Annotated in this window: 50 protein-coding genes (1 of these 50 only partly in view); 21 read left to right on the top strand and 29 right to left on the bottom strand. The window is 43.0% G+C overall.

What is annotated here, in order from left to right:
• Positions 1 to 162 carry the 5' portion of a hypothetical protein gene (locus B4G81_RS02790; protein WP_294079819.1) on the bottom strand. The gene continues 657 nt to the left of window position 1, outside the view, so the window shows 162 of its 819 coding nt (coding positions 1–162); the start codon lies at positions 160 to 162; its stop codon lies beyond the left edge, outside the window.
• 193 nt (positions 163 to 355) lie between these two features.
• On the opposite strand from B4G81_RS02790, the gene B4G81_RS02785 reads away from it, so the two are divergent.
• The 12 genes from B4G81_RS02785 to B4G81_RS02730 all read left to right on the top strand — a co-directional run bounded on the left by B4G81_RS02785 (position 356) and on the right by B4G81_RS02730 (position 12,349).
• Complete coding sequence (locus B4G81_RS02785) at positions 356 to 1,789, top strand: CCA tRNA nucleotidyltransferase (RefSeq protein ID WP_414703151.1); 1,434 nt, start codon at positions 356 to 358, stop codon at positions 1,787 to 1,789.
• 150 nt (positions 1,790 to 1,939) lie between these two features.
• Positions 1,940 to 2,818, top strand: a complete 879-nt coding sequence (locus tag B4G81_RS02780) for a cell division protein FtsX (protein WP_294079817.1) — start codon at positions 1,940 to 1,942, stop codon at positions 2,816 to 2,818.
• Positions 2,819 to 2,834: 16 nt separating this feature from the next.
• Complete coding sequence (locus B4G81_RS02775) at positions 2,835 to 3,083, top strand: DUF3098 domain-containing protein (RefSeq protein WP_294079814.1); 249 nt, start codon at positions 2,835 to 2,837, stop codon at positions 3,081 to 3,083.
• A gap of 33 nt (positions 3,084 to 3,116) precedes the next feature.
• On the top strand, positions 3,117 to 3,911 hold the full coding sequence (locus B4G81_RS02770) for an undecaprenyl-diphosphate phosphatase (RefSeq protein ID WP_294079809.1): 795 nt from the start codon (positions 3,117 to 3,119) through the stop codon (positions 3,909 to 3,911).
• Between the two features lie 5 nt (positions 3,912 to 3,916).
• Positions 3,917 to 4,609, top strand: coding sequence for a tRNA pseudouridine(55) synthase TruB (gene truB, locus B4G81_RS02765; protein WP_294079807.1), 693 nt, complete (start codon positions 3,917 to 3,919; stop codon positions 4,607 to 4,609).
• Between the two features lie 22 nt (positions 4,610 to 4,631).
• A complete protein-coding gene (queA, locus tag B4G81_RS02760; RefSeq protein ID WP_294079805.1) occupies positions 4,632 to 5,684 on the top strand; it encodes a tRNA preQ1(34) S-adenosylmethionine ribosyltransferase-isomerase QueA in 1,053 nt (350 codons plus the stop codon).
• An 88-nt stretch (positions 5,685 to 5,772) separates the two neighbouring features.
• Positions 5,773 to 6,285 carry a 2-amino-4-hydroxy-6-hydroxymethyldihydropteridine diphosphokinase gene (folK, locus tag B4G81_RS02755; RefSeq protein ID WP_294079862.1) on the top strand — a complete coding sequence of 171 codons (513 nt, stop codon included), beginning with the start codon at positions 5,773 to 5,775 and terminating at the stop codon, positions 6,283 to 6,285.
• Between the two features lie 15 nt (positions 6,286 to 6,300).
• The gene (locus tag B4G81_RS02750) at positions 6,301 to 7,164 is read left to right on the top strand and encodes a patatin-like phospholipase family protein (protein ID WP_294079804.1); all 864 of its coding nucleotides are present in this window, start codon (positions 6,301 to 6,303) and stop codon (positions 7,162 to 7,164) included.
• Positions 7,165 to 7,193: 29 nt separating this feature from the next.
• Positions 7,194 to 8,888, top strand: coding sequence for an alpha-amylase family protein (locus B4G81_RS02745; protein WP_414703154.1), 1,695 nt, complete (start codon positions 7,194 to 7,196; stop codon positions 8,886 to 8,888).
• A 76-nt stretch (positions 8,889 to 8,964) separates the two neighbouring features.
• The gene (locus B4G81_RS02740; RefSeq protein WP_294079800.1) at positions 8,965 to 10,800 is read left to right on the top strand and encodes a TonB-dependent receptor plug domain-containing protein; all 1,836 of its coding nucleotides are present in this window, start codon (positions 8,965 to 8,967) and stop codon (positions 10,798 to 10,800) included.
• 99 nt (positions 10,801 to 10,899) lie between these two features.
• Positions 10,900 to 11,835 (top strand): ribose-phosphate pyrophosphokinase, encoded by a 936-nt coding sequence (locus tag B4G81_RS02735; RefSeq protein WP_294079799.1) that lies wholly within the window; start codon positions 10,900 to 10,902, stop codon positions 11,833 to 11,835.
• 106 nt (positions 11,836 to 11,941) lie between these two features.
• Positions 11,942 to 12,349 (top strand): DUF4332 domain-containing protein, encoded by a 408-nt coding sequence (locus B4G81_RS02730; protein WP_294079798.1) that lies wholly within the window; start codon positions 11,942 to 11,944, stop codon positions 12,347 to 12,349.
• Positions 12,350 to 12,423: 74 nt separating this feature from the next.
• Here B4G81_RS02730 and B4G81_RS02725 read toward each other — a convergent pair whose 3' ends face one another.
• Entirely contained in the window at positions 12,424 to 12,930 is a 507-nt protein-coding gene (locus B4G81_RS02725) for a low molecular weight protein-tyrosine-phosphatase (RefSeq protein WP_294079796.1), read from the bottom strand.
• 246 nt (positions 12,931 to 13,176) lie between these two features.
• Between B4G81_RS02725 and B4G81_RS02720 the strand changes: the two genes are divergently transcribed.
• Positions 13,177 to 13,548, top strand: coding sequence for a YbaN family protein (locus B4G81_RS02720; protein WP_414703153.1), 372 nt, complete (start codon positions 13,177 to 13,179; stop codon positions 13,546 to 13,548).
• A 34-nt stretch (positions 13,549 to 13,582) separates the two neighbouring features.
• On the opposite strand, the gene B4G81_RS02715 is transcribed toward B4G81_RS02720, so the two are convergent.
• From B4G81_RS02715 to tilS, 12 genes are all read right to left on the bottom strand, one after another.
• Positions 13,583 to 14,806 (bottom strand): HD domain-containing protein, encoded by a 1,224-nt coding sequence (locus tag B4G81_RS02715; protein ID WP_294079794.1) that lies wholly within the window; start codon positions 14,804 to 14,806, stop codon positions 13,583 to 13,585.
• 42 nt (positions 14,807 to 14,848) lie between these two features.
• Positions 14,849 to 15,673 (bottom strand): orotidine-5'-phosphate decarboxylase, encoded by an 825-nt coding sequence (gene pyrF / locus B4G81_RS02710; RefSeq protein WP_294079860.1) that lies wholly within the window; start codon positions 15,671 to 15,673, stop codon positions 14,849 to 14,851.
• Between the two features lie 18 nt (positions 15,674 to 15,691).
• Entirely contained in the window at positions 15,692 to 16,777 is a 1,086-nt protein-coding gene (gene prfA / locus B4G81_RS02705) for a peptide chain release factor 1 (protein ID WP_294079793.1), read from the bottom strand.
• 9 nt (positions 16,778 to 16,786) lie between these two features.
• Positions 16,787 to 17,962, bottom strand: coding sequence for an AIR synthase related protein (locus B4G81_RS02700; RefSeq protein ID WP_294079792.1), 1,176 nt, complete (start codon positions 17,960 to 17,962; stop codon positions 16,787 to 16,789).
• A gap of 241 nt (positions 17,963 to 18,203) precedes the next feature.
• A complete protein-coding gene (locus B4G81_RS02695) occupies positions 18,204 to 19,478 on the bottom strand; it encodes a tetratricopeptide repeat protein (protein WP_294079791.1) in 1,275 nt (424 codons plus the stop codon).
• Between the two features lie 135 nt (positions 19,479 to 19,613).
• Positions 19,614 to 22,130 (bottom strand): DNA gyrase subunit A, encoded by a 2,517-nt coding sequence (gene gyrA, locus B4G81_RS02690; RefSeq protein WP_294079789.1) that lies wholly within the window; start codon positions 22,128 to 22,130, stop codon positions 19,614 to 19,616.
• Positions 22,131 to 22,301: 171 nt separating this feature from the next.
• The gene (gene secA / locus B4G81_RS02685; protein WP_294079787.1) at positions 22,302 to 25,598 is read right to left on the bottom strand and encodes a preprotein translocase subunit SecA; all 3,297 of its coding nucleotides are present in this window, start codon (positions 25,596 to 25,598) and stop codon (positions 22,302 to 22,304) included.
• Between the two features lie 209 nt (positions 25,599 to 25,807).
• The gene (locus B4G81_RS02680; RefSeq protein ID WP_294079786.1) at positions 25,808 to 27,394 is read right to left on the bottom strand and encodes an alkaline phosphatase family protein; all 1,587 of its coding nucleotides are present in this window, start codon (positions 27,392 to 27,394) and stop codon (positions 25,808 to 25,810) included.
• Positions 27,395 to 27,419: 25 nt separating this feature from the next.
• Positions 27,420 to 28,727, bottom strand: a complete 1,308-nt coding sequence (locus B4G81_RS02675) for a DUF4105 domain-containing protein (protein WP_294079785.1) — start codon at positions 28,725 to 28,727, stop codon at positions 27,420 to 27,422.
• Positions 28,728 to 28,840: 113 nt separating this feature from the next.
• A complete protein-coding gene (locus tag B4G81_RS02670; protein ID WP_294079783.1) occupies positions 28,841 to 29,098 on the bottom strand; it encodes a type B 50S ribosomal protein L31 in 258 nt (85 codons plus the stop codon).
• Between the two features lie 188 nt (positions 29,099 to 29,286).
• Positions 29,287 to 30,558, bottom strand: coding sequence for a serine--tRNA ligase (serS, locus tag B4G81_RS02665; RefSeq protein WP_294079782.1), 1,272 nt, complete (start codon positions 30,556 to 30,558; stop codon positions 29,287 to 29,289).
• 380 nt (positions 30,559 to 30,938) lie between these two features.
• Positions 30,939 to 32,261 (bottom strand): tRNA lysidine(34) synthetase TilS, encoded by a 1,323-nt coding sequence (tilS, locus tag B4G81_RS02660; RefSeq protein WP_294079781.1) that lies wholly within the window; start codon positions 32,259 to 32,261, stop codon positions 30,939 to 30,941.
• A 145-nt stretch (positions 32,262 to 32,406) separates the two neighbouring features.
• Here tilS and pheS point away from each other — a divergent pair, with 145 nt between their 5' ends.
• The 3 genes from pheS (at position 32,407) to B4G81_RS02645 (ending at position 35,565) form a co-directional block, all read left to right on the top strand.
• A complete protein-coding gene (pheS, locus tag B4G81_RS02655) occupies positions 32,407 to 33,426 on the top strand; it encodes a phenylalanine--tRNA ligase subunit alpha (protein ID WP_294079780.1) in 1,020 nt (339 codons plus the stop codon).
• Between the two features lie 127 nt (positions 33,427 to 33,553).
• Positions 33,554 to 34,633: a DUF4831 family protein gene (locus tag B4G81_RS02650; protein ID WP_294079779.1), complete on the top strand. Its 1,080-nt coding sequence runs from the start codon at positions 33,554 to 33,556 to the stop codon at positions 34,631 to 34,633.
• 71 nt (positions 34,634 to 34,704) lie between these two features.
• Positions 34,705 to 35,565 (top strand): DUF3298 and DUF4163 domain-containing protein, encoded by an 861-nt coding sequence (locus tag B4G81_RS02645; RefSeq protein ID WP_294079778.1) that lies wholly within the window; start codon positions 34,705 to 34,707, stop codon positions 35,563 to 35,565.
• Positions 35,566 to 35,639: 74 nt separating this feature from the next.
• Here B4G81_RS02645 and B4G81_RS02640 read toward each other — a convergent pair whose 3' ends face one another.
• Complete coding sequence (locus B4G81_RS02640) at positions 35,640 to 36,209, bottom strand: YceI family protein (protein ID WP_294079777.1); 570 nt, start codon at positions 36,207 to 36,209, stop codon at positions 35,640 to 35,642.
• Positions 36,210 to 36,499: 290 nt separating this feature from the next.
• Here B4G81_RS02640 and sufB point away from each other — a divergent pair, with 290 nt between their 5' ends.
• Positions 36,500 to 37,951 carry a Fe-S cluster assembly protein SufB gene (gene sufB / locus B4G81_RS02635; RefSeq protein WP_294079776.1) on the top strand — a complete coding sequence of 484 codons (1,452 nt, stop codon included), beginning with the start codon at positions 36,500 to 36,502 and terminating at the stop codon, positions 37,949 to 37,951.
• Here sufB and ung read toward each other — a convergent pair whose 3' ends face one another.
• The 5 genes from ung to B4G81_RS02610 form a co-directional block, all read right to left on the bottom strand.
• A complete protein-coding gene (ung, locus tag B4G81_RS02630; RefSeq protein WP_294079774.1) occupies positions 37,952 to 38,614 on the bottom strand; it encodes a uracil-DNA glycosylase in 663 nt (220 codons plus the stop codon).
• A 36-nt stretch (positions 38,615 to 38,650) separates the two neighbouring features.
• Positions 38,651 to 39,688: an aspartate--ammonia ligase gene (asnA, locus tag B4G81_RS02625; RefSeq protein WP_294079773.1), complete on the bottom strand. Its 1,038-nt coding sequence runs from the start codon at positions 39,686 to 39,688 to the stop codon at positions 38,651 to 38,653.
• Between the two features lie 140 nt (positions 39,689 to 39,828).
• Entirely contained in the window at positions 39,829 to 40,740 is a 912-nt protein-coding gene (locus B4G81_RS02620) for a dihydroorotate dehydrogenase (protein WP_294079772.1), read from the bottom strand.
• Positions 40,741 to 40,755: 15 nt separating this feature from the next.
• Positions 40,756 to 41,529, bottom strand: a complete 774-nt coding sequence (locus B4G81_RS02615) for a dihydroorotate dehydrogenase electron transfer subunit (RefSeq protein WP_414703152.1) — start codon at positions 41,527 to 41,529, stop codon at positions 40,756 to 40,758.
• Positions 41,530 to 41,622: 93 nt separating this feature from the next.
• Positions 41,623 to 42,075: a helix-turn-helix domain-containing protein gene (locus B4G81_RS02610; RefSeq protein WP_294079769.1), complete on the bottom strand. Its 453-nt coding sequence runs from the start codon at positions 42,073 to 42,075 to the stop codon at positions 41,623 to 41,625.
• 891 nt (positions 42,076 to 42,966) lie between these two features.
• Here B4G81_RS02610 and B4G81_RS02605 point away from each other — a divergent pair.
• Positions 42,967 to 43,458: a glutathione peroxidase gene (locus tag B4G81_RS02605; protein ID WP_294079768.1), complete on the top strand. Its 492-nt coding sequence runs from the start codon at positions 42,967 to 42,969 to the stop codon at positions 43,456 to 43,458.
• Between the two features lie 65 nt (positions 43,459 to 43,523).
• On the opposite strand, the gene holA is transcribed toward B4G81_RS02605, so the two are convergent.
• A complete protein-coding gene (holA, locus tag B4G81_RS02600) occupies positions 43,524 to 44,546 on the bottom strand; it encodes a DNA polymerase III subunit delta (RefSeq protein ID WP_294079766.1) in 1,023 nt (340 codons plus the stop codon).
• A gap of 33 nt (positions 44,547 to 44,579) precedes the next feature.
• A complete protein-coding gene (locus B4G81_RS02595) occupies positions 44,580 to 45,356 on the bottom strand; it encodes an AMP nucleosidase (protein ID WP_294079765.1) in 777 nt (258 codons plus the stop codon).
• Between the two features lie 53 nt (positions 45,357 to 45,409).
• Here B4G81_RS02595 and B4G81_RS02590 point away from each other — a divergent pair, with 53 nt between their 5' ends.
• Positions 45,410 to 45,865: a type I restriction enzyme HsdR N-terminal domain-containing protein gene (locus B4G81_RS02590; protein WP_294079763.1), complete on the top strand. Its 456-nt coding sequence runs from the start codon at positions 45,410 to 45,412 to the stop codon at positions 45,863 to 45,865.
• Positions 45,866 to 45,878: 13 nt separating this feature from the next.
• Here B4G81_RS02590 and panB read toward each other — a convergent pair whose 3' ends face one another.
• The 6 genes from panB to B4G81_RS02560 form a co-directional block, all read right to left on the bottom strand.
• A complete protein-coding gene (gene panB, locus B4G81_RS02585; RefSeq protein ID WP_294079761.1) occupies positions 45,879 to 46,715 on the bottom strand; it encodes a 3-methyl-2-oxobutanoate hydroxymethyltransferase in 837 nt (278 codons plus the stop codon).
• Positions 46,716 to 47,090: 375 nt separating this feature from the next.
• Positions 47,091 to 48,668 carry an OmpP1/FadL family transporter gene (locus tag B4G81_RS02580; RefSeq protein WP_294079759.1) on the bottom strand — a complete coding sequence of 526 codons (1,578 nt, stop codon included), beginning with the start codon at positions 48,666 to 48,668 and terminating at the stop codon, positions 47,091 to 47,093.
• Positions 48,669 to 48,697: 29 nt separating this feature from the next.
• Positions 48,698 to 50,038, bottom strand: coding sequence for a hypothetical protein (locus B4G81_RS02575; protein WP_294079756.1), 1,341 nt, complete (start codon positions 50,036 to 50,038; stop codon positions 48,698 to 48,700).
• 196 nt (positions 50,039 to 50,234) lie between these two features.
• A complete protein-coding gene (locus B4G81_RS02570; RefSeq protein ID WP_294079754.1) occupies positions 50,235 to 50,993 on the bottom strand; it encodes an MBL fold metallo-hydrolase in 759 nt (252 codons plus the stop codon).
• A 112-nt stretch (positions 50,994 to 51,105) separates the two neighbouring features.
• On the bottom strand, positions 51,106 to 51,618 hold the full coding sequence (locus B4G81_RS02565; RefSeq protein WP_294079752.1) for an SPOR domain-containing protein: 513 nt from the start codon (positions 51,616 to 51,618) through the stop codon (positions 51,106 to 51,108).
• A 130-nt stretch (positions 51,619 to 51,748) separates the two neighbouring features.
• Positions 51,749 to 52,621 (bottom strand): DUF4382 domain-containing protein, encoded by an 873-nt coding sequence (locus tag B4G81_RS02560; RefSeq protein WP_294079750.1) that lies wholly within the window; start codon positions 52,619 to 52,621, stop codon positions 51,749 to 51,751.
• A gap of 290 nt (positions 52,622 to 52,911) precedes the next feature.
• Here B4G81_RS02560 and B4G81_RS02555 point away from each other — a divergent pair, with 290 nt between their 5' ends.
• A complete protein-coding gene (locus B4G81_RS02555) occupies positions 52,912 to 53,520 on the top strand; it encodes a hypothetical protein (RefSeq protein WP_294079748.1) in 609 nt (202 codons plus the stop codon).
• 76 nt (positions 53,521 to 53,596) lie between these two features.
• Positions 53,597 to 55,117: a BACON domain-containing protein gene (locus B4G81_RS02550; protein WP_294079746.1), complete on the top strand. Its 1,521-nt coding sequence runs from the start codon at positions 53,597 to 53,599 to the stop codon at positions 55,115 to 55,117.
• 18 nt (positions 55,118 to 55,135) lie between these two features.
• On the opposite strand, the gene gcvP is transcribed toward B4G81_RS02550, so the two are convergent.
• Positions 55,136 to 57,671: aminomethyl-transferring glycine dehydrogenase (gcvP, locus tag B4G81_RS02545; protein ID WP_294079742.1), on the bottom strand; the 2,536-nt coding region annotated here is incomplete at its 5' end.

Genomic DNA, 57,671 nt, shown 5'->3' with positions numbered 1-57,671 from the left:
TATTTTAATGCTGTCTATCTTTAATTTAGCCAATGAATAGTTCCCTTCCTGATATGCCTTCCCGGCATCGGAAAGATACTCTTTGGCTCCTTTATTTCCCGCGCAGGAAATCAGGAGCAATGAAGAGAAGAATAGCACTGTGGTTTTAGTAGAAAAACGCATTTCAATAATAGCATTTTATGTATGCGGGAGGTTATCCTCCCACCTGTTTACACTTTACAAAATTACGAATATATTCCTTTTAAAGGCGGTTTTAAAGCACAATTATTGTAATTTTGCAATTCGTAACAGATAAGACGCTGTGATGTAATAACTTTGGTTGAAAGAATATGTTGATATACAATTTGGAATATATATGATAGAAGTACCGCGGGAGGATATACTGACGCATTTAGACAGGAAAATATTCAAATTGATTTCGGAAATTGCCGATGAGATGGGACTTCGATGTTACCTCATCGGCGGTTATGTGCGTGATTTTTTTCTCTACCGCCCGTCGAAAGATATCGATGTGGTGGCGGTCGGACAGGGGATTGACCTGGCGAAGGCGGTGTCGGATAAATTGGGAAAAAAAAGCCGGATTTCTGTCTTTAAAAATTTTGGTACCGCTCAGATAAAATACAAGGAGTATGAAATTGAATTTGTAGGTGCCAGGAAAGAGTCTTACCGCCTGGATTCCCGAAAACCGATCGTAGAGGATGGTACGCTGGAGGACGACCAGAAACGGCGTGACTTTACCATCAACGCAATGGCTTTCTGCCTGAACAAAGACCGGTTCGGCGAGTTGTTGGATCCTTTTAACGGGATGCAGGACCTGGAAGACCTGATTATCCGCACGCCGCTCGACCCGGATATCACTTTCAGTGATGATCCCCTGCGGATGATGCGTGCCATACGGTTCGCTACCCAACTGGGCTTTGACATCTATCCCGATACTTTTGATGCGATCAAAAGAAATAACGAACGGATCGGCATTGTCTCGATGGAAAGGGTGGTGGATGAGCTTAACAAGATCATCTTGTCTCCCAAGCCATCCGTCGGTTTTATCCTATTGGAAAAAACTGGAATACTCGATGTCATCTTTCCCGAATTAACCGCACTGAAGGGTGCCGAAACTAAAGACGGGGTAGGGCATAAAGATAATTTTTACCATACACTCACCGTGCTGGACAATATCTCACGGCAGACGGATAACCTCTGGTTGCGCTGGGCGGCTATTCTCCACGATATTGCAAAACCCGCCACCAAAAGATGGGACCCGAAATTGGGATGGACTTTCCATAACCATAATTATATAGGTGAGAAGATGGTACCCAAAATATTCAGGCGATTGAAGCTGCCACAGAATGAAAAAATGAAATATGTCCAGAAAATGGTATCGCTCCACATGCGGCCCATGCAACTGGTGGAGGAAGAGGTGACCGACTCGGCGGTGCGCCGGCTGCTTTTTGATGCCGGAGACGGTATAGACGACCTGATGACACTCTGTGAGGCGGATATCACGTCAAAAAATCCTGAAAAGGTACGACGCTTTCTGAATAATTTCAAGATCGTGCGGAGAAAACTGCAAGAGATCGAGGAGAAAGACCGGGTACGTAACTTCCAGCCTCCGATAGACGGTAATGAAATCATGGAGATATTCGGACTTCCACAATGTAGGGAGATCGGTTTACTAAAATCGACCATTAAGGAGGCGATATTAGAAGGTGAAATTCCGAATGAACGCGAAGCAGCATTCCGGTTTATGTTGGAAAAAGCGGAAGAGTTGGGATTAAAAGTAAAAAATTAAAAATGAAAAGTGGATTATGAAATCCATGTTAGTGAAAAGAACTTAATGTTTTTACATTCACCTCTTATTCTCCGATAATTTTTATTACTTTGCAATTTATTTGGAAAATAGTATTTTGCACTGTTTATATACTCACTATCTGTAACTCATATGGCTGGCAAAAAAAAGGTCTCCACAGCACGGTTCTTGAACGCTAAGATCACGTCTACCATCAGCATTTCGCTGGTATTGGTGCTGTTGGGGATTACCATCCTGATCCTTTTTATGGGAAACGGCCTGTCGCGGTTTGTGAAAGAAAATATGAGTTTCAATGTGATGCTTTCCATGGATGTGACAGACGCCGCAGTCACAAAGATCAGGAAGAACCTGGACGCACAACCTTTTGTGAGATCATCGCGGTTTATCAGTAAGGAGGAAGCGAAAGAGCAATTGATCAGGGATTTGGGTGAAGACCCCGAAGAACTGTTGGGGTATAATCCGGCACAAGACTGTATTGAAATCTTTCTTCATTCGGAATATGCCAACAGCGACAGTATTGCAATGATCAATGCCATAATCAGGCAGGAGAGCAATGTGACGGACCTGTTATACCAACAGGAAGCCATCGATCTTATCAATAATAATCTCTCGAAAGTGACGACTATCCTGTTGATACTTGCCGCCATACTTCTGTTGATTTCATTTACGCTTATCCGTAATACGATCAGATTGAGCGTCTACTCGAAACGATTTCTCATCAATACGATGAAATTAGTGGGGGCAACTGATGGTTTTATCAGAAAACCGTTTGTGGTAAATAATATTTTTACAGGGATCATCGCGGGGATTTTGGCAGACCTGATCATCTTCGCGATCATTACGTATTTCAGTAAGGAGTATAGTGAAATAAAATCGATTATCGGCATGGCAGATATGATTATTATATTCTCTATCGTTGTTTTACTGGGTGTAATTATATCTACCATATCTACCGCTTTTGCAGTAAACCGGTATGTAAAGATGAGGTCTGAACAACTGTATTATGTATAAAAAATTATAACTTGATATGTCTCAAAAAAGTATTGCTTTAGGTAAAAGAAACCTGATTATCTGTGGTATTGCCATTCTTCTTATTATTGCCGGTTTTATCCTGATGACGGGGCCGGCCACCACTTTCGAGAACGGATTTGAACCCGATATTTTCAGCGCCAGGCGTATAAAAGTGGCACCCGTGGTTTGTCTTGCCGGATTTGTATTGATGGTGGTGGGTATATTATATCCTTCCAAAGAAAAAAAGAACAAGCCGGAAAAATAGTTTTATCAGCAAATACTGACAAATATATTATTTATGAGCATATTAGAGGCAATTATTATTGCAATTGTTGAGGGACTCACCGAGTTTCTGCCGGTATCGTCCACCGGACATATGATTATCACACAGGCTCTTCTGGGAATAGAGAGCACCAGTTTTGTGAGAGCATTTACGGTAATTATTCAGTTGGGTGCTATTTTATCGGTAGTGGTGCTTTACTGGGAACGGTTCTTTCATAATTTTGATTTTTACTGGAAATTATTCATTGCTGTCATTCCGGCCGGTGTGATAGGATTATTGTTTGGTGATCAAATCGATGCACTCCTTGAAAATGTGACAGTGGTAGCATCGATGTTGGTTGTGGGTGGTATTTTGATGCTCTTCGTCGACAAATGGTTCAACAAACCATCGCAAGATCAATCGATAGGATGGAGAAGAGCTGTTACTATTGGCTTTTTTCAGTGTATCGCCATGATTCCCGGTGTATCGCGTTCAATGGCCACCATAGTGGGAGGAATGAGTACCAAACTCACCCGCAAGAATGCCGCTGAATTCTCGTTTTTCCTGGCGGTGCCCACCATGGCAGCAGCAGCTGGTTATAAGTTGTATCAATTATTGAAAGATCCGATCAGCACCGAAATGTTGAAAGATAATATCGGGTTGCTTGTGATTGGTAACGTTGTGGCATTTGGTGTGGCAATCCTTGCCATCCGGTTTTTTATTGATTTTCTTACCCGCTATGGGTTCAAGGCGTTTGGTGTATACCGTATTATCGTAGGGACCATATTGCTAGTCCTGATCTTCTCAGGGGTGAGCCTTAGCATGGTATAAAAAGTATGGATTTTATTGAAGGTGAGATTATTTATATTGATAAACCGCTTCACTGGACTTCCTTCCGGGTGGTGAATGTTGTCCGTGCAAAGTTGTGCCGGCAGTTGGGAATAAAGAAATTGAAGGTGGGGCATGCGGGAACGCTCGATCCTTTGGCTACAGGGGTAATGATTCTTTGTACAGGGAGAAAGACAAAACTTATCGAATCCTTGCAGGCCGGAACAAAAGAATATATTGCGGAGATCCGGCTCGGAGCAACGACCCCATCATTTGACCTCGAAACAGAAATTGATGCAGAATATCCTATCGCACATATCCACAAGGCTGCGGTAGAAAAGGTATTGCAACGCTTTACGGGTACTATAGAGCAGGTGCCGCCAATTTTTTCAGCTGTCAAGGTCGATGGGAAAAGAGCGTATGAACTGGCCCGTAAAAATGAAGATATTGAACTAAAACCCAAAATATTGGTTATAGAGGATGTCGAATTAACTTCTTGTGATTTACCTGATATCACTATTCGTGTGGTATGCAGCAAAGGCACCTATATAAGGGCGCTGGCAAGGGATATTGGAGTTGCACTTGGTAGTGGGGCGCACCTTACCGGATTACGGCGTACGAGGGTGGGGGATATCACTGTGGCGGACTGCCTGCAAATGGAGGATATAGATTGGTTTTTGGAAAATAATATACAAATATAATTGATACAGGATTTTTTTATTTATGAAGCTTTCTCAATTTAAATTTAATTTACCGGATGAGTTTATTGCGAAATACCCTGCGGTGCATCGCGATGAGTCCCGGCTATTGGTAGTGCACAGAAAATCGGATGCACTGGAACATAAAACTTTTAAAGAGGTATTAGATTACTTCGATAAAGGAGATTTTTTTGTTTTTAACGATACAAAAGTATTTCCGGCAAGGTTATTCGGGAATAAAGAAAAGACGGGGGCGAAGATAGAGGTTTTTTTATTGAGGGAGTTAAATGCAGAACAGCATCTATGGGATGTGTTAGTCAATCCGGCACGTAAGATCCGTATCGGCAATAAACTCTATTTTGGAGAAAATGAAGAGTTGGTGGCCGAGGTGATCGATAATACCACTTCCCGTGGACGTACATTGCGGTTTCTCTATGACGGTCCCTATGATGAATTCAAGAGCCAGTTATTTTCTATTGGCGAAACACCCATCCCTGAATATCTGGAACGGGATGCCGAGCCTGAAGATGTGGAGAGATACCAGAATATATTCGCCCAGCATGAAGGAGCGGTAGTTGCCCCCGCTGCCGGTCTGCATTTCAGCCGTGAATTGATGAAGAGGATGGAAATCCGGGATATTGATTTCGGCTACCTTACCCTTCATAACGGTCTGGGAGCTTATAGGATGATTGATGTGGAAGACCTGACGAAACACAAGATGGAATCGGAACAGATGGTCATTACGGGGGAATTGTGCGAAAGGGTAAACAATGCCAAAGACGAAGGTAAAAATATCTGCGCAGTTGGTACATCCGTTCTTCGGGCAATAGAAACCACCGTAAGTACGGACGGGCACCTGAAACCGAAAGATGGCTGGACCAATAAGTTCATTTTTCCACCCTATGATTTCACGCTCAACAATAGCCTGATTACGAATTTCCACCTTCCTTATTCCACATTGCTGATGATGGCTTGTGCATTCGGTGGATATGAAAAGGTGATGAGTGCTTACGAAGAAGCTATTAAAGAGAAATATTCCTTTGGGGCATATGGTGACGCAATGCTCATTGTAGATTGATAATTCGATAGTTATCCGGTTCCGCATGTAATGCAACCGGATAACTATTAAATTGAATAACAGCGAAGCCGAACACGAAGTGAACAATATGAGCGAAGAGAATGAATATATTATTTATTTAGCATTAGGGTCTAATCTGGGAGATAAGCAGAAAAATATCGAAGAAGCATTGGACAGGATAGAGGAGCGGATTGGGAATATTACAGCCCTTTCCGCTTTTTACTTAACAGCCCCTATTGGCTTCCAATCGGACAATATTTTTGCCAACTGCGTATGCGAAGTACTTACTTCTGTGAATATTTACGATCTATTCGCTACTACGCAATTAATTGAAAAAGAGATTGGGAGACATGGGAAAACTAAAAATGGATATTATACGGACAGGCTTATCGATATTGATCTGATATTGGCCGGTGACCGGGTGATTGACACACCGGAACTGATTTTACCGCATCCGCGATTTCACAACCGTTCTTTTGTGCTGGATCCTCTGTGTGAAATTGCACCCGACCTTGTCCATCCGGTATTGGGCAAAACCATGCGGGAAATGAGAGATGAAATAGTCAAAAAAAAATATCATATTTGTAGTACAAAACGTTAGAAAGGAGACAAAAGTATGGCTGTTTTCAGTAAAAGTTACGATCATTTTTTAGGGTATGCTCTGAGTGGCGGCGGAGCCAAAGGTTTTGCCCATCTGGGTGCACTGAAGATATTGGAGAAATGCGGATTGAAACCGGATGTAATAGCCGGTACCAGTGCCGGGGCACTTGCCGGGGTTTTTTATGCTGATGGTTACCATCCTGATGAGATTGTAGAGTTGTTCCACAGGAAAGAGTTTCGTGAGTTTGTAGAATTCACGTTACCCACTTCCGGATTCTTTAAAAGTACGGGACTGCACAATTTCCTCAAGAGAAACCTGAGGGCTAAACGCTTTGAGGAGTTGCAGATACCTTTTTATGCAGTTACAACCGACTGGGACAGAGCAGCTACTGTTATATTCTCCAATGGCGATGACTTGGTGGATGCTGTCGTTGCCTCCTGTTCCGTTCCCATTGTATTCTATCCACAGATAATCCATGGCGTGCCTTATGTAGATGGAGGATTACTAAAGAATTTTCCTGTTTCGGTCATTCGAAAGAAATGCAAATATGTAATCGGCGTGAATGTCTCCCTGATCCTCCCGGCGCCGGAAAAAAATAATATCCGCAGGATGATGGAACGGACGTTCAACTTGATGTCCAATTCCAATACGTTGATTGATAAGGCATACTGCGACATACTTATCGAGACGGAAGGAATAGAAAAATTTTCCATGTTCGACCTGCAGAATCAGATAAAAATCATGGATGCTGGATATCATTGTGCCGCTTTAGCGATGAGCAAGAAGGAATCATGGGAAGTGGTAAGGAAATGCCACAGACATTATGAACTGACAAAACAGATACGTGGTCAGATCGATCGCGTCAAAGGATGGATGTAATTGTCAAATCCGGAAATTCCATAGATATAATGAACCAGAAACTGTTTATCTATCAGCTATTGCCCCGCTTATTCGGTAACAGGATTACTGCCAATAAAAAAAATGGAACCATTGAAGAAAATGGGAGTGGAAAATTCAATGACATCTCCGATAAGGTATTATATGCAATAAAAGCAAACGGTTATACACATATCTGGTATATTGGTATATTGGCTCATGCTTCCGTCACGAATTATACCGACTACGGATTGCCGGAAGAATATCCGGAAATTATCAAAGGCAAAGCAGGTTCACCTTATGCTGTGCGGGATTACTATGATGTGGATCCCGATCTGGCGGTGAATGTGCAGGAAAGGATGGCTGAGTTTGAAGCACTGATCCGACGAACACATGCTGCCGGCTTGAAAATGATTATCGATAATATACCCAATCATGTGGCCAGGAATTACCGTTCGCTCAATAAACCGCAGGAAACAAAGGATTTTGGGGAAGGAGACAACAATTCATTGGCTTTTTCCCAAAAAAACAATTACTATTATATTCCCGGACAGTCGCTGGAAATACAAACCTCTCATAAAAAAGAGACCCACTCCTCCTATAGAGAATTCCCGGCAAAAGCGACCGGCAACGACTGCTTTTCGCACAGGCCGACTCAATTTGACTGGTATGAAACAGTGAAACTCAATTACGGTGTGGACTACCTGAGGGGAAAACAGGAGCATTTCGATCCCATACCTGATACTTGGATAAAAATGAAGGATATTCTCCTTTACTGGGCTGAAAAGGGAATAGATGGCTTCCGCTGTGATATGGCAGAGATGGTGCCCTTGGCATTCTGGCGGTGGGCTATCCCGCAGGTAAAGCAAAAATTTACCGGTATCCTCTTCCTGGCAGAGATATATAATCCATCTGCCTACCGCAATTTTCTGGCTGATAATGTGTTCGATTATCTCTATGACAAGGTGGGATTGTATGATATACTACGTGATGTTTCCTGTGGTTACAAACCTTCTTCCGATATCACTTTCGTCCTGAATAGTGTGGGAGATATCCAACATAGGATGCTTAACTTCATGGAGAATCACGATGAACAACGACTGGCATCGGATTTCTTCCTGAAAACGGGAAGCAGGGGAATGGCTGCCATGATCGTTTCTTGCTGTGTGAATACCAATCCGGTAATGGTGTATGCAGGGCAAGAGTTTGGTGAAAAGGGAATGGATGAAGAGGGTTTCAGTGGACGGGATGGACGTACCACTATTTTCGACTATTGGTCGGTAGACACCCTGCGACGATGGAATAATGACGGCCGGTGGAATGATATCTTGCTTTCAGACCGGGAGAAAGAACTGGCCCAATTTTACAAATGGCTGATTACTCTCTGTAACAATGAACCGGCACTCGCTAAAGGACTTTTCTATGATTTGATGCCGGCCAATTACGGGAATCCGGAGTTCGATTCTACCCGTCTCTTTGCATTTTTACGCAGCGACAAAAGAGATTTGATCTTGATTGTAGCCAATTTCGATGATAAAGCACAGGATTGTACGGTGATTATTCCTCAGCATGCATTCGATTTTCTGGGAGCAGTACCAACCGCAAAAGGTATATTACAGCCCTTATTGCAAAGAGAAAGTGAATCATTGCCTTTCCATCATACTACACTTCCCATAATTTCAGTCAATTCCTGTTCGGGCGAAATTTATAAGATAACGTTTTTATAGTATATTCTTTTAATATTCCTATTTTTGCACCATGAAAAGATATTTTAGTTTGATTTTCAACATTTTTCTATTTATAATGGGGACTTACGCTCGACAGTATGTACCCGATACAATAGGGAATTCGACAAATTATAATCTTGACGAGGTGATCGTAACGGGAACCCGTGTACCTGTTTCACGTAATATTTTTCCGGTGCCGGTAAGTGTTGTGCAACGGGGAATGATTGAACAAAGTGAAGAAATCAACCTGATGCCGGTCCTTGCAAAACATGTTCCGGGCCTGTTCATAACGTCACGGGGCATCACAGGATATGGCGTATCCGGCGGTGCTGCCGGAGGAATTAACCTACGTGGTCTTTCGGGCGGTTCAGGGCGTGTGCTTATCCTTATCGACGGGCATCCCCAATACGCTACAATCTTCGGACATCCAGTGGCTGATGCCTACATAGCTTCAGACGCACAACGGGTAGAAGTGTCACATGGTGCCGCATCTATTTTATATGGCTCCAATGCAATGGGTGGAGCGATAAATATCATTACACGCGAAGCACAGGAAAAAGGCAATCATATGTCCGTACGGTTAATGGGCGGTTCGTACGGGACTCAACGTTATTCGTTAACAGATAGTTACCGGAAAGGAAAATTATCGGCTGTGCTAAGTGGTAATTATGATAAAACTGACGGTCATCGGAAAAATATAAGCTTCGACATGTGGGCGGGTTATGCCAAATTAGGTTATGAATTTTCAGACCAATGGAGAGTGACCGGAAATGTAAATATAGCCCACGCCAATTCGCAGAATCCCGGTACCATAAACAGTCCGCTGCTGGATGCCACGGCGGATGTGCTACGGGGAATGAGTGGTTTATCTTTCGAAAATAATTATGGAAGAACAAACGGGGCTATGAACTTCTATTACAATTGGGGTAATCACAAAATTAACGACGGCCACACTCCTGGTGCCAATCCGCAGGCATTTTTATTCCGTTCGACCGATTATATGGGTGGAGTAAATATATACCAGTCTGTTCATCCCTTCACAGGAAATACCGTTACGGGAGGATTTGACGTGAAACTGTATGGCGGGAATGCCTACCGTAATCCCGAAACAGAAAAATTTGTCGACCACATAAAATTGAATGAAGTGGCAGGTTACCTGTTTGTGCAACAGAAAATAGGACCATGCATGGCAAACGCCGGAATAAGGCTCGAAAACCATAAATTATATGGTAACGAATGGGTTCCACAGGTCGGTTTATCCTATAGGGCGGCCACACAAACACACCTGAAATTCTCCGTATCCAAGGGGTTTCGTGCGCCGAATATGCGTGAATTATATATGTATATGATTGCCAACGAAAATTTGTTACCGGAAAGAAGTATGAGTTATGATTTCACTGTTTCCCAGGGGCTACTGGAAAACCATATGACAACAGAATTAACCTTTTATTATATCACAGGCGATAATATCATTACTCCCATACAGGTGGATGGACACCAACAAAACATGAACGTCGGTGACTTTACCAATAAAGGTATAGAGTTTACATTGAAATATAATATAATCAATGATTTACAATTACATGGTAATTACAGTTACCTTCATATGGATAAGCCGATCGCGGGTGCTCCCCGCCATAAAGCATATGCGGGGCTGACATACAAGGCGGGCAGGTTTTCTTTGGACCTGGGCGCACAGGTGATAAATAAGTTGTATCTGATAGCGGAAAAAGAGGATGTGCAGACCGACAATTTTACGCTGGTGGATGCACGTGTTTCCTATAAAGTACGGGAATGGATTGATTTTTTTATGAAAGGTGACAACCTGCTGGCGCAAAAGTACCAGACAATGGCAGGCTATCCTATGCCCCGTACTACATTTATGGGAGGCGTAAGCATAAACCTTTATTAGAATCCGCAAAATTTTTATTACTTTTGTCCCGGCTTACTTAATGTTATGTAAGAATTATATCAAGATCCAAATAAATATTTTTTCAGAAAATTATACAGAATGCAGGAGAAACCATTTAAAATCTTTTCAGGTACGAAGTCGCGCTACTTCGCAGAAAAGGTATGTAACAGTCTGGGTTGCCCATTGGGTAATATGATTATTGAACATTTTGCCGACGGTGAATTCGCTGTTTCTTATGAAGAGTCGATTCGTGGTAAACAGGTATTTCTCATACAATCCACTTTTCCCAACTCTGACAACCTGATGGAGCTGTTATTGATGATTGATGCGGCAAAACGCGCGTCAGCCAAATCCATTGTGGCGGTAATCCCTTATTTCGGATGGGCCAGGCAGGATAGGAAAGATAAACCCCGTGTGAGCATAGGGGCAAAACTGATTGCTGATATGCTGGCTGCCGCCGGAATCAGCCGGCTGATTACCATGGATTTGCATGCCGACCAGATCCAGGGATTTTTTGATGTGCCGGTAGATCATCTTTATGCCTCCGGCGTTTTTATTGAGCATATTAAGCAACTCGACCTGAGCAATATGGTGATTGCCACTCCTGACGTGGGAGGGACTAAGCGCGCCAGTGCCTATTCCAAGTTCCTCGGTTGTCCGATGGTGATCTGTTATAAACTCAGGAAGAAAGCCAACGAGATCTCGGATATGCAAATCATCGGGGACGTGCAGGGGATGGATGTACTGCTGATTGATGATATTGTAGATACTGCCGGTACCATTACCAAGGCGGCTGATCTGATCATGGAAAACGGCGCGAATTCGGTGAGAGCCATTGCCAGTCATGCGGTGATGTCGGATCCTGCATCATTGAGAGTCGATCAATCGAAATTGACGGAGATCATTTTTACGGATAGTATTCCCTATTCTCAAAAGTCGGAGAAAGTCAAAATCCTTTCCGTAGCAGAAATGTTCGCCAATTCCATTATGCGGGTGTGTAACAATGAATCTATCAGTTCGTTGTATATAGTATAGAAAGTTAGGTATTTTTTCCACACATTGGGTAGGTTACTCTAAAGATATGCCTATATTTGGAGTAGAAAATTATTTATATTTTATAAACCTATAAAAAATTATTCGTATGTCTTACAAAATTGAAGAGATCGAAGGTATCGGTCCCGTTTATGGTGAGAAATTGAGAGCAGCTGGTGTGAATACTACCGAAGCTTTACTAGAAAAATGTGCCGCTAAATCCGGTCGTTCGGCGTTGGCGAAGGAAACCGACATTGAAGAAAAATTAATTTTGAGATGGACCAATCATGCAGACCTTTTCCGTGTTAACGGTGTTGGTTCGCAATTTTCGGAACTATTGGAAGCTGCCGGTGTAGACACCGTAAAAGAGTTCCGTAACCGGAATGCTGAAAACCTGTACGCTAAAATGCAGGAAGTAAACGAAGCCAAAAAATTGGTTCGTCGCCTTCCATCGTTGGAGCAACTCGCCGCGATGATTGAAGAGGCCGGAAAACTAGAACCTAAGATGACTTATTAATTTCCCAAAAGTAGGGAAAATAAAAACGGCCGAAGAAAAATCGGTCGTTTTTTATTTATCCGGAAGAAAGATTTTTAGCCCAAATTATATCTCTTCTTGATCGTTTGTAATAATCCCTCACAGGCATCTTCAAGCAGATCGAGTACCAGTTCGAATCCCGATGCACCGCCGTAATAAGGGTCTGGAACATGGTCATAGGCATACTGTCGGGAGAACTCGGTTATCATATGGATTTTCTCTTTTTGCTCCTGACCCGTAGCCATCGCTCTTACATTGGCGAAATTCTGCAGGTCCATTACCAGAATATAATCGAAATCATCGAAATCTGATTTTTTGAATTTCCGGGCACGACTATTAAAATTGTATCCTCTTCCTTCACCATGCGACCGCATACGCTCATCCGGAAGCTCTCCTTCATGCCATCCCGAAGTACCCGCAGAGTCCACATCTACTACATCCCGCAGGTCATTCTTCTCTACTATACCGGACATAATACCTTCGGCGGCCGGTGAACGGCAGATATTTCCAAGACAAACAAAAAGTAGGCGGATCTTTTTTCTTATTCCCTCTGTAGAAGCCATCACAAATTATTTAAATCAGATTTTTTATAACCTTAACAATAACTGCAAAGATAGTGGAAATTAAGAGAAGTACAAAAATAATATTTCTGATTATTTTGTTATCTTTGTGTTTTAGGTTAAATAAGACTTATAGGACTTTCTTATATGGATAAAAATATAAATCTGCATGATCGTCCCGTTGCACAGGATACGACTTTTACTCTTTCCGAAAAAGAGGTTCAGTTGGAGATCAAAAAAAATAGGATTATACGTGCTCTTTATATTATCGGGGGTACCATCTCGCTTGCTCTTGCTATCCTGGGAATTGCGGTACCGGGACTTCCGACAACGCCTTTGGCCCTCCTGTCGGCCTTTCTTTATGCCAAAAGCTCTCCGAAATTATATAACTGGTTGTTAAGCAATAAAGTGCTTGGCCCCCGTATCAGAAACTACCAGCGGAGGAAAGGAGTTACCCCCAAAGGCAAGGTAGGTATCATTACTTTCATGTCGATCATGGTATTATTCTCTTCATTTGTAGTAGTCGGCCCCGGTGCTGTGAGATGGGTAATCTTATCACTCGGCCTTATCGGCGGTGTCGTAGTAGCATTTTTTGTACCCAATGCCAAGGGAGAAGGGTGACCAAGAGTCTTGATGACGGAGAGATCATGGGGTATTAGTCTCTTAGATAGGCGAAATAATATTTTTGTATCTTTTTCGATAACAACTCTATATTGAGCATATCCGAAGCCTTGGAGATATCTTTCACTTCGCTGTTCTTGTAGATTATACCGATGCTATCGTCCTCTTCGCGATACATATCGGTAGTCATCATATCCGACGAAAAGAAATAGGATGCTTCATGGGCAGAAACACCAAATTTCGTCATATACAAATCGACAAGATGCGATACTCTTTCTTCATCGACATCATTTTCAGTAATTTCTATTTTGAATAGCTTTCGGTTAACCATTCCGTTGCTGAGCACTGATAGTACCGTATCAGGATGTGACGTCCATACTTTCAGGGCGGTCCAGATATCGTTATCGTCCAAATTGACGAAATGATGTAATGCTTCTCCATTATTTTCAAAATCGGACAACGTGCTTTCTTTGCACAGAAAATAGGAAAGGGCAGGAGAGGCAAACAATTGTTCACCCTTTAAGGATAGTTCTCTGGCACGGCGGAGTGTGTTGATCATCATCTTTTCTGCTGCCACCGCTGTTTTGTGCAAGTAGACCTGCCAATACATTAGTCGACGTGACATCAGGAAATTCTCTATGGAATAAATTCCTTTGGATTCAACGACCAACTTATCATTTTTCACATCCAACATTTTAATGATACGGGCAGAACTGGTATTACCTTCCACTACTCCGGTAAAAAAACTGTCGCGGCATAAGTAATCGAGGCGATCCACGTCCAGTTGCCCACTTACCAGTTGATGAAGAAAACTTTTGGAATAAGCATCAGTAAAGACATCAATCGCGGTTTGTAGTTTACCTTTCCATTCCACGTTCATCTGTTTCATCAGTAGTAACGAGATAGTCTCATGATGGATATTCGTGACCAACGTTCGTTCCAATACATGAGAGAAAGGCCCATGCCCGATATCGTGCAACAGGATGGCCACCAATGCTGCATCGCTTTCCTCTTTCGAGATAAGGTGTCCTTTTTCTTTCAATGTTTTGAGCGCTTCATCCATCAGATACATTGCCCCGATGGAATGGTGGAAACGGGTATGCTGTGCACCGGGATATACAAACGCAGCCAGACCCAGTTGCCGAATCCGGTTAAGGCGTTGCATAAAAGGATGCTGAATAATTTTGTATATAAAATCATTCGGTATATTAATAAATCCGAAGACCGGATCATTGATTATTTTCCGCTTCTTCTCCATAATCATCATTTCCTGTTCCGATTTATCGGGATCAGCACATCATTAAAGATACATTTCCAGCATCTCCCGCATCTCCTGCTGCAGCTTCCGGGCTTCCTGTTCCGCCGTATAGGCAAAATCCTCGCTGCTATCGGCGTAGATAATTCCCCGTGAGGAATTCACCAGCAGGCCACAACTTTTATTCATTCCGTAACGGCATACCTCTTCCAGTGAGCCTCCCTGTGCACCCACACCGGGAACCAGCAGAAAATGGTCGGGTACGATCTTCCGCACATCCTCAAACAGTTTACCCCGGGTAGCACCTACCACGTACATCATTTGTCCATCAGAGGCCCATTGCTGCGACACACGCAATACTTTCTCGAACAATCGCTCACCATTACGGTCTTCGGTCAACTGAAAATCGTGCGATCCCTTATTACTGGTGAGCGCAAGCAGTATCACCCACCGTTCGGGATAGACCAGGAAAGGCTTCACACTATCTTCACCCATATAGGGAGCAACGGTCACAGCATTGACTTTCATTTCATCAAAAAAGGTGCGTGCATACATCTCGCTGGTGTTGCCTATATCTCCCCGTTTGGCATCGGCTATGATAAATTGTTCAGGAAAGCGTTGTTGTATGTAGGCCACAGTTTTTTCGAAGGACATCCATCCTTTTACTCCTTCACTTTCATAAAAAGCGAGGTTAGGCTTATAGGCTACGCAGTAGGGTGCAGTAGCATTGATGATGGCTTTATTGAATTCATAAACCGGATCTTCCGTCTCCAGCAGATGTTCGGGGATTTTATTTATATCCGTATCCAGTCCCACGCAGAGGAAGGATTGCTTCTTTTTTATTTGTTCAAATAATTGCTGTTTAGTCATATATTTCTTCATTTCATTTCACATCTCAGCCTCTTTCATCCTTTCAGCATTTTCGCTCACCATCAACTGGTCGATTACTCCCTGTATATCGCCCTCCATAAATGCGGAGAGATTATAAATAGTATAATTGATACGATGATCGGTGATACGCCCCTGCGGATAGTTGTAAGTACGTATCTTGGCGGAGCGGTCACCCGTGGATACCATTGTCTTGCGCCGTGAGGCAATATCTCCCTGTCGCTTGGATAATTCGATATCGTAAAGTTTGGTACGTAACATTTGCATGGCGATCTCCCTATTTTTAAGTTGAGAACGCGCCTGCTGGCAGACAACCACGATACCCGACGGTCTGTGGGTAAGCTGCACCTTCGTTTCCACCTTATTCACATTCTGTCCGCCGGCACCGCTCGAACGGGCGGTATGAAAATCGATGTCAGCGGGATTCAGTTCCACATCAAACTCTTCTGCTTCCGGCAATACGGCTACTGTAGCAGCCGATGTATGTACGCGGCCCTGAGTCTCTGTTTGCGGTACCCGTTGTACGCGATGTACTCCCGATTCATACTTCAACGTGCCGTAGACATCGCTTCCGCTCACGGTAAAAATAATTTCTTTATAACCACCGGACGTTCCTTCGGTAAAGCTAACCAATTCAGTAGTCCAGCCTTTGCTCTCGCAATATTTGGCATACATCTTATAGAGGTCTCCCGCAAAAATAGCTGCTTCGTCACCACCGGTCCCCCCACGTATTTCCATCACCACGTTCTTGGCATCTTCAGGATCGGCGGGAATGAGCAACAGTTTGATTTTCTCTTCCAATTGGGGAAGTTTTTCAGAATTGATGGCCAGTTCTTCATTGGCAAGCTGTTTTAGATCAGTATCCGACTCATTGGCCAGGATATTTTTTGCTTCAGTTACGCTGTCCAGTGCAGTTTTATATTCATTGCGCACTTCCACAATCTTCTGGAGATCACTATATTCTTTATTCAGTTTTACATAACGATCCATATCCGAAATCACTTCCGGGGCAGTGATCAATATGGCCACTTCTTCGAAGCGGGTCACTAAATGTGATAATTTATCGAGTAATGAGTTTTCTGGCATACAAACTGTTTATATGTAACGGAATTGTCCGAATTCACTTTCGATCACTAACTCCCGGACATCCGATTTCTCAACATGCCCCACGATCCGGGCATCCACGTTGAATGAACGGGCTATATCGATTACTCGTTGCGCATATGCGGAAGGCAAGTAAATTTCCATGCGATGCCCCATATTGAATACTTTATACATCTCGTTCCATGTCGTGCCGGATTGTTTTTGTATCAGATTGAAGAGAGGTGGGATAGGGAATAGGTTATTTTTTACCACTTTAAGTTTATTGCCCAGAAAATGGAGTATCTTGGTCTGGGCACCGCCTGAGCAATGTACTATTCCATGAATTTCCCAATTCAATTCACTGATTATAAGCGATATAATCGGAGCATAAGTTCGGGTGGGGGAGAGTACCAGTTTTCCGGCATCAATACCCAAATTATCAATTTCATCGGTCAGTTTCATCCGGCCGGAATAAATCAGGTCGGAAGGGATAGCAGCATCATAGCTTTCGGGATACTTTTGTGCCAGATAATTGGCAAATACGTCGTGGCGTGCCGAAGTAAGACCGTTACTTCCCATACCACCATTGTATTCTTTCTCGTAGGTTGCCTGTCCTGTTGACGAAAGTCCCACGATTACATCTCCGGCCTGAATACAGGCATTATCGATAATATCAGCACGCTTCATGCGGCAGGTGACCGTACTATCTACAATAATTGTACGAACCAGATCGCCCACATCGGCTGTTTCGCCGCCCGTAGGATAAATATGCACGCCAAGCTCTGAAAGTTCTTCGCACAACTCATTGGTTCCACTGATGATAGCTGATATCACTTCTCCCGGGATCAGATTCTTGTTCCTGCCGATGGTGGAAGAAAGAAGAATATTATCAGTGGCACCCACGCAAAGGAGATCATCTATATTCATAATCAACGCGTCCTGTGCAATGCCTTTCCATACGGAAATATCTCCGGTTTCACGCCAATAAATATAGGCGAGGGATGACTTGGTGCCGGCTCCGTCGGCATGCATGATATTGCAGTATTCCGGATCGTTTCCTAAATAATCGGGGACAATCTTGCAAAAAGCCTTCGGAAATATACCTTTATCTACCGACTTGATGGCATTATGCACATCTTCTTTGGAGGCTGACACTCCACGCCGGATATATCGCTGATTATCAGTCATTAATTTAAATTTATCTGGATTATTGAGTACAAAAGTAATAAAAATATGCCAATAATATAATAGAATATGGAATATACCAATCTTGCTAACCTCTCTGAGATCGCAGATAGTTTTTCCTATAATTACTATTATGTTTAATTAAATTGTCTATTTTTTCTCGTCCTTTATTCTTTTACTGAAAAAAGGAAGGAAAACGCCAATGGATTTCCTTCCTTTCATCATTATCGATTGCTATCTGAATTTATTCAAGGTTCAGTTGACTTTCTATTACTTTCAATTCTTCTGATTTATCGACGCCCAATACACTCAAGTTATAGTATGCGTTCCTAAGCAGCAAAAGAACGCTATTGATTTCTTCCTGGGAAGCACTTCTGCTTTTCAGCGCCTGTTCCAGTTTTTCCAGATAAGGAAGTGATTGCTGATACAGTTCCACTGTTTTTTTGTCGTTCTCAACCTGTTGTTGCCTATTGGTCAAGGTGGCGGTTGTTTCTTTTATATTCTGAGCCTGGATGATGTAATTTCTTGCAAGGTTTTCCAATGCCCTTTCGCAATTGGGATCTTGAGCAAGAGCTTTCTTGTATTCCGCTTCAGCTCCGGTATAATCTTCTTTTTCTGCCAAGAGCGCTCCTTTCACACTATTCAGGTCGCAAGCATTGGAAGGGTCATTGGCAATCGCCTGGTCGAGATACTCCATTGCCTTGTCTGACTCTCCATTACGAATAAACACGTTAATCAGATTGGGAATAAAATACTTGCTGTTAGGAAATTTATCCGCACCGAGATTGAGAGCTTCTAAAAATTTGACAGAATCACCCAGATTGAGGTATTCGCTTGCCAATAATTCATAGATATCACTTTCCTTATAAGCGCTGTTGTCGATAAATGGTTCTTTAGCAGCACGGTTCAGCAATGCTACCGCCCTATCATGCTGTTCAGCCTGGATGGCAGTAATAATAGCATAATACTTGATAGTCTGAAAGGTACTGTCAATCACGAATGCATCTTTCTGACCTTCAAACATCGGTAGAGAGGGTATATTCCAGTAAGTTTCAAAGAAATCGGCAGCTTTCTTGTAATTGTTCTGTTCATTGTAAAAAACTCCACCATTGATATAGAACGGATGATTGGCCCGCAGGACACCGGCAATATCTTTGCGGAATTTGTTCTTTACTTTCCCTTTGTCATCCGGTAATTCTCCCAGTGAATCGGCTTTCAAATAAGGATTGTAAGACTCCAGCAATCCATCATACATCACTTTCTCATTGGCGTTCTGGTTCAGCATCGTTTTAGTTCTTTCATTATCGAAAGCTTTATTGCCAATATCCCCCATCACCTTCCAGGTTTCGGGATCGTTAGCAGTCTCCGCATTGGTGGATGCTTGTTTGATCAGAGTGCGCGCTTCATTCAAATCGTCACGTCCCAATGCCCTTTTAGCATCTCTAAGAGCCGATTTCTGTGCGAGGATGCTTCCCGTGGAGAAAATGGCAATCATAGTAAGGAATAGGATTCTTTTCATTTTGTCATATTTTTGTGATTAAACTAATTTGTATATTCTCTTCTAATTAGTGTCCTGCGTATTTATTGACTAAATCAATTCAAAAAGTTTAATTAAATAATAATTTTTATGGTGTATGATACCCATTACAACCAATTATTCCTCATCAGTTTCTTCTGCTTCATCAATATTTTCTATTTCGTCTTCCTGCGCATTTACTTTGCATACAGAGGCAATTTGATCATTCCTTTTTTCCAGATTGATCAGACGAACGCCTTGTGTAGCCCGTCCCATAATACGAAGGTCGGAAATTTTCACACGAATTGTAACGCCTGACTTGTTAATTATCATTAAATCATTGTCATCTGTTACACTTTTGATAGCGACGAGTTTACCGGTCTTTTCGGTTACGTTGAGCGTCTTTACTCCTTTACCGCCTCTACGGGTAATCCGGTATATCGGTTCACCGTCGTCATCGTTTAGTTTTGTCCTCTTTCCGAAGCCCTGTTCAGACACTACCAGGATGGTATCTTCCGAATCGGGTTTCATGCATATCATGCCTATTACACAATCCTGTCCATCTTCATCGAGTGTCATTCCCCTCACCCCTGTGGCAGTACGTCCCATTGGTCGGACGTCTGTTTCTGCAAATCGGATTGCACGTCCATTGCGGTTGGCAAGGATTACATGTTGGTTACCGTCGGTAAGTCGCACTCCGATTACCCGGTCGTCCTCCCTTATAGTGATAGCATTCACCCCGTTTTGCCTTGGTCTTGAATACGCTTCGAGCGGTGTTTTCTTCACGACTCCCTGTTGGGTACAGAAGAGGAGGTTATGGGAGTTGATATACTCTTTATCCTGCAGTGTTTCTACCCGCACAAAGGCATTTACTGCGTCATCCGAATCAATATTCAGTAAGTTTTGAATGGCACGTCCTTTCGAGTTCCTGGTTCCTTCGGGAATTTCAAATACCCTCAGCCAATAACATTTTCCCTTCTGGGTAAAGAAAAGCATATAATTGTGGGTAGTGGCAGGATAGATATGCTCCACAAAATCCTCTTCCCGGGTATCGGTTCCCCTCACCCCTACTCCACCCCGGTTTTGGGTATGGAAATCGGCCAGAGGTGTACGTTTAATATAACCCATATGGGAAATGGTGATTACCATATCGTCATTGGCATAGAAATCCTCGGGATTCATCTCTTCTGAAGAGAAAATGATTTCCGAACGGCGTTCGTCGCCATATTTATTCCGGACCTCGATCAACTCATCCTTGATTACATTCATCCTAAGTTCCTCATTGACCAGTATTTCATTAAGATAAGCAATCAGCTTCTGGATTTCCTCGTATTCAGCATGCAGTTTATCCTGTTCAAGACCGGTCAGTTGCCTTAATCGCATTTCAACGATGGCACGGGACTGGATTTCGCTGAGTGAGAACCGTTCCATCAGTCGCTGTATGGCTTCCTGAGGGGTGGATGAACTACGGATAATAGCTATCACTTCGTCGATATTATCGGAAGCAATAATTAATCCTTCAAGGATATGTGCCCGTTCCTCGGCTTTCCGTAACTCGTATCTGGTACGACGGGTCACCACATCGATACGGTGTTCCACAAAGAGTTCTATCATCCTTTTGAGTGAGAGCAACTCCGGACGTCCTTTCACCAACGCGATATTATTCACGCTGAACGACGACTGCAAGGCGGTAAGCTTATATAGTTTGTTGAGAACGACATTGGCGTTGCCATCTCTTTTGATATCTACCACGATACGCATCCCCTCCCTGTCCGATTCATCATTGACATTGGATATGCCATCAATCCTCTTCTCCGACACCAGATCAGCGATATGCTTGATCAGATCGGCTTTGTTGACCAGATAAGGTATTTCCGAAATAATAATTTTATCGTGGGTCTTACCGCTTTCAATTTCTGCTTTTCCACGCATCACAATACGTCCCCTGCCCGTCTCAAAAGCTTCTTCCACTCCTTTATAACCGTAGATATAACCTCCTGTAGGGAAATCGGGTGCTTTGATATAATGCATCAGTCCCTGGGTATCAATATCTTTGTCATCGATATAGGCAATGATGCCGTTGATACATTCTGTAAGGTTGTGGGGGGCAATATTGGTAGCCATACCCACTGCGATTCCCGATGAGCCGTTGATAAGCAGGTTGGGGATACGGGTGGGCAGTACCGAAGGCTCCTGCAAGGTATCATCGAAGTTCAATTGAAAATCGACCGTTTCTTTATCGATATCCCTGAGCATTTCCTCAGCCAATCTGTTCAAACGCGCTTCGGTATACCTCATGGCGGCGGGACTGTCTCCATCGACACTACCCATATTTCCCTGACCGTCTACCAGCGTGTAGCGCATACTCCAATGCTGCGCGAGGCGCACCATGGCATTATACACCGAAGAATCGCCATGAGGATGGTATTTACCCAATACCTCTCCGACGATTCTCGCCGATTTCTTATGGGGCTTATCGGCCGTATTGCCCAATTCCGACATACCGTAAAGGATGCGTCGGTGTACCGGTTTGAAACCATCACGTACATCGGGTAAGGCCCGCGAAACAATTACCGACATCGAATAGTCGATGTACGACGACTTCATTTCATCTTCGATATTAATCTTGATGATTCTGTCTTCCTGATCAATCATATTACAAAGTGATTTTTCTCTTCAACTAATATTTCTATGCAGCTTATAAACAGCTTAGTAAGTATTTTCAATTTTCCAATATTTGGACAGACTAAGGTACTGCTTTTTTCCGGATTTAACAAAAAAAACAGGAAGTTTATTAAGCTTCCTGTTTTAATCTTTTATAACGGTTTAAGCACCATGACAATTTTTATATTTTTTTCCACTCCCACAAGGACAGGGATCATTTCTTCCCACCTTTTTCTCCACACGGATAGGCTCTAATTTCTGGGATTGTCTCTGTTGCGGACTGTTATCGCCTCCACCTGCAGGTATCCCGTCCGACTCCTCTTTCTGGGTGCGGTATTTGCTGTAATCGGTCTTTTGTTCGGGGGCAGCCCTGCGAACGCTTGCCGGATCCTGTACCGGTATCTGGCCTCTCATCAGTATAGATACCGATTTTGAATTGATATTATTAACCATGGTCCTGAAGAGCTCAAACGACTCTAGTTTATAGATCAATAACGGGTCCTTCTGTTCATAGCTTGCATTCTGCACAGATTGGCGCAATTCATCCATCTCCCGGAGATGCTCTTTCCAGTCTTCATCGATGGTATGCAGCAGGATTGATTTTTCAAATGCTTTTACCAATGCCTTAGAGCCACTTTCATATGCTTCTTTCAGATTACACGAGATATTATATACCCTCTTTCCATCCGTAATGGGAATCAGGATATTTTCATACATGGCTCCTTGGTTCTCATAGACTTGCTTAATCACCGGTTGGGCAATTTCGGCCAGCCTATCCGATTTACGCTTGAATGTTTCAAAGGACTGTGTAGTAACCGCTTCCAACTGATCATTCAGCTTCATCCGTTTCATTTCTTCTTCTTTGAAAGGGATATCGAGTGCCATGACACGAAGCAGGTCGAATTTCATGCCTTCGTAATTGTCTTCATTGACTTCCACAATATTCTTCGAAGTCTCCGTAATCATGTTGGCCACGTCGTTATCGATCCGTTCGCCCATCAAGGCATGACGACGGCGTTTGTAGATTACTTCACGCTGTGCGTTCATCACATCGTCGTATTCAAGCAGACGTTTACGGATACCGAAGTTGTTCTCTTCTACCTTCTTCTGAGCACGTTCTACTGATTTACTCAACATATTGTGCTCTAATACATCTCCCTCTTTAAATCCCATCCGGTCCATCAGTCCGGCAATCCTCTCGGTGGCGAAGAGACGCATCAAGTCGTCTTCCAACGAAACGAAGAATACACTCGATCCCGGATCTCCCTGACGTCCGGCACGCCCTCTCAACTGGCGGTCTACACGGCGCGACTCATGCCGCTCTGTACCGATGATAGCCAGCCCTCCAGCTTCCCTCACTTCAGGAGTAAGCTTGATGTCGGTACCACGACCGGCCATATTGGTGGCAATAGTGACCATCCCTTTCTGTCCGGCATTGGCAACGATCTCAGCCTCACGTTGGTGTAATTTGGCGTTCAATACGTTATGTTTGAGTTTACGAAGGGTAAGCATACGACTCAGCAATTCCGAAATTTCCACGGAAGTGGTACCCACCAGGACGGGTCGCCCTTGATCTGTAAGTTTTACCACCTCTTCGATCACAGCCGTATATTTCTCTCGTTTGGTCTTATAGATACGGTCGTTCTGGTCATCCCGGATAATAGGCCTGTTGGTAGGTATTACCACCACATCCAGTTTATAAATATCCCAGAACTCGCCCGCCTCAGTCTCAGCCGTACCGGTCATCCCGGCCAGCTTGCTATACATCCTGAAGAAGTTCTGCAGGGTGATCGTGGCAAATGTCTGGGTGGCCGCTTCCACTTTTACGCGTTCCTTTGCTTCGATTGCCTGATGGAGACCGTCGGAATAGCGGCGCCCTTCCATCACACGGCCGGTCTGTTCATCCACAATTTTCACCTTATTGTCGATCACCACATACTCATCATCTTTTTCGAACAACGTATATGCTTTCAGCAACTGGTTGACGGTATGCACACGTTCCGATTTCACGGCATAGTTCTGCATCAATTCGTCTTTTTTTGCGGCCCTTTCTTCGTCAGAAAGTGAAGCACTTTCGAGTTCCGACATCTCGGCACCGATATCGGGAAGGACAAAGAATAGAGGGTCGTCCGACTTCCCTGTCAGCAGATCAATTCCCTTGTCCGTCAGTTCGATACTGTTTTGCTTTTCATCAATGACGAAATACAGAGGATCGGTTACAATATGCATGTTTCGCATCTGCTCTTGCATGTAGAATGCCTCCACCTTCAACATGGCAGCCCTTACCCCCTGTTCACTGAGGAACTTGATAAGTGGTTTATATTTTGGCATCCCTTTATAAGAACGGAAAAGCAACAGTGCACCTTCCTCCTGCTCCTTAGGATCGGAAGAGGCCATCTTTGCCTTCGCTTCGGCAAGTAGATGGGTCGTCAATTCCCGTTGTGCCTTAACGATCATTTCCACCCTTGGACGGAACTGGTCGTATAGCTGGTCGTCACCTTTGGGTACCGGACCTGAGATAATCAGCGGGGTACGGGCATCGTCAATCAATACCGAGTCCACCTCATCCACAATGGCATAGTTATGCTTGCGTTGTACCAGGTCTTTCGGTGAGACAGCCATATTATCACGCAGGTAATCGAACCCGAACTCGTTATTGGTACCGAAAGTAATATCCGATTCATATGCTTTACGGCGGGCATCAGAATTGGGTTCATGCTTATCGATACAATCAACCGACAAGCCATGGAACATATACATGGGGCCCATCCATTCCGAGTCACGCTTCGCCAGGTAATCATTCACTGTCACTACATGTACCCCCTCATGAGTGAGTGCATTCAGGAAAACAGGAAGGGTTGCTACCAATGTTTTACCTTCTCCTGTCGCCATTTCGGCAATTTTTCCACGGTGCAATACAACTCCACCAAAAAGCTGTACATCATAATGCACCATGTCCCAGGTAATCTCGTTCCCTCCGGCGATCCAGTGGTTCTGGTAAATTGCCTTGTCTCCTTCAATACGGACAAAGTCGTGGGTGGCCGCCAAATCCTTGTCGAAATCAGTAGCAGTCACTACAATCTCCCGGTCCTCTGTGAAACGACGTGCCGTATCCTTCATAATGGAGAATGCTTCCGGCAACACTTCGTCCAGCACTTTCTCATATTTATCAATTACATCTTTCTCCAGCTTATCGACTTGGGACCAGACTGTTTCTCGTTTGTCCATGTCAATTGCCTCTATGCCGGCTTTGAGTTCTGCTATTTGTGCCTTCTCTGCCGCTACATATTCCTGAATGCGAGCTTCCAGCTCCTTCGTCTTGTTACGTAATTCATCATGAGAGAGCTTCTCTATTTCGGCATAGGCTGCCTTGACTCTTTTCACGGCCGGATTTATTTCGTTCAGGTCGCGTTGTGCCTTATTGCCGACTATCTTTGATATAAAATTATTCCATCCCATAGTAGGTATATTTTTTACAATCCATTTTGTGTATATTCTTGAATTTTTCTTATCGCTTATCGAAAAAGTTCAACTTCGTAAGACTTTTTCTCGCAACGGCATAGCTCAAACGAGTTTGATCTCTGTTCATTACTTATCGAAAAAGTTCAACTCCGTCATATTATTCCTTCGCTCGACATGGTCAAAACTTGTTTTGTCTCTGTCCTCGCTTATCGAAATAATTCTCTCAGTATTTTGCTTTGGGCTGCATTAGGTGCCCGGATACGCAATCGGTATGCAACGCTGGGAGCTATTTCTGTGGCTTCAATGGTTCTCTCGATCTTCTGTGGCTTTATATTAGTACCGAAGAAGATTACCGGTGCCACCACAGCATTATTCCGTACTTTTTCGTATTGGTCCGATTGAGGGTCTACTACCCTCCAACCGGGTTGCAAGCGAAGGAACAGGTCTCCCGACATTCCTTTATAATAACCATTCCTGTAATACTGCACATCCTGGTTATAGGCCCCATGCAGCATTTGATAGGAAGTGACTACATCTTGGATACCGGACGAAAGCACCAGGAATTCAGCTGCTTTTTGTTGAAATTCCCTTAAATCGATCTTTTTGTCTTCAAGCAATTTCCTGTCGAAGAAGAATTGCTCATTATAATATTTTTTTATCCACTGCTCCCTACCATAAAGCGCCATTAAATACATATTGAGTAACGCCTGGGTCCTGTCGGGGTAAAAATCGCCACCGGAGGTAACCATCCCTTCGGGGATAATCTCCTGTTCATAGAAATAACCGGTGGAAGCCACGAAAATCAACGCATTTTTAAGTCCCACCGCAGCATCGATAGCATCGAGTAACCTTTCCAATTCCTGGTCGAGACGGTAATAAGTATCCTGTATCTCTACCGAGTAGTTTTTATCGAGTGCTTTTTCAAAATTTCCCGCATAAAAGGTAAGCGCAAGAAAGTCGGGGTTCATCCGTTTCCCCAATGATCCTGATTCAAGCATCCTGATCGCCATGTCGTTTACCTCCTTATTCACATAAGGAGATTGCTTGAACAGATGGATACTGTTTTTCTTATCAGTGGCAAAATAGTGCTGAAAATTATAGCGGTTACGGGTATAGGGAAAAGCATCATACCGGTTTACGTCAATGGCCGGACGCCATGTGAGGCTGTTGATGGTATAAGTAAGTGATTGTCCGCCGCGGTTATGCTGGTCCACAACCGGTTGCTTTGCCTTGTAAAAAGTGGACGTCGCCCATTTTCCATTCTCATCCTCTATCCAGAATGCACCGCTGGCACCATGTCCACCGGAGGCAAATGCCTGTGAAGCATCGGGAGCAAAGGCAAAAATATCGGATTGCCCTCCCGAAGCGATTTTCAGCTCATCGGCAATAGTGGATACCTTGATAGGAAGCGGAGAAAGCTTTTCGGTAGTAAAATTTCCCAGATAATTATCGTCGAAAAAAGAGGATATTTCACGGTTCGACTCTACCAAATACCTGTTTTCAGCCATAATACCGTGAAAGGACGGGTTAGCTCCGGTATAGATGGTGGTGATGGCAGATGCTTTATTCAGGTTGGGAAAGTCGTAATATATATTACTGTATACCAGTCCCTCGTTCAACAACCGGTTGAACCCTCTGGCTCCGAATTTATGCCTGAACATCTCAAGATAATCACCACGGAACTGGTCAATGGTAATACCCACCACCAATTTCGGTATTTCTCCCGAAGGCGTTTGCGCGAAGAGCGTGGTGATTGAAAAAAAAGCAACCAGCGAAGATAATAATTTTACCATGTGTTTCTATCTGACTTTTACCGATCTACAGACCTCCCCACCCTGCTTTCATATACCTGCTCGTGGTGAACTGCCTATTTTTTAAACGTCCTTTTCTAAACATATAGATATTTGCGCCCGACCTGAGCCACAAACTCGCTGAAAGTGGGATTGTGGCCAGCGGTAACTGCTGGGGAATAAACCACCATGACAGGAGGAAAAGCGTTAAGAGCGCAAAGTTAATAAAATGATAGTAAAAAACCGCTTTATTTGCTGATTTCATCCAAAAGCATAAAGCGGCCACCAGCATTACCGGATTTAACCATGCAAAATTCCAGTTGGGATTAGTGGCGGGATGCTCTGAGAAGTACATCAGCACCAACAATACTATTCCTGCCAGCCCTGCCACTCCAAACAGGATAGTATCATAGAGCCTGGATAGTTTCGTCTTATTTAATTTGATTCTTTGCAGCAGACTGACTATTATTGTCAGGAGGAATAGAGCAATGCCTACTATCAATGGGGTGAAGGGTGTAGGATGATTCTTTTTATTGATTTCGTTATTGACATGTAACAAAACTTTGGTATGTTTTACCAAAGGATCGCTCAAGGTGTCATTCCTTTGGATGACCGCCCCATCAAAAGAGTCCATCAGATAAGCGGGGATATACATTTTTTCCCTTACACCGATGATACTGTCGGCAGGACTTCCTATCAGCAGGTCTATTCCGAATTGAATCCATGGATAACTCTCCACACATTCATGCACCAAATCACGATATGACTGGCCGGGTTTTGTCGGTGGATATTGAATGGATCCATGTGTGAATTCTTCAACCAGATCGCGGGGACGGGTTGTGCAATTATCGTAGAAATAGTTGTAACGGTATTCCCTGTTTTGCGGTAGTGCGTTGGTAAACAGCGATTCAAATAATTGTTGTTTTTCTTCCGGCAAAAGGTTCAGCTCCTGTTCTGTCACTTGTTGTCCCCTGTATCCGTACTCATGAAGAAAATCAGCCATTGTCTCAACCCCAAGTATATAATCTGTTTTACCCCGTACAAAATTATAGATGAAATAGGGTTGTGAAGAATCGAAAAAACCATAATTAAAAACGGCATTCACACCGGTTGAATCATCATGCACGTAGATTGCCGTATGGCCAAACAGGGCGTATACCGCTCCGGACCATGGAGAAGCAGTCAACAGGCTGATCTTTGCATTGTCACTCAGTTGTATCTGCGCTGATACCGGTAACGACAGTAATAGAATGGATAAAGGGACTAATATTCTTTTCTGCCGAATGAAAGTCAAAAGGTTTATTTTTATTGATAATATGGTAACGCTTCGTTTCATAAGGCAAAAATACACATTTTTATGCAAAATCTATTCTTGGTAATGACAAATAGCGACGATCCTTACCGGACCGCCGCTATTTATCACACTTTTTAAACCTGTAGAATACAGGATTATTTTTTCTTATTACGGTTACCGTAACGGCTCATAAATTTGTCAACCCGTCCTGCCGTATCTACCAGTTTCTGTTTCCCGGTATAGAATGGATGGGAAGAACTGGTAATTTCAAGTTTCACCAATGGGTAGGTAACGCCATCAACTTCAATAGTCTCTTTGGCATTAATAGTAGATCGCGAAATGAAAATTTCTTCATTCGACATATCTTTGAAAACTACCGGACGGTAATTGTCGGGATGAATCTCTTTCTTCATACTGGTTTTTATTTTTTCCGGATCCTGAAGCCGGCAGTCATCAATAACCTCTTGTTTCTGACGTCGTACAGACTTTTCCGATCCTACTGTTTGAATATTCTCAATTTTGGTGTGCAAAGATACAACAATCCTTTAAAATAAAAAATAAATGCTGTTCTTTTTTGAAGATTGGCTCAATATCTTCCGAATTAATCGATTAGGTCGAAACCACAATAAGGAACCAAGACAAGGGGAATCCTGATTCCTTCAGCTGTCTGGTTATTCTCCAGCAATGCTGCCAGGATACGCGGTAAAGCAAGTGCACTGCCGTTGAGTGTATGGCATAGTTCTGTTTTGCGGTCTACGTTCCTGTAGCGGCATTTCAACCGGTTGGCCTGATAACTTTCGAAATTGGAGACCGAGCTGACCTCTAACCATCGTTTCTGGGCAGTGGAAAAGACTTCGAAGTCGAATGTCAATGCCGAAGTAAAACTCAGGTCCCCACCACAAAGGCGAAGGATACGCCACGGAAGTTCCAGTTTTTCCACCAGCGTTTGTACATATCGTACCATTTCGTCGAGACGTTCATAAGAGTTCCCGGGTTTATCGATACAAACGATTTCTACTTTATCAAACTGGTGCAGGCGGTTCAGGCCGCGCACATCCTTGCCGTAAGATCCTGCTTCACGGCGGAAACAGGCCGAATAGGCTGTATTCTTTACCGGTAACTCCTTCTCATCAAGAATCACATCGCGGTAAATATTGGTAACCGGTACTTCCGCGGTAGGGATCAGGTAAAGATCGTCCAACCCCACATGATACATTTGTCCTTCTTTATCAGGCAACTGTCCCGTACCAAATCCTGAATCACTGTTAACCATATAGGGCGGTTGTACCTCGGTGAATCCGGCATCGCGAGCACTGTCCAGGAAAAAGTTGATGAGCGCACGTTGTAACCGTGCGCCCTTTCCTTTATAGACCGGAAATCCGGCTCCCGTAATCTTTACACCCAATTCAAAATCGATAAGGTCATATTTTTTCGCCAACTCCCAATGCGGAAGGGCATCATCGCCCAACAATGGAATTTCACCTCCGCTTCGCTCAATCAGATTGTCTTCGGCGGTCCTTCCCGGCGGCACGGACTCATGCGGTAAATTTGGAATAGTGACCAATAGGCCCTCAATCTCTTGTTCAGTAACTTTAAGGGTAGTGCTCAATTGCCCGGATGTCTCTTTTAGCAATCGCACCTTTTCCTGGACCGTTGCCGCTTCCTCCTTATTGCCATCTTTCATTAACTGGCCAATGGACCGGGATATAGTTTTAATCTCGCCCAAAAGAGCATCAAGATCAGTTTGGGTCTTACGGCGTATATTATCCAGTTCGATAATCTGACGGATGATTCCACTGCCATCGAAATTCTTTTTCGACAAGCGGTGTATAACCTCCTCCGGATTTTCATTGATAGTTCTGAGTGTAAGCATAAAAATTGTTTTTCGACCTGCAAAGGTACAAAAAATCCGGCATGAGAGACTGCCGGAATAAAATTTTATTCAGATGTCAATGGGAAAGATTTAAAATAACTGAAAGTGGAGTGTTTCCCGTAACTCTCTCTCTCTCTGCTTTTTTTGACTATAACGCCGAGATACATAATAGGCAAACCCCACGAAAATTCCCACAATCAGCACATCCTTAATTACATCTACATCATTCTTCATATTGACTATATATTATTAATTTGGTTGAGTATTTAAAAATTTAAGAATCCAAGAAGTTTAAAAGTCTTGGTTCTTGGTTTTTATGTCTATACTATATAGATGCAGAAAAGAGGAAAAAGTTGCATCAATTTTAAAATATTTTTCACTTATATTCCATTATCGATTATCTCAACAATGAGAATTCTTTTACTTTTTTCTGTCACTTTAAAACGGTCATCGGTACGCTCTCCGACTATCCACACAATTCCATCCCCCGAAAGCAATAACCAGGCCTCTTTTTTTTCCTTCAGATTATACTTCCGGTCGGTAAAATAGTCGCTCAACTTTTTTTTCCCTTTCATGCCGAAAGGTATAAACCAATCTCCCTCCTGCCATCTTCTCAATTTCAAGGGAAATTCCAATTTGTCCGCATCAGCATATAACCAGCGGTTGTTTTTTTTGATTTCGACAGGCATCTCTTCCTTTCGGATTATCAGGTGGATGGGTTCCGTAATTTCTTTCGTCTCCCGGTCTATATAAATTATTTCTGTCTCTTGCTGTGCGGCGCATATCTGGTCGAGGATGAAATAATCACGATCTTTTATGAGCTGGTGTGATTTGGAAACGAAAACTTTTCCGGAAGAGGCCACCATTGCATTATATGCATCTTCCACCACCGATGCACTGAAACCCAGAGGGGAAAGTATCTCGAACAGTACAGATTGCGGTGATGGGGTTTTACAGAGCTTCAGAATATCGATTTTGTCGTCTTTGAACACTTCCTTTATTGCTTCTGCTACAGATATCCTGTATATCTTTTCTGCTTCGGAAAGATTTAGGGAAGTACGGTAAATGGCTTCTTTGGCGGAGGGATTTAATTTTTCAAGTTGGGGAATGACATGCAATCTGAGAGCATTCCGCAAGTACACATCATCACTATTCGTACTGTCATACACGTACGGTATTTCCTTTTCTGTGATATAGGCTTCAATTTCGGCACGTGTTACACACAATAGCGGACGCGCCACATCCTTGTTTCTTGACATGATACCTGTCAACCCTCTGATACCGGTACCCCGAATAAGGTTTAGCAAAACAGTCTCTACCGAATCGTCCTTATGGTGTGCAACAGCCACCGTTTCAGCATCATACTGTCGACGTACGGTTTCAAACCAGTCATAACGCAATTCACGTGCCGCCATCTCAATAGAAATCTTTCTGTTTGCAGCATATCGGGTTGTATCGAAGTCGACGGAAATAAAAGGGACATTGATTTTCTTGCACCACTTCCTGGCAAATGTGGCATCCCTGTCCGACTCGTTGCCACGCAAATGGAAATTACAATGGGCGGCTATGCATCGATACCCCAGAAGCACCAGCACATCAAGCAATGCCATCGAATCCAATCCCCCACTCAACCCCACTATAACCGAGGCATTGGGTGTGAACAATTTTTCCTTTTCAATGAACTTACGTACCGTTTCGATCATCTTTTGAAAACGCTTTGTCGAAACAAAAGTACAAATTTAACCTTAATCCACATCCGTTTCTGTTAAATCTTTAGTCGAAAACAGGGATAAATAGCAATAAAATACCTATTTTTGTACTGTTTATAGGAATATAAGATTCAATAAAATGATAGACAAGATAAAGATTCTCCTTTCCGAAATAGAGCAGCTGATAGTTTCTGCTCCGGAAGAGGTAGAAGCGGCACGTATAAAATACTTGGGTAAAAAAGGAACTATATCCTCCCTAATGGATGATTTCCGCACTATAGCACCGGAGCAGAAACGGGAGGTGGGTATGCGTCTGAACGAGTTGAAACAAAAAGCAACCGAGAAAATTGAATCGTTGAAAAAACAATTCGAGGACAGTAGTACCGGATATGGCGATGTCGACTTGTCGCGTACATCCTATCCCATACCGTTGGGTACACGCCACCCTCTCTCGATTGTAAAAGAAGAGATATGCGATATTTTCAAACGGCTTGGATTTTCTATTGCCGAAGGACCGGAAGTAGAAGATGACTGGCATGTGTTTTCATCACTCAATTTTGCGGACGATCATCCGGCACGCGATATGCAGGATACTTTTTTTATCCAGAGCGATCCCCAGATCGTATTGCGTACGCACACCTCTTCGGTTCAGACAAGGGTGATGGAAAAAACAGCACCTCCCATCCGTATTATCTGTCCGGGGCGTGTCTACAGGAATGAGGCAATCTCTTACCGTGCCCATTGTTTCTTTCATCAGGTAGAGGCGTTGTATATCGACAAGGATGTATCTTTTGCCGACCTGAAACAAGCATTGCTTTTCTTTGCAAGGGAGATGTTTGGTGAAAAAACCAGGATACGTCTGCGCCCTTCTTATTTTCCTTTCACTGAACCCAGTGCAGAGATGGATATCTCTTGTAATATTTGTGGGGGAAAAGGATGCCCATTCTGTAAACATACCGGATGGGTGGAGATATTGGGATGTGGAATGGTAGATCCTAATGTATTGGAAAATTGCGGCATTGACAGCAAGACCTATTCAGGTTATGCGCTTGGGATGGGGATTGAACGGATCACCAACCTCAAGTACCAGGTGAAAGATTTAAGGATGTTCTCAGAAAACGACGTGCGTTTTCTGGAGCAATTCCAATCGGCCCACTAATTCGTGCTTCGGACGCAGTGCAACTGAATATCTGGGATAAGCAAACGCAGAAGTAAAACAAGTTTTAATTATGCCGAGCATGGCAAACATCTAAGTTTACAACGTAAATTTGAATAACAACTGAAATATGATAAAAGCAAAATATCTGATCCTGTTACTTTTAATAACGGTCGTGCCGACCACGTTTGCCCAGAGAACTACTCGTGTGAATGCGGTAAAAGCCAATAATTACGGCGTTACTTATTCATTGCCCAAAACATCATTTGAAGTAATCTTTCTGGTAAAGAAAACTACTTACCGTAAAGGAGATTTCTATCCCTATGCCCAGCGTTATCTTGGAATTGAAAATCCGGTCACACAGGACAATGTACTTTATTCGCTGGAAGATGTATCTATAATCAATAAAGGAGTAGCCGATAAAGAGAACTCTTTTATGGTAGAATTCCGTACCCGTTCGGTAGAACTTTTCGTCTCCCTGAGAGAGGATGGAGTAATCGTTGCCATTAATGCCGATCCTGAATTACAGGTATTGCAGAAGATGGATGTTCCTCAGGGAAAATCATCATCTGTCAATCCGCGCAGTTACTTGTCGCAAGAAGCATTGATGGCCGGCTCTACTGCCCGTCAGGCAGAACTGGTAGCCCGACAGATATTTGGTTTAAGAAGCAACAGGTCGGATATCCTGTCCGGAGAAGCGGATAACATGCCTCCCGACGGAAATGCCTATAAAATGGTGATGGAAGAGATCAACCTGCAGGAAAAAGCATTGACGGGGTTATTCGCCGGTAGTGAAGAGACAGAATATTTTACCCGCACCTATACCATTGTTCCCGACCAAGGAAATATAGAACGCAAAGTGATTGCGCGCTTCTCCGAAAAGCTTGGCGTAGTAGATGCCGATAACCTGGCCGGAGAACCCGTTTACTTCTCATTGGTCAATAAAACACAGCAAGTGGAAAACCAACTTTCCGACCGTGATCTGCAACGGTTGGAAAACAAATTCAAGGAAGGGATTGTGTATAATATACCCGGAAAAGCCAATTTGACGGTTGAATTCAAAAATAAAGAACTACAGAATCATGAGGTAGATGTGGTACAATATGGAACCCGGGATGTATTGGTAAGGAAGACGTTAGATAACACAAAACAACCGGTAAAAGTGTATTTTTATCCCGAATTAGGTGCAATCAAACAGATTATTCAATAAGACTAATAGGCCAATGTGATGATGTGGTAATATTATAAAATATTAAAAATCAATACAATAATCAAAACAGTATGCAAATCAAAACTAAATTTTCAATCCTTGTCCTCTTGGCGGGGATCATGCTGGTAGCGTGCAACGATAGAAGAGGGGGAGCAAGATCATCCAAGATTGATTTTGACAGTATCGTGGTGGCGCACCACATTCCACTTTTACAGGAGAATGATACCACCCTCCCTTATGCCGACGTAAAAGTCTCTTTTACTTATCCAGTGAAGTTCAGGGATAACGAAAGTCTGGCCCGCCTGCAACAGATATTCAATGGAACATTTTTTGCCAACAGCGATTATGATACTTTTACTCCCCAAGAAGCACTAGACCGATACCTGAATGAATATACCGAGCGCTACCAGTCGCTATCGAATAGTTTTTACGAAGACAAGGCACGCATAGGAGGAGAAAAAATGCCGTCGTGGTACTGGTACTTTATGAATAACAGCAACAAGATACTCTTTCGGAATGATTCACTGCTCAGTTACGCCGTAGAATACAGCGATTATGAGGGAGGTGCCCATGGCTCCTACCGTATCACATACACCAATATCGACCTGAATAATCTTGTCACTCTTTCGGAAGAAGATTTATTCATTCCCGGTTACTTTAAACCCCTTACGGAAAGAATTATTGCCCGTTTGATGAAAGCTTATGAAGCCTCAGCTCCCGATTCTCTCCTTCTGAGAGGTTTCTTCAACCTCGAGGATATTGTCCCTAACAATAATTTCTGGCTTGATAAGGAAAATATCCATTATTCCTATAACCAATATGAAATTGCCCCTTATGCCATGGGCGTAATTGATGTCTCTGTACCCTATTCAGAGTTGTCGGATATATTATTGCCGGACGGTATTGTGACCAGGTTTTTTAAGGAACAATAAAAAACATATGTGATAAAAAAAGGTCTGCCGACATTCTATCGACAGACCTTCTTTGCATCATAACCAAAAAAGAATTAATTATTTTTGAATTCAAGAAAAAGGGTAATAAAAATATCCTTCCCAATTCCCGCTCCATCGGGGTCAAAAGCAATGTTGTAATCCAGCCGGTTGATCTTATTTTTAGCAGTGAATCCGATAACCTCCACTCCGTTTTCTCCCTTCACCAATCCTCCATACATTACGTCAAATGTAACATCTTTAGTAACATCTTTGATTTGTAACTTGCCGTGAAGTTTATATTTGTGATCATCTACCTTTTCAATAGCCGTACTTTCGAACGACATGGTAGGAAATTTTTCTACTTCAAAGAAATCTGAACTCCGCAGATGATTATCCCGCATGGGCACACCGGTATTGATACTTTCCACGTTCACATTAAAAAAGACCCTTGTCGATTCCAATTGGTAGGGGCTGCCAATGATGGCACCGTCGAATTTGTCGAAACGGCCCTGTACAAACGTTATACCGTTATGCTTTACTTTAAAATTTACCGAAGCATGTGCCGGATCTACTTTATAATTGGATTGTGCCATTACGCCGACAGCTGTAGCAAAGATGATTGAAAAAAGTGTTATTCTCTTCATAAGATAATTTTTTAGAATTAATGACGACTGATCGATTTACAGACTAATGAATAATCACTACTAATCCCAAGATTTGTCGAGATCGTTGAATCATCGAAATTAATCAATATGTACGTTTATTTAACATTTTGAAAGGAACAATTGTTCAGTTTTTTATAAAAAAAGGGAAGTAATAATCAGAAATAAGGCAAAAATACCGAAAAACACTATCTTTGTACAACAAAAGCAACCGCTTGGTTGTTAGTAAAGGCTGGAAGGTAACTTCCATCCTGAAATGATTTTAATAAGTTATGCAAGAGTTAGATCAAGATCAAATATTAAATGAGTTAACAACTCAGGATTACAAATTCGGCTTCACCACCGATGTAGAGACAGAAGTGATTGAAAAAGGGCTGAACGAAGATGTTATACGGTTGATTTCAGCGAAAAAGGAAGAACCCGGGTGGTTGCTTGAATTCCGGTTGAAGGCTTATCGCCATTGGCTGACAATGAAAATGCCGGACTGGCCGCACCTGGAGATCCCTGAAATCGATTATCAGGATATTATTTATTATGCTGATCCTACAAAAAAGAAAACACCGAAAAACCTGGATGAGGTAGATCCTGAATTGCTGAAGACGTTCGAACGTTTGGGAATTCCCCTCGAAGAACAGAAACAACTTACCGGTGTGGCGGTCGATGCCGTAATGGACAGTGTATCCATTAAAACCACATTCAAGGAGGTATTGGCCGAGAAAGGAATTATATTTTGTTCATTCAGTGAAGCGGTAAGGCACCACCCGGATCTGGTGAGGAAATACCTGGGCTCGGTCGTTCCTTACAAAGATAACTATTTCGCCGCATTGAATTCAGCGGTATTCAGTGACGGTTCGTTCGTCTATATTCCGGAAGGAGTACGCTGCCCGATGGAACTTTCCACCTATTTCCGTATCAACACTGCCAATACCGGCCAGTTTGAGCGGACACTTATCGTAGCCGATAACAATGCCTATGTGAGTTACCTCGAGGGATGTACCGCTCCCATGCGTGACGAAAACCAGCTCCATGCGGCTATCGTTGAGATCGTCGCCCTCGATCATGCCGAAGTGAAATATTCTACAGTGCAGAATTGGTATCCGGGAGATAAAAACGGAAAAGGTGGTGTATATAATTTTGTCACCAAGCGGGGGCTCTGTAAAGGTGTCCACTCAAAGATCTCATGGACACAGGTGGAAACCGGTTCAGCGATCACCTGGAAATACCCATCCTGCGTGCTGGCGGGTGATTATTCAGTAGGGGAATTTTATTCGGTGGCGGTTACCAATAATTACCAACAAGCCGATACGGGTACCAAAATGATCCATATAGGAAAGAATACCCGGAGCCGTATTGTCTCCAAAGGTATCTCAGCAGGAAGCAGCCAAAACAGCTACAGGGGATTGGTAAAGGTGACACAGAAAGCGGAAAATGCCCGTAACCATTCCCAATGCGATAGCCTGCTGTTGACCGACCACTGCGGGGCACATACTTTCCCCTATACAGATATCCAAAACCCGTCGGCAGTACTCGAGCATGAGGCTACCACTTCCAAAATCAGTGAAGATCAGATTTTCTATTGTAACCAACGGGGATTGGGAGAAGAAGAAGCCGTCGGACTGATCGTGAACGGATATGTGAAAGAGGTAGTGAACAAACTCCCTATGGAATTTGCCGTAGAGGCACAGAAATTACTTCAGATCAGCTTAGAAGGGAGTGTGGGATAATCACCAGTTAATGGGCGCTATATTATGGGCGGCCAGATAATCGTTTGTTTTACTAAAATGCTTATTACCAAAGAATCCCCTATGCGCCGACAATGGCGAAGGATGTGGTGATTTTAGAGTAAGATGCCTATTCGTATCAATGGTCTCTCCTTTCCGCTGGGCATATGCACCCCACAACATAAAAACCAGATGCTCGCACTCTTCGGAGAGGTGTTTGATTACGGCATCGGTGAATTCCTCCCATCCCTTTCCCTGGTGGGAGCCGGCACGATGGGCCTGTACCGTGAGTGTGGCATTGAGTAGAAGTACTCCCTGTTCTGCCCAGCGCGTGAGATTTCCTGAACGGGGTTCGGTTATTCCCAGATCGTCTTCAATTTCCTTGTAAATATTTATCAGTGAAGGAGGTATTTGTATGCCTTCATTTACCGAAAAGCAGAGACCATGCGCCTGGCCCGGTTCATGATAAGGATCCTGCCCTACTATCACCACTTTCACTTTATCAAAAGGGCAACTGTCAAATGCATTGAAAATTAGTTTTGCCGGAGGATAAATTGTCTTGGTAGCATATTCATGCCGTACGAAATCGGTCAATTTTCCGAAATAAGGTTTCTCAAACTCCTGCAGTAGATGGTTCTTCCAACTTTCCTCAATTCTTACATCCATAACTATATCTATGATGGTTATTCTTCGCAAAGGTAATCAGATCAGAAATACTCCTTGCTTCCTAGCTTCATCCTTCATTTCACGTGGCCAGAGGCTGGCCTGTATTTCCCCGATATGTGCTTTGCGGAGATAGTACATACACAGTCTGGATTGGCCAATCCCTCCGCCGATAGAAAGGGGTAATTCCCCATCTATCAAACGTTGATGGAAATAGAGGGACAAACGATCCTGTTTGCCGCATAAACCCAATTGCCGTTTCAACGCCGCAGGGTCTACCCGGATACCCATCGAAGACAGTTCTACCGACTTTTCCAATACCGGATTCCAAACCAACAAATCGCCGTTTAACCCCAAAAAACCGTCCGCATTTGGTGTACTCCAATCATCATAGTCAGGAGCTCGTCCATCATGGGGTTCGCCATTCGATAACGTAGCTCCTATCCCAAACACGAAGACGGCGCCGTGCGCCCGGGTAATGGTATCTTCCCGCTGCTTGGCATCCAGACCGGGATACTTTTGCAACAATTCTTCTGAATGAATGAAAAATATTTCGCCGGGGAGTTGTGGTTTTATAACGGGGAATAATTCATAAACAAGGTATTCAGTACGAAGCATCGCCGCATAAATCCTTCTTACAACCTGCTTCAGGAATTCAATCGTACGGTCTTTTTCACCAATTACCAGTTCCCAATCCCATTGATCCACATAAAGTGAATGAAGGTTATCCAGTTCCTCATCAGCCCGGATAGCATTCATATCAGTATAAATGCCAAAACCTTCCTCTATCTCATAATCAGCCAATGTCAACCGTTTCCATTTTGCCAGCGAATGCACTATCTCCGCATTCCGATCGTCCATGTCTTTGATGGGAAACCTTACCGGACGTTCCACACCATTCAGGTCATCGTTTATGCCTGTCCCGCTCTCCACAAAAAGAGGAGCGGTAACACGGCGGAGGCGCAATTCGGAGGAGAGATTAGCCTGAAAAAAATCTTTGATACTCTTAATTCCCAGTTCTGTTTGTTTCAGATTTAGAAGCGGAGTATAATCCACGGGTATTTGCAGTTTTGACATATTTCTTGTAAAAGAATTTCAATTTTGAGTACACAAAGATACTATTTTTATTCATTTTGTCAAACAAAAACCAGATTAAAATATCATTATGACAGGTTTAAGGCTATAATAAAATCAATAATTAAAATAATACTCTCTTATTAAACAATCATTTTCCCGATCAAATCATTTACCGAAGTAATATGGTTACGATCCAGATAACTATTGATGCCTTCCACTATTTTAACAGATGCCGCGGGATCGATAAAATTGTAAGTACCCACTTGAATTGCCGTAGCACCAGCGAGTATGAACTCAATAGCATCCTTCCAGTTACAGATTCCTCCCATTCCGATAATAGGTATCTTTACCGCATGGAAAACCTCCCATACCATCCGCAGGGCAATCGGCTTTATACATGGACCTGAAAGTCCCCCCGTGATAGTGGAGAGTTTCGGTTTTCTGGTTTCCACATCAATAGCCATCCCGAGGAATGTATTGACCAGCGACACAGCATCTGCACCTTCTGCTTCTACGCTACGGGCAATTTCAGAGATATCGGTTACATTAGGCGACAATTTCACTATCAATGTTTTGGGAAATACTTTACGGACTTCCCGTGTCACCTGTGCCGCCGATTGGCAGGAAGTACCGAATGCCATCCCTCCCTCTTTTACGTTGGGACAAGAGATATTCAACTCTATAGCGGGCATCTTGTCCAGATCGGCCAATTTTTCAGCACATGCCACGTAATCTTCTATGGTTGAACCCGATACGTTTACGATCATGTAGGTATCGTAATTTCTTATCACCGGATAGAGATGTTCCACGAAATAATCTACTCCTTTGTTCTGAAGCCCAACCGCGTTGAGCATGCCTGAGGGTGTCTCAGCCATCCTGGGGTAATCATTCCCCTGCCTGGGGGTAAGGGTGGTGCCCTTTACAAAAATACCGCCGAGGCGTTCCAGATCAATAAAATCGGCATATTCGGTTCCGTAACCAAAAGTCCCGGAAGCGGTCATCACCGGGTTCTTCAGTTTTAAATTGCCTATATGTACTTCTAATCCAGCCATGTGGGTTTAATTATATTACCAGAATAGTTCAGTTATATTAAAAACGGGCCCTTCGGTACAGGTGCAGATATTTCCTCTGACAGTCTTCTCCACACAACAAAGGCAAGCGCCAAAACCGCAGGCCATCAAATTTTCAAGCGAAACCTCACATCCCACGCCATGATCCCGGGCATACCCTGCTACAGTCACCATCATTGGTTTCGGACCACAGGCATAAATGAAATCGTATTTTTTTTCATTGAGTACGGAGTGGTGAGTCACAAATCCTTTCTCGCCCATAGAACCGTCTTCCGTAGTGCAATAGAGTGTACCGTATCGTTCAAAGTCTGTCCGTTGGAGGATATCTTTTCCGGAGCGTCCTCCCAGCAGGAATTCGGGATCCAAATCATTATCCTTCATCTTTTTACCTAAAAAAAGCAGGGGCGCGGTACCCACTCCTCCTCCCACAAGCAGAAATTTACCTTTTTTTTCCGGTAAGGTAAACGAATTCCCCAGTGGGAAGATTAGATTGATAATTCCCCCTACATGCACTGAACATATCTTTTGGGAGCCTTCACCCACCTTCTGGATCAGAAGCCAGATTTCATTTTTTTCAGGATCGACAAAATTGATGGATATGGGCCTCCGTAAAAAGACATGGGATGATTGGTCGACCAGAATTTGTACGAATTGTCCGGGAAACATCTCCGGCAACGTTACACCATCAGCAGGTGCAACCTTTAGCAGATGATTCTGATCATTCAGGGCTTCGTTAGTGCGCACAATGAAATCGAGTACTTGCATGTGAATTATTTAAAGTACAAAAATACATTTAAATTTCTATTCCGGCAAAAACCGTTTATTCATGATTCACATGTAGTGCAACCAAACAGCAATAGATTTTTAGTGTGATCCGAATATTTCAAAAGTGTTGTCATTGTAATATACAATTATCTGTGTTATTTTTCTGTTACTCGGTATAGCCGGATCAATAACCTTATTTTCAGTTGAATGATTCTCATTATATAGAGATTTAAACGTAGTTTCCTTCGGATTATCCTTTGTTTCCTGTGCTTTGTCCGTATCCGTGACAACCTGATGGAATAAATCAGGTTCGCTGAAAGGAGATGGAGCATTGCCGGATCCGTTTTTATACATACTACCCGTACCATTGAGGAGCCATTCCGGATTGATGTAATCCATTTCGCTCAAAATCCTTGTTACTACTTCCAGACTGGGATTATTTCTGCCATTCAGAATATGGGAGATTATAGCCCGGTTAATCTGTAACCGGTCCGCAAATTTAGCCGGCGTCAGATTCTCTTTTTCCATGATAAGTCTGATACGATCCTTCATACATTTGTATTTTAGACGTTGTTTATTTCGAAATAATGGATAATCATGCTACAAATTTCCGATACAAATGTAAAACAAATTATTTACAAATGAGAATGGATTGTTAATACATTTGTAATTTACATTTGTTCATCTCATTGATTACTTTTGTATTTTATGGGGAATATATAAATCTAAATATAAATATAATCACTAAATTTAAACTATATATATTTTCTATATTAATCTGATATATATATATATATAATTATTAATATTTATATTTTTAACCCAAATTGAATGTATTTGATGGTATTTCAGCAAGAATCTATTTTTTAAGTTTACATAATAAGATTAATATATTGATATATAGTAATATAATATGCATATATTTAGCTTGAAATAGAATGTTAACAATATCGATGTATTTATGTAAATCGGTATATTTGATGATTCCAAACAATGCGTAAACAAATGTTCATTTTCATATTATTTACTTTTGTAATTTTTCTCTGCCTGCCTGTTTTATTACATTTGTATATGATTGCACCCTACTTTATAATTTATACCGCAAAATTGCCACAGAATAGCACAAATCTGTAGTGGGTTAGTGATAAATAAATATATTCCACTCCTGAGGGTCTAAAATAAGTTTATATATTTGATACATAATATTTTATAGTGTTTCTTGATGATCAATATTTTTTATGTAAAAAATATTGACCGGAATGAACTGTTATTCTTCAGGACTGTTTAAATATAATATATAAAGTGAATGAAGTTATGGGATTATCTACTATAAAATTTTGCAGTATTCTATTATTGAGTTTTGCCACGCTTCAATGCAGCGGTCAGAATAAACATCATAAAAAAGAGCTGGAAATAGAAAAACAGACAGAAAACAAACAAGATATGGAAGGAAAAAAGGTTTTATACGATTTTAGCGTGAATGATATTAACGGAAATAACTTTAGACTGGACTCCCTGAGAGGAAAAAAAGTGCTGATAGTGAATGTAGCTTCAAAATGTGGATTAACGCCCCAATATAAGGAATTACAGGAGCTCTATGATAAATACAAAGATATGAATTTCGTGATAATTGGTTTCCCGGCCAATAATTTTCTTGGTCAGGAACCCGGCAGCAATCAGGAAATCAAGGAGTTTTGTACAGTAAATTATGGAGTGACTTTTCCTATGATGGAAAAGATCAGTGTGAAAGGAAAAGATCAGGCTCCACTGTACCGGTGGCTCACAAAAAAGTCGGAGAATGGAGTTTTGGACCAGAAGGTAACATGGAATTTCCAGAAGTATTTAATTAACGAAGAGGGACAATTGGTAGATGTCGTAATGCCAAAAGAGAGTCCTTTGAGTAATAAGATAGTGGATTGGATTACAAAAAATTAATTTAAGCCGACTGCTGTATTTATAGAGATTAAGAGATGAATTTTCATTCAACCGGACTTTTTGAATTAGTGCATAATCCTGTAAATCAACTCTCTTAAAAGGTATCCTTGTGATGCAGATATATTATCAACACCTTTCGACCGGGCATCAAATGTCCTCAGGTCTGATATGATTTGCATCACTTTTTGGGCACTGTAATTTTTCAGTCCTATCATATAATCACGGACAAAAAAAGCCGATCTCATATTCAAGGCATTCATAACGCTCTGCTCATCTTTATTGGGTAGCCAGAAGCATTCCAGTAGATTACTGAAATAATTGAAGAGTATGGCAATTGTGGCCATCATTGGATTTTCTTTCGGATTTTTGTCAAAGTAATCTACGATCCGATTGGCAGCTACTACATTTTTCGTGATAATGGCTTTCTGCAGTTCAAAGTTATTATAATCCTTGCTGATACCTACATTCTTCTCGATAAGCTCCGAGGTGATCCGCCGCTGCCCTTCAGGAAGTGAAACTTCTAATTTCTGAAGTTGAGGGATAAGCTTACTGATATCGTTACCCACAAAATCTGTCAACATCTGGGCCGATTTCTCGTCGATACCTATTTCTTTTTCTTTCAGCCACGACTGTATAAAAGTCGGTATTTGGTTTTCGTACAATTTTTTTGATTCGAATACTTCCCCTATCTTGAGGATACTTTTTACTACCGCTTTCCTTTTATCTATGGATCCATGTTTATAGTTGATCACCAGGATAGTAGAAGGCATCGGATTTTTAGCATAAAGATCGAGCAACTCGAACTTATCGAGGTTTTGCGCTTCTTTCACTATAACCAGCTGGTATTTCGCCATCATAGGGAATCGGCGTGCAGAGGCAATAATAAGATTCACATCGGCATCCACTCCATAGAAAGTAAGCATATTAAAATCTTTCTCCGTTTCGGTAAGTACGGTATCAGAAAGTAAATCAGTAAGTACATCTATGAAATAGGATTCCTCGCCCATAAAAAGATATACAGGCTTGAATCGACGTTGCAATATATCGTTCCGGATAGCGTTGAAAGATGATTGTGTGGTTGCAGCCATTGAAATTGATATGATGATTTACTGATTTGTTGATTACCAGTCGAACCGAAGATGTTTGATGGTAGAACCTCTGTTCATGATGGATGAAAGTGATTTGATACCGATCTTCACATGTTCCTCTACAAAATTTTCGGTAATATGCTGGTCGCTTTTCTCTGTTTTCACTCCTGTGGAGATAAGAGGCTGGTCGGATACAAGCAACAACGCTCCGGTAGAAATACGGTTGGCAAAGCCACAGGTAAAAAGAGTGGCTGTCTCCATATCTACTGCCATTGCACGTATTTGGCGCAGATAATTCTTGAAATCATCGTCATACTCCCATACGCGCCGGTTAGTAGTGTATACTGTGCCAGTCCAGTAATCGTGGTTAAAATCACGCACATTGGAAGAGACTGCACGCAATAAGCTGAATGCAGGCAAAGAAGGTACTTCGGGGGGGAAATAGTCGTTCGATGTACCCTCGCCACGGATGGCGGCAATAGGTAAAATATAATCGCCCAGGCTACTCCTTGATTTCAATGCGCCACATTTTCCCAGGAAAAGTACAGCCGTTGGAGATACCGCACTCAGCAGATCCATGATAGTAGCAGCATTGGCACTACCCATTCCAAAATTAATGATAGTGATTCCCTCCGCAGAAGCATTGGGCATATTGGCATCCAGACCGATGATGGGAGTATTGAAATGATTTGCAAAAATTTCGACGTATTTTTGAAAATTAGTCAGCAGGATAAATTTCGAAAACTCGGTCAGCGGTCTTTTCGTGTATCGGGGTAGCCAATTCTCCACTATTTCCTGTTTCGTTCTCATATAAAAAAGGTAATTTTGTGTCCGTTACGATTGTTCTAAAAGCAAAGATACAAATGCACAATTTAAATTTGCCATCATTCAATACAAAAATACGCAAAAAAGGCGAAGTGTTGGAGATTTTCGATCCATTACGAAAAAAATATGTAATGCTCACACCCGAGGAGTGGGTACGCCAGCATTTTGTCCACTATCTTATTTCTGAGAAACAGTTTCCCGCTTCGCTTATCGCGAATGAAGCAGGCATCAAACTCAATTCCCTCTCCAGGAGATGTGATACGGTAGTCTATAACCGACAACTGACCCCGGTGATGATTGTGGAATATAAAAGACCTGACATCTCTATCACCCAGGAGGTTTTCGACCAGATTACCCGCTACAACAGTGTACTGAAAGTACCCTATATCATCGTCTCTAACGGCCTAAAGCATCATTGCTGCCGGATGGACTATCAACAGCAGTCATACCATTACCTCACTGAAGTCCCTCTTTACCGGCAAATTGTTCAATAGTTGTTTCGTTGCATCAGTAGCTTTCTTCTGCCGAGGGGAAACCGGACGATTTCACATCCTGTACATATTGCTGCACGGCTGAGGTAACCACACCGAAAAGATCGGCGTATCTGCGTAGAAAACGGGGTGAAAATCCCTTATTAAGACCCAGCATATCCTGCATCACCAGCACTTGTCCGTCCACATAAGGGCCAGCACCAATTCCGATGGTAGGGACAACCAGTTCTGCAGTTACTTTACCGGCCAGTTCTGCCGGAATTTTCTCCAATACAATGGCGCAACATCCTACTTTCTGTAACATGCGGGCATCTTCTAACAGTTTACCGGCTTCGTCCTCTTCTTTTGCCCTTACGGCGTAAGTCCCATATTTGTTGATCGATTGCGGCATCAGTCCCAGGTGCCCCATGACCGGGATTCCCGCATGCAGGATAGCCCTGATCGATTCGATGACTTCTTTTCCTCCTTCCAGCTTCAAACAGTCGGCCTGCGTCTCTTTCATCATCCTTACGGCATTGGTTACAGCTTCATAAGGATTACCCTGATAACTGCCGAAAGGCATATCTACCACCACCATGGCTCTTTTTACGCCGTTCATCACCGATTTACCATGATAAATCATCTGGTCTACCGTGATCGGTAAAGTTGTAGTATTTCCCGCCATCACGTTCGAAGCAGAGTCTCCCACCAGAATTACGTCTATTCCTGCCTGGTCGATCACCGATGCCATGGAATAATCATAAGCTGTGAGCATCGATATTTTTTCGCCATGCTGCTTCATCTCTTGCAGGCGATGCGTGGTCACTTTCTTTTGGTTTCCGGCAGAGAGATACCCTTTTTTGTCTTCTGACATCTCTTATAAAGTTTAAATGATTTATATAAAATGGAATTGCTCTATTGTGCAAAGGTAGTGCTTTTACAGATTACTTTCCACTTTTTCTTCAGTAAACCTTCATTGTCCACACACACCAAAAAAAGCCGGGAACTATACCACATCTAAAGATGGAGATACGGCAATCATCTAAACGCTAATATTACCTCTGGGATGCATTCTAAAGAAATCGTGGAAAAATCAGAAAAGTTCGCCAAATCCAATGAAAGGAATCGGGCGAACTTTATTTTTAGTAGAGCCAAAAAGGACTAGGCTGAAATATTGAACCTTTTTCAGTTCCCTCACTGGATTGTCCCGGCTTTTTTTTGACAGAAATTTTATTATTTCACAAGAATATTAAAATCTATACCCTAAGGTAAGCAATCCTCTGATGGAATTATTTTTCAGGGAAAAGGGAGTTGCGTCAATAATCTGCTGGCTCCCTTCGTATGTATTCGGGAAAGGATACAAGTCATCCTTCTGGGTTTTATACACCAATGCCATATCAAGATAAAAGTTCCTGTTGAAACGATAACCGAGTCCGCCGGTAAAATAATTGGTGTCACCCTCTATTCGGAAAATAGTATTTGAAGTATTAGCACCCAGGTAGGGCTCTCCAAACTGACTTAAACCTCCGTTATCCTTATAAGGATTCTGCATCCATGCATAGCCGAGCCTTGCGGAGAATTGGGGTGTAATTCGATATTCCATTCCAATTTTTACTGTCGATGCCGTGGTATGATCTTCCTTGATATATTCATTGCTTTGATCATACCATGACGGATCGATCAACGAATTTTCCTTTAACTTCATCTTACTATAATTTACCAACTCATAATCGACGCTGGCAATAAAATTATTACTCAATACTGTAGCGATACTGGCAACAATCTTACCGGGGATCTTCAGATCATAATCATTACTATATCTGGCAGAAAACGTTGTTCCTCCCGGTTTATAATTCTCATCGTCTACCAATCCAGCCAGATAATCAGTGGTTTGTGCGGCAAATTCTTCCGTCAGTAAATATCTGATGGGAGTATGCCAGGCAAATCCGATGCGCAACGCATTGATAGGCCGGTAGATCGCTCCCAGTTTGGCACCTACTCCTGCGCCACTGACAGTTGTAAAATTGGTCAGGGTATAAGAGTTTCCTCCTCCAAAATCTTCCTGAAGATCACTCGCCAGTTTATAATAAATGTCCTTTACCGAAAGAGATAATCCAATGTTCAGCACATTATTGATGGTAGTTCCCACCGTGAAGTCGTAATTATCTATATATCCCTTTTCATACGAGCGGATCAGATTTTCGACCTTACCGTTTGTTATCGGCTTATAATCGTAGAAACCATCACTGCTCTTTACAGGATTAAGCAAATAGGAATTAAAACCCAACACCGTCAACCAATGTTGGTCCCTGAACGGATCAGGAAGATCATCTCCCAATTCAAGATAGGAAGGATCAACGCCTATATCTGTACTCTTTTGAGCCATATAATCAATCATCCTGCCATTGGGCCTCCCCTGTGCATATATATCTTTATCAAATGATTTCAGGCGATTAAAAGAAAAACCGAAATTGATCAGCGGCATCACATCGTTTCGTAATGGGAAATAGCCTACAAATCCAATATTATCCATGTTGAATTGAAATTTATTGGCATCCCTGCTACCGACCTTCGATTTCTCATTCGATAAATTCAGTGTGCCAATTACTTCCGAACTCCGATAAACCGCTATGCCCGCGGGGTTAATGGATACACCGGTCATATCTCCTCCCAGCGCACCGAAGGCTCCCCCCATTGACATGGCACGTGCCGTACCATATATATCTTCACGTGAAAAACGCAATGCATCTATTTCACCTTGCTCTTGGGAGAATAAGGCAGGAAACGATATGAATAATGAAAAAATGATATAAACAAGCTTCTTCATAATAATTAAGCTATTAATTTTCACATGGTTTATCTGCGTCCACCACTGGAACGACCACTGCTGCTCCCACCGGAACTGCTACGTCCACTGCTTCCGCTACTACCTCCAAAAGAACCGGAGGATGAACTGCTTCTGCTGGGCGTGGAGTAAGAAGAAGAACTTCTGGATGAAGAACTACTGCTTCTCGATGGCGTTGAATAGCTGCTGCTACTCCTTCCGGAAGCACTGCCGGAACTTCTTTCATAGGTAGAACTGCTCCTTGACGGGGTACTTGAATTCCTCTGATAAGTTGAACTGCTACGGGAAGGAGTAGTTGTACCCCTTTCATAAGTAGTACCGGATGAAGTCCTTCCACTATTGTAAGTACCTGAAGAACGAGTCGATTGGTTATTGTCGCGGTTGACAGCACTCGACCTTGAGGAACTACCGGATGAACGGTTGATGGCTTGGCCGGTTCTGGAGTCATAGGTCCTGCCGGCACTATCAACGATCCTGGTTCTGGGCGTAGAGGCGGAACTTCTGCTGCTTACCGAAGAACTGCTCCTTCCGGATACTGCACTTCTGGTACTCGCAGACGAACTCCTTCCGGATACGCTACCGGTAGCACTCCTCCTGGAGGATGAGGTACTCCGTGATAGGTTAGCCATGGAGGTCCTACTGTCCGAACTCCTTCTATAGGCTCCTCCCGTCCTGCCAGAGCGATTGCGGGTCACGCTACTATAATATCCATCATAAAACCCGTGATGATATCCGCCGCCCCAGTATCCACCGTAATACCATGGATCATACCATCCACTGTAATACCACGGAGAATACCATCTGCTATAGTACCATGGGCTGTTCCAACCATAATACCAAGGTGAATACCAGGGGCTATACCAGCCACCATAATACCATGGATCGTACCAGGGGTAATAAGAGGCTCCCCATCCAACACCAAAATATACATTGGTATTCCATCCACGGTTATTGTAGTTTTCATAAAGATCATCGCCTACATAGACAATCACCTCGTCCGCGCCGGTAATCTTAATGCTTGATTCCGGATCATGGAACCGGACAATCCGGTCAGTATATGTATAGTCTTCGTAATTATTTAATTCCTGATCAGCCATAGAATCAGCCGACAAATTATTGTTACCACGACGATTATACTCGTCTACATCCCTGCCGTTGGCTGTTACCTGCATGTTCGATGCATCTCCCTGCACAATTACCACTCTCTTTTTTTGTGGCTCTTCTGCTTTTATCTGAACCTTTGATGATTCTTTTTGGGTAGGATCCGCATAAATATCATCCCATTCCTGGGCGAAACTGAACAACGGTACCGCAACCAGTAAGACCGTAAGTAAGTTTTTTATAGTATTCATAGTTTCTCCCTCTTTATACTTGTTTGTAAATAATTTTATCTATTACCCTTATGACTGAAAAAATAGGGAAAAGTTTAATCGCCCCTTCATTCTTCGTCCATTACACAAAAGTAGCAAATGTTACACAATAAAGACGACTCCGGCATCAAAACGCTGCACATCATTAGGTTAAAAAAACAAAACAGTATGCCGATTTTCAGAAAGATATTTCCAGACCATCATACGCCAATGCAACATGGTCGGGAAGTTCGTCGTTCACCTTTGCATGCAGGCCGATTTCGTGACTCATATGAATTAAGTAGGCGTTATTCGGTTTTATCTTTTCTATCAATGTCAGCGCCTGGTACAATGTCTGATGGGAGATGTGTTCCGTTTTTCTGAGTGCATTCACTACCAGATAATCCACACCTTTAAGTTTGTCTATTTCCGCTTCTTCTATTGTTTTCACATCTGTAAGGTAAGCAAAATTCCGAATACGGAATCCAAGGATAGGCAACCGGTAATGCATGACCCGGATAGGCGTCACCTGTACCGTCCCTACCTGAAAATCCTCGTTTGCATTGATCCTCCGGACGATAAGGTCGGGGACCCCTCCGTACTTATGTTCTGCGAAGCAATAAGGCATCCTCTCTCTGAGCCTGTTTTCCAGATGCTCCTCCATATACAGGTTGACCGGTCCGAAAATAGAAAAAGGACGCAAATCATCTATTCCACCTACATGATCATAGTGTTCATGGGTAAAAAGAATCGCATCAATTTTCCGAAAAGGGAGGGACAGCATCTGCTGCCTGAAGTCGGGCGTACAGTCAATTGTAATCACCACCTCATCAATTTCGATCATCACGGAAGTACGGAGACGTTTGTCTCTGCTATCTCCGGAGCTGCAGACTTCACATCTGCATCCAATTTGAGGTACACCGGTAGAAGTTCCGGTACCCAAGAATTTCACTTTCATACGGTCAAGTAATCAAGAAAAAAGCTGCCTCATTTTGTAAAAAGGGGCAGCTTTTCGGTTCATACATTTTCAGCACCACAAAAAGAATAATTCGGCTATTGACTGCTGATTATCAGTATTGTCTTTCCAGTATCCAAAGATCGTTGAAAGGCACTCCATAAGTTTTTCTCAAATAATCGGTATCTCCTTTGGCGGAATAGTTGCGGTAGAGCTCGTCACGTTTGGCTGCTGCTTGTTCCTTATCGTCATAACTGGCCACAATCACGCGATACATTCCCTGCTCATTTTGCGCCAGAATAACCTGATAACCTTCATTCTCCATTCGGCCTTTCAGTGATTCGGCGTTTAACTTCACACTAAGTGAGGCAATCACGACACTGAATTTCTTTAATCCCGCAGCATCAGTCGGATAAACCGGTTCCACTTTTTCTTTCCGAACGGAGACCTCTACCGGAGGAAGAGGGCTTGCATCTTTTACGACCGAAGTAGGTTGCGATGCTGTTTCTTGCATTTCTTTTTCTTTAGCTGCTTCATACACCTGTTTATAAGCGCTTTGCTTAGGTTTGCACGATACCCCTACAAGTAGCAGGGTAACTAAAACCAATGCGTAATGGAATTTCTTCATGCCAGTTTATTGTTTAAATTATTGAATCATTATACCAACTCGTCCTTCGTTTATATTGTCACGAAATCATGCAACAAAGATAATAAAGATGCCTATGATTGCACCTTTGCGCATGTGAAAATAAATTAAATCACTCTTCAGGCTCCGGATCCGGGTCAGGATCAGGCACTGAGGGCGTCTTTAACTGGATAGGGATGGGGGTAATACTATTTGTCTTCCCGGCTTCAACCGTGAAATTGAATACCGTATCCAAATAGGCGGTTTGCGGATCGGCCAGGACATGTATCTCCCACTCCCCTTCTTTCAGTCCTACAAACTGGAACATCGCCATCCTATCGTCTTGTTTTTCCCTTACCGGAAGGGAGAAAAGAGTATCCTTATCATAAACGATGGCAACCAATGGATTGGCAATAAGGGGAGCAACGTAGCCTTTCAGTTTGCCCCCAAAGGTTTCGGGAAAAGCTCTCACCATTGGTGTCAGAAAATAGGTACCATCAGATTCTACGAATGAGAAGGCGGCATTTACATCAATAACCATGCTGGAAATAGTGTTGAGCCGCATTTCCATATTGACGGCGTCAATCTCTAAACCATCCTGTAATTCCGGAGGTATATGCAACGGTATTTCCTCTTTTTTAGTTTCCGATATCAATGTTATACTGCTGCCGCCACCAAATAACAGTTTGATTTTCTGTAACTCCGTACCCGCAGGTACGTACTGGTCAACCATTTGCACCATTTTTCCATTGGTCAGCGTTAAAATATCATATGTCCTCCCTGAAAAATCAAGAGATACCCACTCCCCTTCATTGGTGGACAAATCCAGCAGAAAAACGGATATTTCTCTTATATCCAAGTGAAACTCCGATAAAACCGTAGCTGTGGCATCGGTCAGTTTAATGCGCAACCGTGAAGAATTGACACTGGGATCATCCTCTTTGCAGGACTGCCATGAGAAAATAATAGCTAAAAACAGAATATATCGGAAAATCCTTTTGAGCATACAGGTAATTCTTTGTTTAATGATGTATAATCCACAAAATTACACAAATCCCACTCGCATTCGCCATAAAAAACAATTAATTTTACTGAATTACTTTAAACAGACCGTTTTCATATCTATTTACAAGAGTATTTCGATAATTTGTCACCCAAAGACAATATTTATAAGTAAATCGAAAAAGTTCCCTAATTCAAGGAAAATAAGTAAAATAATCCGGGGATAAATAGGTTTTTTCCCTGTTTTATTCTATTTTCGTCTAAAAGTTTTTTGCGATCCAAAGTCACCGGCTTATGAATAAACTGATTATTTATCTTTTTTTTATTTCTACCCTCTATATTTTTTCTGCCACAATGTGTAAGGAACAGCCGAAAAAAAGGGAAGAAGGGGTAATCTCTCCATCAGCAAACGCAATCCACCAAACAAATCAATCTGCTGAAAAATTATTCGAGCGGTTAATGGCATCTTTTAGTGACGACTGGATGGAAAGGGAGGCTGATCCCAACCTTTACCCTGCCTATTATGGTGGCTCTTTTATTGATAATGAAGGTGTATTCGTGATTACGGTAACCGGTAATAGCGGAGAACATAAAAAACAACTGAGCGAAGTTCTCGGTACCGACAATTTTAATATAGAAACCGTGCAATATTCTTACCGCCAGATGATGGAGGTAATGGATAAGATAGATATTTTCCTGATGAATAGTACTGTTCCTGAAGATCATCCGTTAATGAGCAGTTTTGCAGGTGCTTATCCTGAAGTGACTGAAAACAGGGTAAAAGTGCTCCTCACTCAAGTAGATGAACCCACTATCCGGCTTTTTCGGAAAGATATCATCAACTCGCCTTTGATCATTTTCGAACAGGGTAATTTACCGGACTGGAATCAACCCGAGCAATAAACCTTGCGCTATGTCCACACAACAAAAAATATTGTATACTTTTGCATAGAGTTCAGAATAAAGATACAACATTATTATGAAACAAATCACCTTCTTTACCCTGTTACTTTTGGGCTGTTTTCTCTGGAATTGCGAAGATGAAGACAAAGGCATTCTCACACTAGATAAAAACGAGCTCACTTTAGGGCATCAGCAGAATTACGAAACAATAAAACTCACTACCAATAAAAAATGGTATGTAAAGGGGGTGCCGGACTGGATCACTTTCAACAATTCATCCATTGATGAACTGACTGAAGATATCCACCTGTCGGTAGATGAAAACGACACTTTCGAGCAACGGTCGGCCACGCTTACGTTCACCAACGGGCATGCTAGCCAGGAATTACTCCTCACGCAATTGAGTTTGAAGGAAGCCAATCCTTTTATAAGGCTTGACAAGCAGTATGTTTCTGTTTCCAAAGGCGAGAGCACCGTTGACCTGATCACCAACCGCCCCTGGGAAATCAGCAATCTCCTTGATATTCCCGAATGGTTGACGGTCAGCCCCTTGTCGGGAGATAAGTCTGAGACTATCACTTTTAAAGCCGACGAAAACCGTAATATTAAACAACGTTATTTCTCCCTTTCATTTACCGCAGGAGGGGTTCATCAAACGTTATCAGTCGGACAATACGGCTTAAAAGATATTCTCCGGGGACCATCTTTAGAAATTTTCAGGCCGATAGAGAGTGGATTTACGATCCAAACAGATAAAATAATCGCTTGCGACGTAAAGACAAGCCAACTATTTGTCAACCCCGGCATTACGGATAAAATATTTTTAGGAAATCTGGTGGGTCACAATATCGAAAATAGTGTGGATATCCCCCAATTCACCGGATACACCTTTAAACCGGTCACAATATCCACTTCGGCGGAGGATGAAAAACGTGAATTTATACCGTCTCTTTCCGACCAAAAACAATTTGCGGACGATATTATTGCCGGGAAACCCCAAGAACCTGTTTCTTTCAAAGAAGCCGATAACGCTGAATTTTATACCTACCGGCTGCTGCATGCAATCGGCATGGTCAACTTCGGCGTGAAACTGGATGAAATTGTAACAGGCAGTTCCTACGCCCAAAAAGAGATGGAAGACACCTACGGGCTAATCTTCAGCTTCAGGAGAACCGCCTTTACCCTCGACCTGAACTTACCCAACAACGGGACTATCATCGATGAACCATTGAAAGAGACCGACCGGAGCAAAGGTGTTTCCTACGTGGAATCAGTGGAATATGGCAACGTAGGATTGTTAGTGGTACAATCAAAGACCGACTCAGAGTATGTGAAAACAGCCATTAATAAATTTCTGGACAACTCCACCCTATCACCTGATGAGACGGCACTGATTGAATCATCCGAGATATGCTATGTTTATTTCGACAATGACAATCAGGCACAAAGCGAGAAGGACACATCAAAAGCACTGGACGCCTATAAAGAAGCGAGGAACACTACAGATTTCGGGAATATTTATCCCGTCTGTTTCAGTGTCGCTGATTTTACAACCCACAAAAGAAATACGCTCTCCTATAAAATGGACTTCCCATAACAGGAGAGACAATAATCATTATCGGCAGAGGCAAGAAACAAGGTTTCTGTCACCATAAGCATTGTCCACACGTGCCACATCTACCCAGAACTTGTTCTCCGCCACAAAAGGTAGCGGGTAAGCCGCTTTGCTCCGCGGATAGGCATGTTTCCACTCGTCGGCGGTAACTTCATACTGGGGATGCGGGGCATTCACCAACACATTGTCTTGCGCCGTATATTCACCGCGCGATACCTCGATGATCTCTTCGTGGATCTGGTCCATCACCGCCACAAAACGGTCGAGTTCCGCCAAGCTCTCACTTTCCGTAGGTTCTACCATCAGCGTGCCATGCACGGGGAAAGAGAGCGTGGGTGCATGATAACCATAATCGATCAGGCGTTTGGCAATATCGGTTTCGGTAATGCCCGACACCTCTTTAAGTCCACGACAATCGAGAATGAGTTCATGCCCTACCCTGCCATTGGCTCCCCGATAAACAATACCATAGGAATCCATCAGTTTTTCAGCTACATAATTGGCATTGAGGATAGCTGCTTCAGTAGCTTCTCTCAGTCCGTCAGCACCCATCATACGAATATAGGCATAAGTGATCTCCAGCACTCCGGCGCTACCGTAGGCTGATCCTGACACTGTATTCTTGTTATTCGACAAGGTTACCGGATGTCCGGGCAGGAACGAGACAAGGTGTTCAGCCACACAAATGGGTCCTACGCCGGGTCCCCCGCCCCCATGAGGAATGGCAAATGTCTTGTGCAGATTGAGATGGCATACATCGGCTCCGATGGTGCCAGGATTGGTCAATCCCACTTGTGCATTCATATTCGCACCATCCATATATACCTGTCCTCCTGCATCGTGGATCAGGCGGCACATCTCTTTTATCTCCGTCTCAAAAATACCATGGGTAGACGGATAAGTAATCATATAAGCTGCCAAATCATTTCTATACTGAGTGATCTTGGCACGTAAATCTCCCATATCCACATTCCCATTCGCATCACTGGCCACAGTAACGGGTTGAAATCCTGCCTGAACCGCGCTGGCAGGATTGGTGCCGTGTGCCGATGCAGGAATCAGTACCACTTTACGATGCCCTTCTCCATTACTTTCAAGGTAACCGGCAATGGTAATCAGTCCGGCATACTCCCCTGCCGCTCCCGAATTAGGTTGCAGGCTGGTAGCCGCAAATCCGGTAATTTCTGCCAGCATCCCTTCCAGTTCACTGATCATCTGTGTGTATCCTCCCACCTGTTCCAATGGTGCAAACGGATGGACACGCTGGAAGCCGGCAAGCCCCAGCGGAAGTAATTCAGACGCCGCATTCAGCTTCATCGTGCAGGAGCCGAGCGAGATCATGGAATGGGCCAGCGATATATCTTTCCGTTCAAGCCTTTTAATATAACGCATCAGTTCTGTCTCGGTATGATAGCGGTTGAAAGTGGGATGCGTAAGAAAATCGGATTTTCTGAGTTGGGATTCTTTTAACGTGCTCTTCTCCGGGAGATCTTCAAGCAGGTATACTTTTGAACTACCCGCCGTCATGGCAAATGCCGCCAGCAATTCATGCACCCGGTGAGCATTGGTTGTCTCATCAATGCTGATGCCCACTTCACCGCTTTCGAAGTAACGCAGGTTGATGCCTCTCATTTCCGCATTGTCCCGGATATCCTGCACCGAGATACCTTCGGGCAGGCTGATTTTGAGTGTGTCAAAATAGCTGCTGTTTACCTGCTTATATCCCATCTCCTTCAACTCCTCGCTCACATGCGAAGCGATGGAATGGATGCGGCGCGCAATACTTTTAAGTCCTTCCGGGCCGTGGTATACGGCATAGAAAGACGACATGGTGGCCAGCAGGGCCTGCGCGGTGCAGATATTGGAGGTAGCTTTCTCCCTTTTGATATGTTGTTCGCGCGTCTGCAAGGCCATGCGGAGTGCTTCTTTACCGTATGCGTCTTTAGAAATACCGATGATACGTCCGGGTATGGAGCGTTTATATTCATCCATGGTGGCGAAAAACGCCGCGGAAGGACCTCCATAAAACATCGGGATACCGAAACGCTGGCTGCTTCCGAAAGCGATATCGGCCCCCCATTCACCCGGTGGGGAAAGGAGAGTTAAAGCCATCAAATCGGTGGCTACGGCCACTTTACAACCCGCTTCATGTGCCTGCTCTGTAAATTCTCGGTAATCCTCCACATTGCCGTTACTATTGGGATACTGAATGATCGCACCAAAATAAGATTTTTCGAAAGTAACTGTTTTATAGTCTCCCACAACAATATCAATTCCGGTATAGTGCATTCTTGTCTTCAATACGGCCAATGTTTGAGGAAAAATATTTTTATCCACGAAAAGTGTTTCCACTCCGTTTTTCACCTGTTCACGACTACGAAGACCATACATCATGGTCGCGGCTTCAGCGGCAGCGGTCGCTTCGTCCAATAACGAACAGTTGGCTAACGGCAATGCGGTAAGTTCACTTACTACTGTCTGGAAATTGATCAATGCTTCCAGCCGGCCCTGCGAAATCTCTGCCTGATAAGGAGTA

The sequence above is a fragment of the Proteiniphilum sp. UBA5384 genome (genome assembly GCF_002410825.1).
GTDB lineage: Bacteria > Bacteroidota > Bacteroidia > Bacteroidales > Dysgonomonadaceae > Proteiniphilum.
This window is presented reverse-complemented; position numbering and strand designations above follow the sequence as displayed.

Coding starts and splice junctions, on each gene's coding strand:
- B4G81_RS02785 (WP_414703151.1), top strand. CDS start 356: ATGATAGAAGTACCGCGGGAGGATATACTGACGCATTTAGACAGGAAA.
- B4G81_RS02780 (WP_294079817.1), top strand. CDS start 1,940: ATGGCTGGCAAAAAAAAGGTCTCCACAGCACGGTTCTTGAACGCTAAG.
- B4G81_RS02775 (WP_294079814.1), top strand. CDS start 2,835: ATGTCTCAAAAAAGTATTGCTTTAGGTAAAAGAAACCTGATTATCTGT.
- B4G81_RS02770 (WP_294079809.1), top strand. CDS start 3,117: ATGAGCATATTAGAGGCAATTATTATTGCAATTGTTGAGGGACTCACC.
- truB (WP_294079807.1), top strand. CDS start 3,917: ATGGATTTTATTGAAGGTGAGATTATTTATATTGATAAACCGCTTCAC.
- queA (WP_294079805.1), top strand. CDS start 4,632: ATGAAGCTTTCTCAATTTAAATTTAATTTACCGGATGAGTTTATTGCG.
- folK (WP_294079862.1), top strand. CDS start 5,773: ATGAGCGAAGAGAATGAATATATTATTTATTTAGCATTAGGGTCTAAT.
- B4G81_RS02750 (WP_294079804.1), top strand. CDS start 6,301: ATGGCTGTTTTCAGTAAAAGTTACGATCATTTTTTAGGGTATGCTCTG.
- B4G81_RS02745 (WP_414703154.1), top strand. CDS start 7,194: ATGAACCAGAAACTGTTTATCTATCAGCTATTGCCCCGCTTATTCGGT.
- B4G81_RS02740 (WP_294079800.1), top strand. CDS start 8,965: ATGGGGACTTACGCTCGACAGTATGTACCCGATACAATAGGGAATTCG.
- B4G81_RS02735 (WP_294079799.1), top strand. CDS start 10,900: ATGCAGGAGAAACCATTTAAAATCTTTTCAGGTACGAAGTCGCGCTAC.
- B4G81_RS02730 (WP_294079798.1), top strand. CDS start 11,942: ATGTCTTACAAAATTGAAGAGATCGAAGGTATCGGTCCCGTTTATGGT.
- B4G81_RS02725 (WP_294079796.1), bottom strand. CDS start 12,930: ATGGCTTCTACAGAGGGAATAAGAAAAAAGATCCGCCTACTTTTTGTT.
- B4G81_RS02715 (WP_294079794.1), bottom strand. CDS start 14,806: ATGGAGAAGAAGCGGAAAATAATCAATGATCCGGTCTTCGGATTTATT.
- pyrF (WP_294079860.1), bottom strand. CDS start 15,673: ATGACTAAACAGCAATTATTTGAACAAATAAAAAAGAAGCAATCCTTC.
- prfA (WP_294079793.1), bottom strand. CDS start 16,777: ATGCCAGAAAACTCATTACTCGATAAATTATCACATTTAGTGACCCGC.
- B4G81_RS02700 (WP_294079792.1), bottom strand. CDS start 17,962: ATGACTGATAATCAGCGATATATCCGGCGTGGAGTGTCAGCCTCCAAA.
- B4G81_RS02695 (WP_294079791.1), bottom strand. CDS start 19,478: ATGAAAAGAATCCTATTCCTTACTATGATTGCCATTTTCTCCACGGGA.
- gyrA (WP_294079789.1), bottom strand. CDS start 22,130: ATGATTGATCAGGAAGACAGAATCATCAAGATTAATATCGAAGATGAA.
- secA (WP_294079787.1), bottom strand. CDS start 25,598: ATGGGATGGAATAATTTTATATCAAAGATAGTCGGCAATAAGGCACAA.
- B4G81_RS02680 (WP_294079786.1), bottom strand. CDS start 27,394: ATGGTAAAATTATTATCTTCGCTGGTTGCTTTTTTTTCAATCACCACG.
- B4G81_RS02675 (WP_294079785.1), bottom strand. CDS start 28,727: ATGAAACGAAGCGTTACCATATTATCAATAAAAATAAACCTTTTGACT.
- B4G81_RS02670 (WP_294079783.1), bottom strand. CDS start 29,098: ATGAAGAAAGAGATTCATCCCGACAATTACCGTCCGGTAGTTTTCAAA.
- serS (WP_294079782.1), bottom strand. CDS start 30,558: ATGCTTACACTCAGAACTATCAATGAAAATCCGGAGGAGGTTATACAC.
- tilS (WP_294079781.1), bottom strand. CDS start 32,261: ATGATCGAAACGGTACGTAAGTTCATTGAAAAGGAAAAATTGTTCACA.
- pheS (WP_294079780.1), top strand. CDS start 32,407: ATGATAGACAAGATAAAGATTCTCCTTTCCGAAATAGAGCAGCTGATA.
- B4G81_RS02650 (WP_294079779.1), top strand. CDS start 33,554: ATGATAAAAGCAAAATATCTGATCCTGTTACTTTTAATAACGGTCGTG.
- B4G81_RS02645 (WP_294079778.1), top strand. CDS start 34,705: ATGCAAATCAAAACTAAATTTTCAATCCTTGTCCTCTTGGCGGGGATC.
- B4G81_RS02640 (WP_294079777.1), bottom strand. CDS start 36,209: ATGAAGAGAATAACACTTTTTTCAATCATCTTTGCTACAGCTGTCGGC.
- sufB (WP_294079776.1), top strand. CDS start 36,500: ATGCAAGAGTTAGATCAAGATCAAATATTAAATGAGTTAACAACTCAG.
- ung (WP_294079774.1), bottom strand. CDS start 38,614: ATGGATGTAAGAATTGAGGAAAGTTGGAAGAACCATCTACTGCAGGAG.
- asnA (WP_294079773.1), bottom strand. CDS start 39,688: ATGTCAAAACTGCAAATACCCGTGGATTATACTCCGCTTCTAAATCTG.
- B4G81_RS02620 (WP_294079772.1), bottom strand. CDS start 40,740: ATGGCTGGATTAGAAGTACATATAGGCAATTTAAAACTGAAGAACCCG.
- B4G81_RS02610 (WP_294079769.1), bottom strand. CDS start 42,075: ATGAAGGATCGTATCAGACTTATCATGGAAAAAGAGAATCTGACGCCG.
- B4G81_RS02605 (WP_294079768.1), top strand. CDS start 42,967: ATGGAAGGAAAAAAGGTTTTATACGATTTTAGCGTGAATGATATTAAC.
- holA (WP_294079766.1), bottom strand. CDS start 44,546: ATGGCTGCAACCACACAATCATCTTTCAACGCTATCCGGAACGATATA.
- B4G81_RS02595 (WP_294079765.1), bottom strand. CDS start 45,356: ATGAGAACGAAACAGGAAATAGTGGAGAATTGGCTACCCCGATACACG.
- B4G81_RS02590 (WP_294079763.1), top strand. CDS start 45,410: ATGCACAATTTAAATTTGCCATCATTCAATACAAAAATACGCAAAAAA.
- panB (WP_294079761.1), bottom strand. CDS start 46,715: ATGTCAGAAGACAAAAAAGGGTATCTCTCTGCCGGAAACCAAAAGAAA.
- B4G81_RS02580 (WP_294079759.1), bottom strand. CDS start 48,668: ATGAAGAAGCTTGTTTATATCATTTTTTCATTATTCATATCGTTTCCT.
- B4G81_RS02575 (WP_294079756.1), bottom strand. CDS start 50,038: ATGAATACTATAAAAAACTTACTTACGGTCTTACTGGTTGCGGTACCG.
- B4G81_RS02570 (WP_294079754.1), bottom strand. CDS start 50,993: ATGAAAGTGAAATTCTTGGGTACCGGAACTTCTACCGGTGTACCTCAA.
- B4G81_RS02565 (WP_294079752.1), bottom strand. CDS start 51,618: ATGAAGAAATTCCATTACGCATTGGTTTTAGTTACCCTGCTACTTGTA.
- B4G81_RS02560 (WP_294079750.1), bottom strand. CDS start 52,621: ATGCTCAAAAGGATTTTCCGATATATTCTGTTTTTAGCTATTATTTTC.
- B4G81_RS02555 (WP_294079748.1), top strand. CDS start 52,912: ATGAATAAACTGATTATTTATCTTTTTTTTATTTCTACCCTCTATATT.
- B4G81_RS02550 (WP_294079746.1), top strand. CDS start 53,597: ATGAAACAAATCACCTTCTTTACCCTGTTACTTTTGGGCTGTTTTCTC.